The organism is Rhizobium sp. 1399 (assembly GCF_031455475.1).
Classification (GTDB): domain Bacteria; phylum Pseudomonadota; class Alphaproteobacteria; order Rhizobiales; family Rhizobiaceae; genus Rhizobium.
Window position 1 is genome coordinate 1,000,380 of sequence record NZ_JAVDSU010000001.1, and the last position, 55,699, is coordinate 1,056,078.

At 60.0% G+C, this 55,699-nt stretch carries 58 protein-coding genes, 1 tRNA gene and 1 pseudogene (1 of these 60 running past the window's edge); 24 read left to right on the forward strand and 36 right to left on the reverse strand.

Annotated features, from left to right (window positions below; all coding sequences use genetic code 11):
* Positions 1–6, forward strand: partial view of an amidase gene (locus J2X71_RS05180; protein WP_310379731.1) — the 3' end only. Its footprint begins 1,386 nt before the window's first position; the window shows 6 of its 1,392 coding nt (coding positions 1,387–1,392); its start codon lies beyond the left edge, outside the window; the stop codon is at positions 4–6.
* A gap of 15 nt (positions 7–21) precedes the next feature.
* Here the strand turns inward: J2X71_RS05180 and J2X71_RS05185 are convergent, their stop codons facing one another.
* From J2X71_RS05185 to J2X71_RS05195, 3 genes are all read right to left on the reverse strand, one after another.
* Complete coding sequence (locus J2X71_RS05185; protein ID WP_310379733.1) at positions 22–876, reverse strand: NlpC/P60 family protein; 855 nt, start codon at positions 874–876, stop codon at positions 22–24.
* Between the two features lie 51 nt (positions 877–927).
* The gene (locus J2X71_RS05190; protein ID WP_113298189.1) at positions 928–1,278 is read right to left on the reverse strand and encodes a helix-turn-helix domain-containing protein; all 351 of its coding nucleotides are present in this window, start codon (positions 1,276–1,278) and stop codon (positions 928–930) included.
* Positions 1,279–1,391: 113 nt separating this feature from the next.
* A complete protein-coding gene (locus tag J2X71_RS05195) occupies positions 1,392–2,783 on the reverse strand; it encodes a M17 family metallopeptidase (RefSeq protein ID WP_310379737.1) in 1,392 nt (463 codons plus the stop codon).
* 138 nt (positions 2,784–2,921) lie between these two features.
* Here J2X71_RS05195 and J2X71_RS05200 point away from each other — a divergent pair, with 138 nt between their 5' ends.
* Positions 2,922–3,755 (forward strand): tetratricopeptide repeat protein, encoded by an 834-nt coding sequence (locus J2X71_RS05200; RefSeq protein WP_310379739.1) that lies wholly within the window; start codon positions 2,922–2,924, stop codon positions 3,753–3,755.
* 1 nt (position 3,756) lies between these two features.
* On the opposite strand, the gene J2X71_RS05205 is transcribed toward J2X71_RS05200, so the two are convergent.
* From J2X71_RS05205 to J2X71_RS05250, 10 genes are all read right to left on the reverse strand, one after another.
* Positions 3,757–4,389, reverse strand: a complete 633-nt coding sequence (locus tag J2X71_RS05205) for a LysE family translocator (RefSeq protein WP_037100579.1) — start codon at positions 4,387–4,389, stop codon at positions 3,757–3,759.
* A gap of 184 nt (positions 4,390–4,573) precedes the next feature.
* Positions 4,574–5,557, reverse strand: a complete 984-nt coding sequence (locus J2X71_RS05210; RefSeq protein WP_113320571.1) for a type II secretion system F family protein — start codon at positions 5,555–5,557, stop codon at positions 4,574–4,576.
* Between the two features lie 15 nt (positions 5,558–5,572).
* A complete protein-coding gene (locus J2X71_RS05215) occupies positions 5,573–6,580 on the reverse strand; it encodes a type II secretion system F family protein (protein WP_113320570.1) in 1,008 nt (335 codons plus the stop codon).
* 1 nt (position 6,581) lies between these two features.
* Positions 6,582–8,066, reverse strand: a complete 1,485-nt coding sequence (locus tag J2X71_RS05220) for a CpaF family protein (protein ID WP_310379743.1) — start codon at positions 8,064–8,066, stop codon at positions 6,582–6,584.
* A gap of 23 nt (positions 8,067–8,089) precedes the next feature.
* Positions 8,090–9,367: a CpaE family protein gene (locus J2X71_RS05225; RefSeq protein ID WP_310379745.1), complete on the reverse strand. Its 1,278-nt coding sequence runs from the start codon at positions 9,365–9,367 to the stop codon at positions 8,090–8,092.
* Positions 9,364–10,080, reverse strand: a complete 717-nt coding sequence (locus tag J2X71_RS05230) for a CpaD family pilus assembly lipoprotein (protein WP_310379747.1) — start codon at positions 10,078–10,080, stop codon at positions 9,364–9,366. The genes J2X71_RS05225 and J2X71_RS05230 overlap by 4 nt, the downstream gene beginning before the upstream one ends.
* A complete protein-coding gene (locus J2X71_RS05235) occupies positions 10,077–11,588 on the reverse strand; it encodes a type II and III secretion system protein family protein (protein ID WP_405049682.1) in 1,512 nt (503 codons plus the stop codon). Before J2X71_RS05235 ends, J2X71_RS05230 begins: the two co-directional genes overlap by 4 nt.
* A 5-nt stretch (positions 11,589–11,593) precedes the next feature.
* Positions 11,594–12,409, reverse strand: coding sequence for a Flp pilus assembly protein CpaB (gene cpaB / locus J2X71_RS05240; RefSeq protein ID WP_310379751.1), 816 nt, complete (start codon positions 12,407–12,409; stop codon positions 11,594–11,596).
* Between the two features lie 110 nt (positions 12,410–12,519).
* A complete protein-coding gene (locus tag J2X71_RS05245) occupies positions 12,520–13,032 on the reverse strand; it encodes a prepilin peptidase (RefSeq protein WP_310379752.1) in 513 nt (170 codons plus the stop codon).
* Positions 13,033–13,149: 117 nt separating this feature from the next.
* Complete coding sequence (locus J2X71_RS05250; RefSeq protein WP_310379754.1) at positions 13,150–13,362, reverse strand: Flp family type IVb pilin; 213 nt, start codon at positions 13,360–13,362, stop codon at positions 13,150–13,152.
* Positions 13,363–13,755: 393 nt separating this feature from the next.
* Here J2X71_RS05250 and J2X71_RS05255 point away from each other — a divergent pair, with 393 nt between their 5' ends.
* From J2X71_RS05255 to J2X71_RS05285, 7 genes are all read left to right on the forward strand, one after another.
* Positions 13,756–14,157, forward strand: a complete 402-nt coding sequence (locus J2X71_RS05255) for a pilus assembly protein N-terminal domain-containing protein (RefSeq protein WP_310379756.1) — start codon at positions 13,756–13,758, stop codon at positions 14,155–14,157.
* A gap of 113 nt (positions 14,158–14,270) precedes the next feature.
* Positions 14,271–14,900, forward strand: coding sequence for a pilus assembly protein (locus J2X71_RS05260; RefSeq protein WP_310379758.1), 630 nt, complete (start codon positions 14,271–14,273; stop codon positions 14,898–14,900).
* Positions 14,900–15,481, forward strand: a complete 582-nt coding sequence (locus J2X71_RS05265; protein WP_310379760.1) for a pilus assembly protein — start codon at positions 14,900–14,902, stop codon at positions 15,479–15,481. The genes J2X71_RS05260 and J2X71_RS05265 overlap by 1 nt, the downstream gene beginning before the upstream one ends.
* A gap of 145 nt (positions 15,482–15,626) precedes the next feature.
* The gene (locus J2X71_RS05270; protein ID WP_310379762.1) at positions 15,627–16,847 is read left to right on the forward strand and encodes a phosphopentomutase; all 1,221 of its coding nucleotides are present in this window, start codon (positions 15,627–15,629) and stop codon (positions 16,845–16,847) included.
* Positions 16,844–17,812, forward strand: a complete 969-nt coding sequence (locus J2X71_RS05275) for an adenosine deaminase (RefSeq protein WP_310379764.1) — start codon at positions 16,844–16,846, stop codon at positions 17,810–17,812. The genes J2X71_RS05270 and J2X71_RS05275 overlap by 4 nt, the downstream gene beginning before the upstream one ends.
* A 108-nt stretch (positions 17,813–17,920) precedes the next feature.
* Positions 17,921–18,550, forward strand: coding sequence for a uracil phosphoribosyltransferase (gene upp, locus J2X71_RS05280; protein WP_183887651.1), 630 nt, complete (start codon positions 17,921–17,923; stop codon positions 18,548–18,550).
* 125 nt (positions 18,551–18,675) lie between these two features.
* On the forward strand, positions 18,676–19,245 hold the full coding sequence (locus J2X71_RS05285) for a TIGR02281 family clan AA aspartic protease (RefSeq protein ID WP_310379766.1): 570 nt from the start codon (positions 18,676–18,678) through the stop codon (positions 19,243–19,245).
* A gap of 12 nt (positions 19,246–19,257) precedes the next feature.
* On the opposite strand, the gene deoA is transcribed toward J2X71_RS05285, so the two are convergent.
* The 9 genes from deoA to J2X71_RS05330 form a co-directional block, all read right to left on the reverse strand.
* The gene (deoA, locus tag J2X71_RS05290) at positions 19,258–20,565 is read right to left on the reverse strand and encodes a thymidine phosphorylase (protein ID WP_310379768.1); all 1,308 of its coding nucleotides are present in this window, start codon (positions 20,563–20,565) and stop codon (positions 19,258–19,260) included.
* Position 20,566: 1 nt separating this feature from the next.
* Positions 20,567–21,343 (reverse strand): deoxyribose-phosphate aldolase, encoded by a 777-nt coding sequence (gene deoC / locus J2X71_RS05295; RefSeq protein WP_310379769.1) that lies wholly within the window; start codon positions 21,341–21,343, stop codon positions 20,567–20,569.
* 21 nt (positions 21,344–21,364) lie between these two features.
* Positions 21,365–22,159, reverse strand: a complete 795-nt coding sequence (locus J2X71_RS05300; protein WP_310379771.1) for a purine-nucleoside phosphorylase — start codon at positions 22,157–22,159, stop codon at positions 21,365–21,367.
* Complete coding sequence (locus J2X71_RS05305; protein ID WP_113181347.1) at positions 22,156–22,545, reverse strand: cytidine deaminase; 390 nt, start codon at positions 22,543–22,545, stop codon at positions 22,156–22,158. The genes J2X71_RS05300 and J2X71_RS05305 overlap by 4 nt, the downstream gene beginning before the upstream one ends.
* A gap of 1 nt (position 22,546) precedes the next feature.
* On the reverse strand, positions 22,547–23,518 hold the full coding sequence (locus J2X71_RS05310) for an ABC transporter permease (RefSeq protein ID WP_310379774.1): 972 nt from the start codon (positions 23,516–23,518) through the stop codon (positions 22,547–22,549).
* Between the two features lie 10 nt (positions 23,519–23,528).
* Positions 23,529–24,632, reverse strand: a complete 1,104-nt coding sequence (locus J2X71_RS05315) for an ABC transporter permease (protein WP_310379775.1) — start codon at positions 24,630–24,632, stop codon at positions 23,529–23,531.
* Between the two features lie 7 nt (positions 24,633–24,639).
* Complete coding sequence (locus J2X71_RS05320) at positions 24,640–26,151, reverse strand: ABC transporter ATP-binding protein (protein ID WP_310379777.1); 1,512 nt, start codon at positions 26,149–26,151, stop codon at positions 24,640–24,642.
* 72 nt (positions 26,152–26,223) lie between these two features.
* A complete protein-coding gene (locus J2X71_RS05325; protein WP_113320553.1) occupies positions 26,224–27,216 on the reverse strand; it encodes a BMP family protein in 993 nt (330 codons plus the stop codon).
* A gap of 321 nt (positions 27,217–27,537) precedes the next feature.
* Positions 27,538–27,855 (reverse strand): hypothetical protein, encoded by a 318-nt coding sequence (locus J2X71_RS05330; protein WP_113320552.1) that lies wholly within the window; start codon positions 27,853–27,855, stop codon positions 27,538–27,540.
* A 228-nt stretch (positions 27,856–28,083) separates the two neighbouring features.
* On the opposite strand from J2X71_RS05330, the gene J2X71_RS05335 reads away from it, so the two are divergent.
* Positions 28,084–28,173: transfer RNA gene (locus J2X71_RS05335), tRNA-Ser, on the forward strand.
* A gap of 272 nt (positions 28,174–28,445) precedes the next feature.
* On the opposite strand, the gene J2X71_RS05340 is transcribed toward J2X71_RS05335, so the two are convergent.
* A complete protein-coding gene (locus J2X71_RS05340) occupies positions 28,446–29,036 on the reverse strand; it encodes a hypothetical protein (protein WP_310379780.1) in 591 nt (196 codons plus the stop codon).
* Between the two features lie 194 nt (positions 29,037–29,230).
* Here J2X71_RS05340 and J2X71_RS05345 point away from each other — a divergent pair.
* Both J2X71_RS05345 and J2X71_RS05350 read left to right on the forward strand, forming a co-directional pair.
* Positions 29,231–29,434: pseudogene (locus tag J2X71_RS05345) on the forward strand (hypothetical protein); the annotation flags it as partial.
* A 23-nt stretch (positions 29,435–29,457) separates the two neighbouring features.
* Entirely contained in the window at positions 29,458–29,685 is a 228-nt protein-coding gene (locus J2X71_RS05350; protein ID WP_310380113.1) for a hypothetical protein, read from the forward strand.
* A gap of 86 nt (positions 29,686–29,771) precedes the next feature.
* Here the strand turns inward: J2X71_RS05350 and J2X71_RS05355 are convergent, their stop codons facing one another.
* Positions 29,772–29,933, reverse strand: coding sequence for a hypothetical protein (locus J2X71_RS05355; RefSeq protein WP_310379782.1), 162 nt, complete (start codon positions 29,931–29,933; stop codon positions 29,772–29,774).
* Positions 29,934–30,230: 297 nt separating this feature from the next.
* Here J2X71_RS05355 and J2X71_RS05360 point away from each other — a divergent pair, with 297 nt between their 5' ends.
* Positions 30,231–30,869 (forward strand): FkbM family methyltransferase, encoded by a 639-nt coding sequence (locus J2X71_RS05360; RefSeq protein WP_310379784.1) that lies wholly within the window; start codon positions 30,231–30,233, stop codon positions 30,867–30,869.
* Between the two features lie 549 nt (positions 30,870–31,418).
* Complete coding sequence (locus J2X71_RS05365) at positions 31,419–31,682, forward strand: DUF982 domain-containing protein (protein ID WP_310379786.1); 264 nt, start codon at positions 31,419–31,421, stop codon at positions 31,680–31,682.
* A 141-nt stretch (positions 31,683–31,823) separates the two neighbouring features.
* On the opposite strand, the gene J2X71_RS05370 is transcribed toward J2X71_RS05365, so the two are convergent.
* Positions 31,824–32,381 (reverse strand): hypothetical protein, encoded by a 558-nt coding sequence (locus J2X71_RS05370; protein ID WP_310379788.1) that lies wholly within the window; start codon positions 32,379–32,381, stop codon positions 31,824–31,826.
* A 261-nt stretch (positions 32,382–32,642) separates the two neighbouring features.
* Here J2X71_RS05370 and J2X71_RS05375 point away from each other — a divergent pair, with 261 nt between their 5' ends.
* The gene (locus J2X71_RS05375) at positions 32,643–32,780 is read left to right on the forward strand and encodes a hypothetical protein (RefSeq protein ID WP_310379791.1); all 138 of its coding nucleotides are present in this window, start codon (positions 32,643–32,645) and stop codon (positions 32,778–32,780) included.
* A gap of 261 nt (positions 32,781–33,041) precedes the next feature.
* Here the strand turns inward: J2X71_RS05375 and J2X71_RS05380 are convergent, their stop codons facing one another.
* Together J2X71_RS05380 and J2X71_RS05385 are read right to left on the reverse strand one after the other, a co-directional pair.
* On the reverse strand, positions 33,042–35,708 hold the full coding sequence (locus J2X71_RS05380) for a CHC2 zinc finger domain-containing protein (protein ID WP_310379793.1): 2,667 nt from the start codon (positions 35,706–35,708) through the stop codon (positions 33,042–33,044).
* A gap of 14 nt (positions 35,709–35,722) precedes the next feature.
* Complete coding sequence (locus tag J2X71_RS05385) at positions 35,723–35,932, reverse strand: AlpA family transcriptional regulator (protein WP_162747914.1); 210 nt, start codon at positions 35,930–35,932, stop codon at positions 35,723–35,725.
* 352 nt (positions 35,933–36,284) lie between these two features.
* On the opposite strand from J2X71_RS05385, the gene J2X71_RS05390 reads away from it, so the two are divergent.
* Both J2X71_RS05390 and J2X71_RS05395 read left to right on the forward strand, forming a co-directional pair.
* The gene (locus J2X71_RS05390; protein WP_310379797.1) at positions 36,285–36,776 is read left to right on the forward strand and encodes a histidine kinase; all 492 of its coding nucleotides are present in this window, start codon (positions 36,285–36,287) and stop codon (positions 36,774–36,776) included.
* A gap of 87 nt (positions 36,777–36,863) precedes the next feature.
* The gene (locus J2X71_RS05395; protein ID WP_310379799.1) at positions 36,864–37,844 is read left to right on the forward strand and encodes a DUF72 domain-containing protein; all 981 of its coding nucleotides are present in this window, start codon (positions 36,864–36,866) and stop codon (positions 37,842–37,844) included.
* On the opposite strand, the gene pncB is transcribed toward J2X71_RS05395, so the two are convergent.
* The 8 genes from pncB to J2X71_RS05435 all read right to left on the reverse strand — a co-directional run bounded on the left by pncB (position 37,841) and on the right by J2X71_RS05435 (position 48,039).
* Complete coding sequence (pncB, locus tag J2X71_RS05400) at positions 37,841–39,145, reverse strand: nicotinate phosphoribosyltransferase (RefSeq protein ID WP_310379801.1); 1,305 nt, start codon at positions 39,143–39,145, stop codon at positions 37,841–37,843. The two genes, J2X71_RS05395 and pncB, sit on opposite strands and share 4 nt — an antisense overlap.
* Positions 39,146–39,322: 177 nt before the next feature.
* Complete coding sequence (locus tag J2X71_RS05405) at positions 39,323–39,616, reverse strand: hypothetical protein (protein ID WP_310379803.1); 294 nt, start codon at positions 39,614–39,616, stop codon at positions 39,323–39,325.
* A gap of 854 nt (positions 39,617–40,470) precedes the next feature.
* Positions 40,471–41,430, reverse strand: a complete 960-nt coding sequence (locus J2X71_RS05410; RefSeq protein ID WP_310379805.1) for a glyoxylate/hydroxypyruvate reductase A — start codon at positions 41,428–41,430, stop codon at positions 40,471–40,473.
* Positions 41,431–41,455: 25 nt separating this feature from the next.
* The gene (locus J2X71_RS05415) at positions 41,456–43,084 is read right to left on the reverse strand and encodes an ABC transporter ATP-binding protein (protein ID WP_310379807.1); all 1,629 of its coding nucleotides are present in this window, start codon (positions 43,082–43,084) and stop codon (positions 41,456–41,458) included.
* Positions 43,081–44,229, reverse strand: coding sequence for an ABC transporter permease (locus tag J2X71_RS05420; RefSeq protein WP_310379809.1), 1,149 nt, complete (start codon positions 44,227–44,229; stop codon positions 43,081–43,083). The genes J2X71_RS05415 and J2X71_RS05420 overlap by 4 nt, the downstream gene beginning before the upstream one ends.
* Positions 44,229–45,317, reverse strand: coding sequence for a microcin C ABC transporter permease YejB (locus J2X71_RS05425; RefSeq protein ID WP_310379811.1), 1,089 nt, complete (start codon positions 45,315–45,317; stop codon positions 44,229–44,231). Before J2X71_RS05425 ends, J2X71_RS05420 begins: the two co-directional genes overlap by 1 nt.
* A gap of 148 nt (positions 45,318–45,465) precedes the next feature.
* Positions 45,466–47,298 (reverse strand): extracellular solute-binding protein, encoded by a 1,833-nt coding sequence (locus J2X71_RS05430; RefSeq protein WP_310380089.1) that lies wholly within the window; start codon positions 47,296–47,298, stop codon positions 45,466–45,468.
* A gap of 111 nt (positions 47,299–47,409) precedes the next feature.
* A complete protein-coding gene (locus J2X71_RS05435) occupies positions 47,410–48,039 on the reverse strand; it encodes a helix-turn-helix domain-containing protein (RefSeq protein ID WP_310379814.1) in 630 nt (209 codons plus the stop codon).
* 41 nt (positions 48,040–48,080) lie between these two features.
* Between J2X71_RS05435 and J2X71_RS05440 the strand changes: the two genes are divergently transcribed.
* From J2X71_RS05440 to J2X71_RS05470, 7 genes are all read left to right on the forward strand, one after another.
* On the forward strand, positions 48,081–48,653 hold the full coding sequence (locus J2X71_RS05440; RefSeq protein ID WP_310379815.1) for an isochorismatase family protein: 573 nt from the start codon (positions 48,081–48,083) through the stop codon (positions 48,651–48,653).
* Between the two features lie 107 nt (positions 48,654–48,760).
* Complete coding sequence (gene mepA, locus J2X71_RS05445) at positions 48,761–49,867, forward strand: penicillin-insensitive murein endopeptidase (RefSeq protein WP_310379817.1); 1,107 nt, start codon at positions 48,761–48,763, stop codon at positions 49,865–49,867.
* 104 nt (positions 49,868–49,971) lie between these two features.
* On the forward strand, positions 49,972–50,352 hold the full coding sequence (locus J2X71_RS05450; RefSeq protein ID WP_037100501.1) for a methylglyoxal synthase: 381 nt from the start codon (positions 49,972–49,974) through the stop codon (positions 50,350–50,352).
* A gap of 29 nt (positions 50,353–50,381) precedes the next feature.
* A complete protein-coding gene (locus J2X71_RS05455; protein ID WP_113320531.1) occupies positions 50,382–51,398 on the forward strand; it encodes a glucokinase in 1,017 nt (338 codons plus the stop codon).
* A 152-nt stretch (positions 51,399–51,550) separates the two neighbouring features.
* Complete coding sequence (locus J2X71_RS05460) at positions 51,551–53,338, forward strand: ABC transporter ATP-binding protein (RefSeq protein ID WP_310379821.1); 1,788 nt, start codon at positions 51,551–51,553, stop codon at positions 53,336–53,338.
* Positions 53,339–53,356: 18 nt separating this feature from the next.
* Positions 53,357–54,181: a 4-hydroxy-tetrahydrodipicolinate reductase gene (gene dapB, locus J2X71_RS05465; protein ID WP_310379823.1), complete on the forward strand. Its 825-nt coding sequence runs from the start codon at positions 53,357–53,359 to the stop codon at positions 54,179–54,181.
* A 22-nt stretch (positions 54,182–54,203) separates the two neighbouring features.
* Positions 54,204–54,839, forward strand: coding sequence for a 2,3-bisphosphoglycerate-dependent phosphoglycerate mutase (locus tag J2X71_RS05470; RefSeq protein ID WP_029616445.1), 636 nt, complete (start codon positions 54,204–54,206; stop codon positions 54,837–54,839).
* A 57-nt stretch (positions 54,840–54,896) separates the two neighbouring features.
* Here the strand turns inward: J2X71_RS05470 and phnF are convergent, their stop codons facing one another.
* Positions 54,897–55,634, reverse strand: coding sequence for a phosphonate metabolism transcriptional regulator PhnF (gene phnF / locus J2X71_RS05475; RefSeq protein WP_310379826.1), 738 nt, complete (start codon positions 55,632–55,634; stop codon positions 54,897–54,899).
* Positions 55,635–55,699 lie beyond the last annotated feature (65 nt).

A 55,699-nucleotide genomic window follows, 5' to 3' on the forward strand; every position in this document is an offset into this window, starting at 1 on the left:
GCCTGACGATTGCAGGTAACGTCAGAACGGACGGCGATAGCCGGTCGGCTGCTCGTATAGCCAGCCGATGCGCTCGACGGCCGCCTCGAAATTCTCGCGCGCAACGGTCATCGTATGGCCGTTGGCATGGATGATGGTTTCGGGATCTTCGAAAATCGCAACATGCCCCTTCCAGAAGACTAGATCACCGCGGCGCACATCCGAGCGCTCGATCGGCTCGCCGAGGCCCGCCGCCTGCATGTCTGTATCCCGCGGCGCGCTTCTGCCGGTCATCTGCAGCGCAAGCTGGACGAGGCCGGAGCAATCGATACCGAGGCCTGAACGGCCGCCCCAGAGATAGGGCGTTTCCAGAAAGCGGGCGGCGATATCGACATAATCCTGGCCGTCCAAGGCACCCAGCGGCAGCAGGTGCTTCGAGAAGATCGCAGTGCCGTCATCGAGGACCAGATAGCGATTGCCACGCGCTTCCGCTTCGCCGGCAATATGAACGCGGCTACCCATGGAAAGCACCGTCTTATAGGGTTTACGCAATTCCGGTTCGGGATAGAGGAAGGTGCGCTGCGGAACGACGATGTGGGTCGAGGTCGTCGCTGCTTCTGCAATTGCGTCCTCGGGCAAGTAGCCGACATAGCCATCCGATGCGGCTTTGACCCAGCACCAGCCGTCAGCGCGATCGAATATCGTGATATCCTCGCCATAAAGCAGTTCCGTGTCGATGCCACGGGCAAAGTCCGGCTGGGGGCGCAAGGCAACGACCGGGACGCAGACACGGGCCGGCGTGCCGCTGACGAAACGCGTCGCTTCGACCTTGCCCTCGAGGCCGGCTTCCGCGAGATCCGGGCGATAGGCGTGGAGGCGGCGGTCGAGCATCGTCATGACATTCCTTTCAGATGGGCCTTTCAGATGGCCCTTTCAGTCGGGGGCCATTCAGACCGAAAGCTTGCGGCCCTGCTCGCGCACGAGGTCGCCGAGCTTTTCGAGATAGAGCGCACCGCCAACGGTGCGCTTGATGATGACGTTGCGCCGGTCGGCATCGTCGCGGACGCGATCGACGAGGCCCATTTCCCCCATCGTATCCAGCGCCCGGGTGATGACCGGCTTCGTCACGTTCAGCGTCGCAGCCAGTCCGCGCACGGTATGCGGCGGCGGCACCAGATAGATATGCAGCAGGATCGCCATCTGGCGCAACGTCAAATCTCTGTTGTCGTGACGAACCTGGTTGAGCGCCACACTGTGCCAGAGGCCAAGCGCCTGCGAGGCGGTCAGTTCAATCGGCACGGCCCCTCCGGAAATCGTTACGCTAACGTTTCATTTTCCGGCAGTTACAACGCGCAAGCAAGAGGCGGCACAAAATGCCGCCTCGCAAGGTGAATAAAATTTTAACGATCGGCTCAGCGGACGCTGTGGCGAATGTGATGGTATAGCGCGCGGATGGCCTGCGCCTCACCGCCACCCGGCGAATGCGCGCGCTCGTTCGGCGCCCAACCGTAGATATCGAAATGCGCCCAGCTCTTTGCTTTGCTGACGAAGCGCTTCAGGAAGAGTGCTGCGGTGATCGCACCGGCCATGCCGCCCGCCGGAGCATTGGTGATATCGGCAAACTTGGTGCGGATGTCCTTCTCGTAGCCGGCGTAAAGCGGCAGCCGCCAGAGCGGATCGTCCGTCTCGAGGCTTGCCTCCGTCAAGTCGTGAGCGAGGATCGCATCATCGGTGAAGAAGGGCGGCAGATCGGGGCCGAGGGCAACGCGAGCGGCACCCGTCAGGGTCGCCATGTCGATCAGCAGATCGGGTTCTTCCTCGTCGGCATAAGCGAGCGCATCGGCCAGAATCAGGCGGCCTTCGGCATCGGTATTGTCGATCTGGACCGTCAGGCCCTTGCGGCTCTTGTAGATATCGCCGGGGCGGAAGGCATTCGACGAGATGGAATTCTCGACGACCGGGATGATGACGCGCAAATCCACCTTCAGCTTGGCATCCATGATCATGAGCGCCAAGCCCATGACGTTCGCGGCACCGCCCATGTCCTTCTTCATCAGCAGCATGGAGGAAGCCGGCTTGATGTCGAGACCGCCTGTATCGAAGCAGACGCCCTTGCCGACCAGCGTCACCTTGCGGTGGCCCTTCTTGCCCCAGCGCAGCTCCAGAAGGCGCGGCGCATCGGCGCTGGCGCGGCCGACAGTGTGGACGAGCGGGAAGTTTTCCTTGAGCAGGTCGTCGCCAATGATGACCGACATCTCCGCCTTGTAGTGCTGGGCCAAGCCACGGAAGGCGGCTTCGAGCTGTTCCGGACCCATGTCGTTGGTCGGCGTGTTGATGAGGTCGCGGGCGAGGAAGACGCCGGCGAGCTGGCGCTTGATCTCGTTGCCGTCTGCATCGCGCGGGATCATCAGCGTCGCAGCCGGGGATTTTTCAGACTTGTAGCGGTCAAAGCGGTAGCTGCCGAGACCGAAGCCGAGCGCCAGGCGGTTGGCCGTCAGCGGTGCGGTCTCGATGTGCCAGTCGCCGGCCGGAAGTGCGCGGGCTAGCTTGCCGGTTATAAAAGGCTGTTCCGACGGATTACTGCCGAGCCCGAAGAGCGCGCCGCCGAGGTGACCCTCGGCGGTGGGGATCAGCAGCACCGAGCCGCTTTCCGCCTTGTAGCCGGCCTTGCCGGCCCAATCGAGCGCGATCGGATCGATCGTGCCGGTTTCGATATGGGCGGGCGTGACAGCGAAGATGGGCAGCGTCGACCCACCCTTGGTGTTGAAAGGCGTGGGTCTTTCGATGAACTGGAAGGGGGCCATGATTGTCCTTAAGCGGCGGGGCAGAATCATTTCTTAACGGTCTGTTAGGGTTAACAGACTATTGCTGGAGCGAAGATTGCGTCAAACCTTTCCCTGTTCCGCTTCGAGGTCAGGCGCCGATTTATTCAGGAACGCGCAATGCCCTTCTCGGCCTCTACCCCTTATAAGAAGCGTGTTTTTCAGGGAACCGTGGCTCTTCTCGCCATGCTCGCCCTCGGCGGCTGCTCGACGACATCAAAGGATCGGATGACAACCGGTTCGATCCCGAAACTCGACAGGCCAGTCGAGCAGATGGATGCCAACGAATTGCGGGCCGCCATCGACCGCGTCGGCCGGGCCTATGAGAAGAATCCGCGCGATCCCGTCAACGGCGTAAACTATGCCAATCTGCTGCGGATGAACGGACGCGACGCGCAAGCGCTTGCCGTCATGCAGCAGGTTGCCATCGCCAATCCCAGTGATCGCAACGTGCTTGCCGCCTACGGCAAGGCGCAGGCCGCTGCGGGGCAGCTTCAGCAGGCGCTGGATACGATCGGCAGGGCACAGACACCCGATCGGCCCGACTGGCGGCTGATCTCGGCGGAAGGCGCGATCCTCGATCAGATGGGCAAGCCAAGCGACGCACGCCAGCGCTACCGCGATGCGCTCGATATTCAGCCGAACGAGCCGTCGATCCTTTCCAACCTCGGCATGTCCTATCTTCTGACGGGCGATCTGCGCACGGCGGAAACCTATCTGCGCTCGGCCGCCGGCCAGCCTTCCGCCGACAGCCGCGTGCGCCAGAACCTCGCCCTCGCCGTCGGCCTGCAGGGCAGATTCCCCGAGGCAGAGCAGATTGCGCGGCGCGAGCTTTCGCCGCAGCAGGCCGATGCGAATGTCGCCTATCTGCGCGGCATGCTTTCCCAGCAGAATTCCTGGCAGAAGCTCGCGGCAAAAGACACGACGTCGTCTGCCGCCGCCAGTACCAACTGACCTATTTGCTGCTCAGTCCCGAGAGGATGAGACGCAGGCCAAGGCCGGCCATGACAGCGCCTGCCGCCCTGTCGATCCAGACCTTGGCGGCGATATAGAGCTTTCGCGGATGATGGGCCGAGAAGGCAAATGCCACAATCGCATACCATCCCGCCTCCACCAGGAAGACGCCCACCGGCAGCGCCAGCAAAAGCTCCGCCGGCACGGTTTTGGGCAGCAGTGCTGCAAAGATGCTGGCGTAGACAACAATCGTCTTCGGATTGCTCAACTGCGTCAACAGAGCAGCCGTAAAACTGCGTGCCGGCACGCTTTTGCCGGCGACATCGCCCGACAATACAAGCGGCTCGCTTGCTCCCTTCCAGATCGCGAAGGCGATGTAGAGCAGGTAGGCTCCGCCAGCGATCTTCAACACCAGATAGAGCCACTCGAATTGTGAAAGCAGCGCCGTCAAGCCGGCAAGCGCAAGGATAGCGAAGGTCACGCCGCCGATGCCCATGCCGAGTGCAGCGGCAAGTCCGTCAAAGCGGGAACGGGAAATGGCAATCCGCGAGACGACGACGAAACTCGGACCGGGGCTCATAGCGCCGATCATCAAAGCGCTGATGATGCTGATAAAGATGCCCAGAGAGGACATGGCAAAACTCCATTTTCACACAATTCCAGACGCAAAACCGCTGTATAGTTTTGCCGGTATTGCTCATGTGATCAAGGGTTGCCAAGCGGGTGGCGCGAAGTTCCGCCCTTATCGATGGGTCGCCATCCGTTTCGCCAGTCACGCGGAAAAGCGGGGTCATCGGATCTCTTGACGGCGGCAAGCGTCAGAACCTGTCGGCAACCTGGATGCCGGCGGGACCAAGGATGACGGCGATCAATACCGGCAGGAAGAAGAGGATCATCGGAACGGTCAGCTTCGGTGGCAGGGCAGCAGCCTTCTTTTCCGCCTCGTTCATACGTTCGTCGCGGCCTTCCTGCGCAAGCACGCGCAGCGCCGTCGCAATGGGCGTACCGTAGCGGTCCGCCTGCATCAGCGCCTGGGTGACCGAACGAACGAGATCGATCTGGGTGCGGGTTGCGAGATTCTCGAGTGCGGCGCGGCGATCCGGCAGGAAGGAGAGCTCAGCGGTCGTCAGCACCATTTCTTCGGCAAGCGGTGGCGATTGTTCGCCGAGCTCTTCGGAGACGCGACGCATGGCCGCTTCGATGGAAATGCCCGATTCCACGCAAATCAGCATCATGTCCAGCGCGTCCGGCCAGGCGCGCTTGATGGATAGCTGACGCTTGCCCATACGGTTGGAGATATAGATGTTCGGTGCATAGAAGCCGATATAGGCGATGCCGATGACGATGAAGACCCGTATCGGCAGGCCCTTCTCCGCAAGGTTGCCGAGTCCGAACATCCAGAATGCGGCAACGGCCAGGAAGAGAAACGGCAGAAGAAAGCGCGCGACGAGGAAGGTGTTCAACGCGTTTTCCGAGCGAAAGCCAGCTGCGCGCAGCTTGTTCATCGTGTTGTCGTCGACGAGCGCCTTACGCAGGTTGAAACGCTCGACGATCTGGCGGACGGGCCGGTTGTTCTGGCTTCTGAGCGTGGCCTTGCCGCCGACGTCGGCATTCATACGGGCGCGCTCGCGGGCGCGGATCTGCTCGCGCTCGGTCGAGACAGCCTTCATGCGCTTGTTGAGATCGCCGCGCTCGAAAAAGGGAACGGCAAGCGTGTAGAAGGTGGCAAAGACGGCGATGGCGACGAGCACCGCGACGATCATGGCGGGGTCGGTCAATGTTGCGGCGAGTTCCTGCGACATGCTGCTTTGCTCCCGCTAGATATCGAAGTTGATCATATTGCGCATCACGAAGATGCCGATCGACATCCAGACCGCCGAAAAGCCCATGATGAAGTGGCCGCGCGGATCGGTGAACAGGATCATCATGTATTGCGGCGACGTCAGGTAGACGAGCGTGGCAACGATGAATGGAAGGGCGCCGATGATGACGGCAGATGCCTTGGCTTCCATCGACAGCGCCTTCACCTTGGCCTTCATCTTCTTGCGGTCGCGCAGCACCTTGGAGAGATTGCCGATCGCTTCCGACAGGTTGCCGCCGGCCTGCGACTGGATGGCGATGACGATCGCGAAGAAATTGACCTCCTGCAACGGCATCTGATTGGTCATGCGGGCACAGGCTTCGGGCACGCTGAGACCCACCTGCTGCGATTCGACGATACGGCGGAATTCGCCCTTGACGGGCTCGACCCCCTCGGTCGCAACGAGGCGGATCGCATCGTTCAGCGGGAGGCCGGAGCGGATGGAGCGGACGATGACGTCGAGCGCATTCGGAAATTCATCGAGGAACTTGTTCTGGCGGCGCGAGACGAGGAAGCCCAGCACCCAGCGCGGCAGACCAAGCCCTGCGGCCACGGGCACGCCAAGCATGATCGGTGTCGATGCGCCGACGATGAAAAGCACGACCAGCAGCACAAACGCGAAGAGCGCGCTGAAAAGATAGAAACGGACGGGCGTGATCGGCAGTCCCGCCTGCACCAGGCGGGATTTCAGCGACAGTGTCTTCTTGGTCTTTTCGTGCTGCCGCTTTTCGAGATCCTTCAGGCTGTCCTGCATCGATTTGCGGCGCTTCGACAGTTCCTGCACACGGTCGCGGGCGGCCTTGACCTTGGTACGATCGAGTTCGGCCGATTTGACGCGGTTGATGCGGCTTGCCGATTTCTTGTCGCTCTCGATACGAGAGAACAATACGGCATAGCTTACCGCGGCCGCCGCAACGGCTGCGAGAACGACAATTGCCAGCACTGTCGGATCGATGCCGAACATCTCAATCCTTCGATTTCGATTCCATCTCGTCGAGCGCGGCGGCGAGGCGTTTTTCTTCGTTGTAATAGCGGGCGCGATCCCAGAAATGCGGCTTGCCGATACCGGCGGACATATGGCGGCCAATCAGACGACCGCTGGCGTCCTCGCCTTCGATCTCGTAGCGCATCAGGTCCTGGGTGATGATGACGTCACCTTCCATCCCGACCACCTCGGTGATCTGGGTGATGCGACGCGAACCGTCGCGCAGGCGCTGCGCCTGGATGATGACATCAATCGAGGAGGAGATGATCTCGCGCACGGTCTTTGCGGGCAAGGTGAAGCCACCCATGGCGATCATCGATTCCATACGGCTCAAGCATTCGCGTGGGTTGTTGGCGTGGATCGTGCCCATGGAGCCATCGTGGCCGGTGTTCATGGCCTGCAGGAGGTCGAAAACCTCCGGTCCGCGCACTTCGCCGACGATGATGCGTTCGGGACGCATGCGCAGGCAGTTCTTGACCAGATCGCGCATGGTGATCTCGCCCTCGCCTTCGATGTTCGGCGGGCGGGTTTCGAGACGCACGACATGCGGTTGCTGGAGCTGCAGTTCGGCCGTATCCTCGCAGGTGATAACGCGCTCGTCGCGGTCGATGTAGTTCGTCAGGCAGTTCAGAAGCGTGGTCTTGCCGGAACCCGTACCGCCGGAGATGATGATGTTGCAGCGGACGCGGCCGATGATCTGCAGGATGGTCGCGCCTTCGGGCGTGATCGCGCCGAAGCGCACCAGCTGATCAAGCGTCAGCTTGTCCTTCTTGAATTTGCGGATGGTGAGTGCCGGGCCATCGATGGAAAGCGGTGGCGCAATGACGTTGACACGTGAGCCGTCAGGCAGGCGCGCGTCGCAGATCGGGCTCGATTCATCGACACGACGGCCGACCTGGCTGACGATGCGCTGGCAGATCGAAAGAAGCTGCGAATTGTCGCGGAAGCGGATTTCGGATTCGATAGTCTTGCCGCCGACTTCGATGAAGGTCTGACCCGCACCGTTGACCATGATGTCGGCAATGTCGTCGCGCGCCAGCAGCGGCTCCAGCGGACCGTAGCCCAGCACGTCATTGCAGATATCCTCGAGCAGTTCCTCCTGCTCGGAGATCGACATCGCAAAATTCTTGATGGTGATGATATCGTTGACGATATCGCGGATTTCCTCGCGCGCGCTTTCGCCGTCCAGCTTGGAAAGCTGCGAGAGGTCGATCGTATCGATCAGCGCGGAAAAAACCTGCGCCTTGGTATCGTAATATTCGTCCGTGCGGGCGGGGCGCTTGCGCTGCGGCGTCTGCATCGGCGGCGGCGCCACCTGCTGGCGGACAGGCTCGCGCGACGGCTCGACGAGCACTGCGGGACCGGATGAGGCTGCCGGGGCGGCAGCCGGCATCGGCGGCGGTGGAGCGGCGACACCGCCGACACCGGCCTTTCCGAAACCTTCATTTCCGCGTTTTCCGAACATTGATCCGATCCAATTCTACTCGTTCACTTACGCTTCAGAAGGCCGAGAAGGCCGCCCTTCCTGGATTTCTTGATTGCCACGCGACCGGTGACGATGTGCGAGATCTGCGAAAAAGTCTCCGACGTCGGAGATTTCGGATCGACCTCCGAAATCATCCGGCCACTGTTGGCGGCGTTTCCGAAGAGGGCGATATCGAAGGGAATGATGGCAATCGGTTCGACTTCCAGCGGCTCGCAGAAATCGGAAACCGAGATTTCCGGCCGCTTCGGCATACCGACCTGATTGAGAATGAGATGCGGCACCTTGTCGTTCGGGCGTATCTTACGGAGCGCATCAAGCATGTTCTTGGTGTTGCGCAGGTTGGCGAGATCGGGAACCGCGCAGATAACCACTTCGTCGGCGCTTGACAGTACCGTACGGGTCCAGTCCGACCAGGCATGCGGAACGTCGAGCACCGTTACAGGCGCGCTGCGCTGCAGCACATCCATCACCGGCTGGAAGGCTTGGCCCTCGAAATCATAGGCGCGGTCGAGAAGCGAGGGAGCGGCCAGCAGTGAAAGATGCTCCGAGCACTTGGTCAGCAGGCGATCGAGGAAAACCTCGTCAAGCCGCTCCGGCGCAAAGACGGCCTCGGCAATGCCCTGGGCCGGATCCTGATCGAAATCGATGTTCGCCGTGCCATAGGGCAGGTCGAGATCGGCCAGGATCGTCTCGGTCGAGAACAGGTTGGAGATGCCGAAGGCGCAATTATGGGCGATCGTCGAGGCCCCGACCCCGCCCTTGGCGCCAATGAAGGCGATGGAGCGGCCAAGCGGCTCGGCTTCCGGATCGACGAAAATCGCCGCCATCGCCCCCATGATGTCGGGCATGGCGACGGGTTGGACGATATATTCGGAAATGCCGTTGCGGATCAGATCGCGGTAGAGACCGATATCGTTGTAGTAGCCGACGATGATGACCTTGGTCGAGGGATCGCAGACGGAGGCGAGCGGTGCGAGCTCGGCAAGCAGGTTGGCCGGGTTCGCCCTGGTTTCAAGGATGATCAGGTTCGGCGTCGGTGCGCCTGAGAACATGTTTGCGGCGGCAGCCGTGCCGCCGCTGGTGATGCGCAGGCTGACCTTCGACATGCGCCGGTCATTGGCACAGCGTTCCATGACCCGCTGCAACCCCTCGCTTTCGCAAAAGGCATGAACGGAGATGCGCGGCAGCGGCCGCATGTTTTCCAACTCGCCCATGCGCATCGCCTCTTCGGCATGGCGGAGCTCGCTGGTGTTCTTGATCTCGTAATCGACGGTGCTCATTCTTCTGTCCCGCGGTATTCCTTGATCACCTCGTTACGCTGCTCTGCGTCGATCGGGGTCATGCCGCGGGGAGCGACGAAATCTCCCGGATTGGCGACCTGGGCGGCGAGGTTGTTCTGCGAGGCACAGCCGAAATTGTAGTAATTCTGGTTGGTGAAATCTGCCGAGATATCCTTCGGCCATTGGCCGCACTGGGTCGTTACCGCCGTCGTGCCAGTGAAGCTCAAGCGTATCGGCGCGGCGTCGAGAACGCCGGTTGCCGCATAAGACGTATTGATGATCTTGTTGCTGGCAATGCCACGCGAAGCAAGTTCGGCACGAACCTGGCTGCGCAGGGCGCGGGCCGCTCCTGCATTCGCCGACCCCTCGGGAGACAGGATGTAGACGGGGCCAGACGCGCGTGACACGTAGTTTTGCGCAAAGCCGCGGATCAACTCGCGCTGGGCGATCGTCAGGCGGCGATCGCTGGAGGCAACGGGAATATCAACCGTCTGTTCGGCTTCTGTCACGACGATGGGATGGCGCTCCCGGTAGTCATCGGGAATACCGCCGGTCGTCAGCTGATCACGCGGGCCGGCGCAGCCGGAAAGAATTGCAACGGCGAGTGATGCAGCCACGAGCAGAGGCTTCGTCGTGCGGGAATGTTTCGGGCTCCAATGGACCATCGCCTGATCTCTGTTCGTTTTCATCGGTTCAGACCGTGCCCCGCTCATTTGTAGATAAATCCGATGGAACCGTGGAACTGCGCATCGGCAACAGGCGCCTGAGAGCTGCCGTAAACCTTGTTGACGCGGTTCATGAAGAAGGCGGACGCATCATTCGTCGGGCTGAAATTGTCATCCGGCCTGTTAAGCTGATTGCGCGCCACCGGACGCACCAGATAGGGCGTCGCGATGATGACGAGTTCCGTTTCCTGGCGTTCGACCCCCTTCTGGCGGAAGAGCGTGCCGAGAAGCGGGATTTTCGAGACGCCGGGTGTCCCGTTCATCGTCTGGGAGATGTTGTCGCGGATGAGGCCCGCAAGAGCGATCGAGCCACCCGAGGGAAGCTCGACCGAGGTCTGTGCCGAGCGGCGCTGATAGGTCGGCGCAGCACCCGATACCGACGGCGCCGGCTCCGAGACGTTTGTGTTGATCTGCAGGCTGATGCGGCCGGATGAAAGGACCAGCGGCTTGAAGGCCAGATTGATGCCGTAGTCATAGGGAACGACGGTGACGTTGCCGTTATTGTCTGTCGTCGAGTAAAGAACCTGACCGCCGGAATTGAAAGTCGCAGCCTGGCCGGAAATCGCCGTCAACGTGGGTTCGGCCAGCGTGCGGACGACCTTGCCCTGTTCCAGCGCATTCAGATAGGTCGAAATATCATACTTGCCGATCGAGTTCTTGAAGAGTGCGGCGAGGCCGCCGCCAACGACGGATGTGGCGCTATCGGCGGACGGGCTGCCGAGCTGGGCGACTGTCATGCCCGAGGAATTGGTGACGAGATTGTCGAAGCCAAGCTGTTTCAAGACTTCACGGCGGACCTCGGCGATCGTGACCTTGAGCGTGACTTGGTCTTCGCCCTCGATCTTCAGGAGGTTGACGACCTGGGACTCCTGACGGCCTTCGTTAAACAGCGCAACCGAATTGTCTCCACCGCTGCCGGAAATACTTTCCGTGCGCGTCGTGGCCTCACCGCCTTTCAGGAAGGCCTTGGCGAGCGCTGCTGCCTGGGTGGCATCCTGAGGTGTACGAACGGTACCGGTCAGCACGATATTGTCGGAAACGATCTCGACCTTGATGGCGGAATCCGGGATGAAGCGGCGCAGATTGGTCTCGAGACCGGAGACGTCGCGCTCGATCTCGACATCGAGGCTGACGACCTCTTCGCCGCTGGCGCCGAATACGAAAATATTGGTCTGTCCGACCTTCTTGCCGAACAGGTAGATGCGCCGCGAGGTACGGGTCACGGCATCGGCCATAACCGGGTCGGAAACGAGAATATCGTGCGCGTCATCAGGCAGATCGACGACGACGGCCTTGTTGAGACCGAGCTTCACGCGGCGATGCGCGCCGGGGCCACCCTGCGATATGCGGATGAGGCTTTCCGACGCGGCATTGGCTTGTTCGACGCCCGAGGATGCGACGAAGGAGAGCGGCGCAACGCCTGTCGCTGCCATTGCCAGGGAAAGGCAGCCGGTCAGGAAAAGCCTGGTGCGCTGTGTTGAGTTGCCCATCTGCATTTCCCTTACTCCGGCTTCACTGAGCCGGTGGCATCCGTGACGATGGAGCCGGACTTGATGACTTGGATGAGTGCGCTGCCGTTATCGCCGCTGAGCAGATAATCTGCCGCGCTGGTGTCCTGCTCCCGCGCATCGGCGACGGAGCGCAAGGCAAGCGAAAGGCGATCGGCCATCTGCTGGGCGACGGCCAGAACCTTGGTCTGGTCGGGAGTCAGTTCCAGCGTTGCTGTCGTGCCGACCGCTGCCTTGGTGCCGTCTTCCTTTTCCTCGATCTGCTGGTCGATGGCGAGAACACGGACATTGCTCAGCACGGTTTCGGTTATGTATTTGTCCGTGCCCTGCCCTTTGCGCACCATGTTGACGTCGACGCGATCATTGGGGAGGATGAAGCCGCCCGCACCAGTCGCGACGGAAATCTCTGTCGCCACGGCGCGCTTGCCGGCTGGCAGCAGCGAGGACAGGATACGGCTGTTGGAATCGGCGACCTTTTCCGGGCGGATGGGTTCGCCCTCGAAGACGGGCAAGCGCACGACGGCGCCCTGCAGATCCTTGATCGCGTCCGGCCGATCGGTCTCGGTAATGAAGCCCTGGACAATGCCATTCTGGGGCCAGGCCATCCAGTGGACGGCGTTCTCATCCAGCCGCGCGCCGACAGGAAGATTGGCGCTGGAGACCAGGACGTTAACAGTCGGCTCCTTCTCGATGACGGATTGGACTTTCGTTACGACACCGCCACTACCGGCCATGTTCATCGCAAGAAGACCGGCAAGGCCGGCTGCCACCACGGCGACAGCTAAAATAATAAGGCGGGCCGGCTTCATCGATCATTCCTTAGGGCACAACGCGTTCGCCCCGCAGAATGCTCAGGAATTGGTGTAATTATAGTTAATGGAACACTTACATTTTAAGTTAACGACCGATTAAAATGCCGTCATTTCAGGCTTTCCAGTGCTGCGATGAACAGCGGCGAGGACGGAAAGGCCATGAAGCCGCCGATCGCGATGGCAATGCCATAGGGGATCTTCTTGGCCAGCAGGAGCGAATTGGGAACAGGCAGGCCGATAGCGAGGATGATGTTGGATTGCGACCTGACCAACAAAATCAGCAAAGTCAGGAGACCGCCGATCATCCCAACATCGGCCATCAGGAAAAGAAGAGATGAGCTGAAGCCGAACCAGAGTGCGGTCGCACTCAAAAGCTTGGCGTCTCCACCACCCATAACGTTGAGGGCAAAGAGAGCAAAGCAGACGCAAAAGACGACGGCTGCGCCGGCAAGATGCATGCCGATCACACCCCATCCGAGGCCGGATAACGGGGCCAGGATGAAGAACGAGGCAATGAGGATCAAGGAAACGCGGTTCGGGATCGTCATGGTGAACAGATCCGAGAATGCCGCCATGGCGAGGCAGAGTGGCAGTATCACAAAAACTGCAGCTGCTATCATATTCTCACCCGATCATGCAGGAGTCGAAAAGGCTCACCGCCGTTCAGCTGTGAGCCCGCTCCACGTGTCGGCCAGATCAAATCCAGCCCTTACCTACAGCATGCCTTGTGGCAAACCTTATTCCTGCGGTGCCGGAGTAGTAGGGAGCTTGGCCTTGGTGGCAGCGGCCTCCATCTGGCCGCCAAGGTTGTTGAACGTGTCGCCAATCTTGCCGCCGAGCGTGGTGGCGCCAGCAACGAGGGCTACGGAAATGAGGGCGGCGATCAGGCCGTATTCGATTGCGGTCGCGCCGGATTCATCCTTCAGAAAACGGCTAAAAAGCTTGGTCATGGTTACCTCTAACTCCAGTTGATGTTCAGCACGTCCGCCAACTGTTGCCGTTGATCGGATGGCTGCAACCTAGCGAATGGCCGTTTCCATCGACTTAATGAAATACGTTAACAAGGTGTAAACGAGACAACCGGCCCAGTCAGGGTAAGTAACTCCTTACGGCATTGCTTGCATTTCTAAGGAATTTCCGGGAGCAAAGTGGCACAATAGCTTTCAAGCCATCCAGAAATGGCACGAATTTCTGCTGCCCGTCGATTTCATGCCTCATCGAAGCGTACCGAAACAATCCAGAGCGCCTCACTCATGAACATGACATGGAGAGCTTAAAGCTTCGTTCACCATTTTTTTCCATTCTATCTGCAATTAGCATTACGATCGTGAAAGAGGGCCAAAATGCCATCGAACGGCAAGACCGTTTTCTTTGCCTGGGTGATTGCGGCTCTTACGGCATCCGCGGCCTCCGCCCAGGAAGACATGCTGCGCGTCTATATGGATCACGCGCGCGTCCTGAAGCTCGACCGGCCGGTCAGCAAGGTCATCGTCGGCAATTCCAAGGTTGCCGATGCGACTGTCGCCGACGCCAAGACAATCGTATTGACGGGCCGCGCCTTCGGCACGACCAATATCGTGCTGCTCGATATCGATGGAAACGCCATTCTGGACGAACGCATTCTCGTCTCCATCGATGAAGGCAACACAGTGCGCGTCTTTCGCCAGACGGAGCGCTCGGTTCTTTCCTGCACGCCCAATTGCGAACAGCATTCACAGCAGGGTGGAGCGGCTTCCGGAAACTGATCAATATACGCTCAGCTCACGCCTATTCGTTAAAATAGTTGCTCCGGCCTGAAACGGAATATCAACGAACGCGCCTTAGTGTGGCGCCCGAAGAACATTTTCGGGGCCAGACTATGGCGATCAGTGAGCAGGAGACGGGCAAGGTGCGTGCGTCCCTCCGTTTATCCAGACTTCGCGCCCTGGCCCGCTCGCGTGACGGCTCCGCCGCGATCGAGTTTGCGCTGCTGGCCATTCCCTATTTCATCGTCATATTCGCCATCCTGGAAACCTTCATCGCCTTTGCGGCGGAGCAACTCGTCTCGAACGCCGTCGACATGATGAGCCGTCAGATACGGACGGGGCAGATCACATTCGATCCCACACGTCCCGGCTCTTTTACGCAGACGCAGTTCCGGCAGGCCTTCTGCGACGAGATCTCGATCATCATCCGCTGCTCGGCGACGGAGGCGGCGACACCCGGCAAGCTCTATCTGGATGTGCGGAGCTTCACGACCTTTGCCTCGATCCCGACGACGATCCCCCGAGTGTCTTCAGATAAATACTCCGATCTAAAGATCTCAGACTTCAAGTTCACGCCCGGCGGCCCCGGTTCGATCAACATGGTGCGGGCCTATTATCGCTGGTCCATCATCGTCGATCTCGTCCGTCCTTATGTCACCGGCCTTCGCCCAGTCGGCAGTTCCATGCCGAGCGAATATCTGATCGTCGCGGCGGCGGCTTTCCAGAATGAGCAATATCCATAATGGCGCGTCGCGGACTTCTCATGTCGCTGGCCTCGACGGCGCGGCGCTTCGTACGCGACCGGAAGGGCGTGGGCGCCATCGAGTTTGCAATCATCTTCCCGGTTCTGATCATGCTCTATCTCGGCGCATTCGAGATCACGCTCGGGCTCAACATCAGCAAGCGCACGACACGTGCCGCCGGCTCGATCGCCGATATCATTACCCAGCAGCAGAGCGTTACCAAAAGCTCGCTCACAGATATCGCCAAAGCCGCCCCGGCGATCTTTGCGCCTTATGACAGTTCCGGTCTCTCATTGAAGGTCACGGCAATCCAGATCGACGGCAGCGCCAATCCCACGGTTCTTTGGTCCTGGGCCCCAAGCGGTGCAGCACCCTATGCCAAGAACAGCGCGGTTTCCGATGTGCCGACGGAAATGAAGAAGGCAAACAGCTTCCTCATCCGCACCGAGCTCAGCACGCCCTATACGCTGCTCGTCTTTGCTCCCAGCTTCTTGCCGGCGGAGACGCGCACCATCACGATCAGCCGCAGCTATTTCTATCGCCAGCGGCAAAACGACAATATTCCCTGCGGCGATTGCTAAAGCGTGTCGCGATCCTTCGGATCCGCCTGCCAAACTTTAAGTTCCACACCTCAAATTTGCCAAGCGGTTCCCGTCATTATATGGCTGTGCGCCAGTCGGATCGTTCCAGCCATACGCTGACGACAGCAGTTAATACGGGTGAAAAATGGCGCGTGCCTTTCTCTTCGTTCTGGATTCCTTCGGTGTCGGCGGAGCGCCGGATGCGGCAGCCTATGGCGATGAAGGCGCCGATACGCTCGGCCATATCGCCGAATTCTGTGCGGCAGGTGCTGGCGACCGAGCCGGCCTGCGTTCCGGCCCCCTTGCACTCCCGAACATGTCGGCGCTCGGGCTGCTGCATATTGCGCGGGCGGCCTCCGGCCAGTTTCCCGCCGGCATGCCGTTGCCGGACAAGATCTACGGCCTCTATGGCGCTGCCAACGAAACCTCGCGCGGCAAGGACACGCCATCAGGTCACTGGGAAATCGCCGGAACGCCTGTTACCTTCGATTGGGGCTATTTTCCTGATAAGGGCGATGCCTTTCCGCAGGAATTGGTCGACGCGCTCTGCCGCGCAGCTGATGTGCCCGGCATTCTCGGCAACTGCCATGCCTCGGGAACCGAGATCATCGCCCGTTACGGCGAAGAGCATATGCTCAGCGGCAAGCCGATCTGCTACACTTCCTCGGATTCCGTGTTCCAGGTGGCCGCTCATGAGGTCTATTTCGGCCTCGACCGCCTGCTCAACTTCTGCCAGATCGCCCGCAGCCTTCTCGATCCCTACAATATCGGCCGCGTCATCGCGCGCCCCTTCATTGGCCAAAGCGCCGCGACCTTCCAGAGAACCGGCAACCGTCGCGACTTCTCGGTGCCGCCGCCAGAACCGACGCTGCTCGACCGGCTCGTCCAGCATGGCCGCAATGTGCACGCCATCGGCAAGATCGGCGATATCTTCGCCCATCACGGCGTTTCACGGGTCATCAAGGCTAACGGTAACGATGCCCTGATGGATGCTTCCCTTGCTGCAATAGACGAGGCGGAGGACGGCGATCTCGTCTTCACCAATTTCGTCGATTTCGACATGCTGTATGGCCATCGCCGCGACGTGCCGGGTTATGCGGCAGCCCTCGAAGCCTTCGACGCGCGCCTGACGGAAGTTCACCGGAAGCTGCGGGCCGGCGACCTCGTGATCCTGACCGCCGATCACGGCTGCGACCCGACCTGGCGCGGCACCGACCATACGCGCGAGCGCGTGCCTGTTATCGCCTACGGTCCCGGCATCAGATCGCGCTCGGTCGGCATACGCCGGACCTATGCCGATATCGGCGAGAGCGTTGCGCGGCATCTCGGTATTCCCTCGGGACAGTATGGGAGGAGTTTTCTGTGACATCGCATTTGAGGAAGGTCGAGCTGCACTGCCATCTGGAGGGCGCTGCTCCCCCTGATCTGACCGAGGCTCAAGCGCGCAAATACAACATCGACATCAGCGCTCATCTGCAGGGCGGCGCCTATGTCTGGCATGATTTCGCGAGCTTTCTCAAATGTTACGACAAGGTTTCCGAGGTCTACAAGACCGAGGAAGACTACGCGCTGCTGACGGAAACCTATCTGGAAGAACTTGCCGGCATCGGTACGATCTACAGCGAGCTCATCGTTTCGCCCGACCACGGCAAGCGCATCGGCCTCGGTGCGGACGCCTATATATCAGGTGTTTGCGAAGGCATCCGCCGGGCGAAGGCAAAAAGCGGCATCGAGGCGCGGCTGATCGTGACCGGGGAACGGCATTTCGGTCCGGAAAGCGTGATCGGCGCTGCGGAATATGCGGCAAAGGCCAATAACCCGCTGATCACCGGCTTCAATCTCGCCGGCGAGGAGCGGATGGGTCGCGTTGCCGATTATGCGCGCGCCTTCGACATCGCCCGCGATGCGGGGCTCGGCCTTACCATCCATGCCGGTGAAGTTTGCGGCGCCTTCAGCGTTTCGGACGCATTGGATGAGGTGCGCCCTTCGCGTATCGGCCACGGTGTGCGGGCAATCGAGGATGCCGAACTCGTCAAGCGGCTTGCAGACCTCGGCACGGTACTGGAGGTCTGCCCCGGCTCGAATATCGCGCTCAAGGTTTTTCCGGATTTCGTCTCGCACCCGTTGGGCAGACTGAGAGATGCGGGCGTGAAGGTGACGATCAGCTCTGACGATCCGCCATTTTTCCACACATCGCTCAAGCGGGAATACGAGCTTGCCTCGGAGGCCTTCGCCTTCAGTGACGCTGAAATCAATGCTATGACGCGAACGGCCATCGAGGCAGCCTTCGTCGACGAAGAGACCCGCCAGGCGTTGCTTGCCCGTCTTTAACGGCGCGGGGTTGTTAATGCTCCAGGCGAATTCGCCTCCGCTCTTGCAGAGGAGACGATTTCCATGAAAGAAACAGCCGATAAGAACAAAGAATTGGAAGGTTTCCCTATGGACGGCGTCACAGTCATCGATCATCCGCTCGTGCAGCACAAACTCACCATCATGCGGCGCAAGGAAACCTCGACAGGCAGCTTCCGCCGGCTGTTGCGCGAGATCTCGACATTGCTTTGTTATGAGGTCACCCGCGATCTGGAGCTGACGATGGAGACGATCGAAACGCCGATCCAGCAGATGCAGTCGCCGATCCTCGAAGGCAAGAAGCTGGTTTTCGCCTCCATCCTGCGCGCCGGCAACGGTCTTCTGGAAGGCATGCTCGATCTCGTGCCGTCCGCCCGTGTTTCCCATATCGGCGTCTATCGCGACCATGAAACGCTGCAGCCCGTCGAATATTACTTCAAGGCGCCCGAGGATGTCGCCGAGCGCCTGATCATCGTGGTCGACCCGATGCTTGCGACCGGCAACTCCTCGATTGCGGCCATCGACAAGCTGAAGGAGCGCGGAGCACACAATATCCGCTTCCTCTGCCTGCTGGCCGCTCCCGAGGGTATCAAGAACTTCCGTACCGCCCACCCCGACGTTCCGGTCTTCACGGCGGCGATCGACAGCCATCTGAACGAGAAGGGCTATATCGTGCCCGGTCTCGGCGATGCCGGCGACCGGATGTACGGCACCAAATAGTTTCAGCTTCCTTTACCAATTCGAAAACCTTCCAAGGCCCGGCGGTTCGTTCCGGGCCTTTTTTGTGTCGCCGTTAGCAACTTTTCAGCACTTATGGCTTAGCTGCTTGAAGCGTGAGGTCCCGCATGAGGCGGGGTTTATACAGGAAGGATTTCTGTTTCATGCTCATGCGTACCGTCATATTTGCCAGCATCGCGGCTGCGCTGGCGACACAAGTGCCTTCTCTGCTCACCCGCACGACGCAGCAGCCCGGCAATACGATCTCCGCAAATTTCGTCTCGACCGAAGATAGTGCACCCGATACGTCGGCCACGATCGCCGATGGCGGCATGATCCGCCTGCAGGCCGATGCTCAGGGCCACTATACCGGCAATTTCAGGATCAACGGCAAGCCGGTACAGGGGCTGATCGATACCGGCGCCACCTATGTCGCGCTGAACGAAAGCCTCGCCCGCAGGCTCGGCTTTTCCGGCAACCAACTCGATTTCCGCTATGCCGTCAATACGGCAAACGGCCAGACCAAGGCAGCGCATGTGATGCTCGACCGCGTGGAAATCGGCGGCATTCGCGTTCGCAGCGTCGAAGCCTTCGTGCTGAAGGACGAGGCGCTGAGCGGCACGCTGGTCGGCATGAGCTTCCTGCAGAAGCTTGCCTCCTACTCCGTCGCCGACGGCTCACTCAGCCTCAAGCAGTAGAGCCTTTCCTGATCAGATACGGCCGGCGATGACAGGGGGAAGTTCCGGCTTCTCGTCGGCAATGCGATAGTTTGCGGCAAGTGCGACGACGGCCCCTTCGGCCGAAGCCTCGTCGGCAGCGTGAACGAGCGCTATCGGATCGCCCTCATTCACACGCGTTCCAAGCGGCAGCAGACCGGTGAAGCCGACACTGTGGTCGATCCTGTCAGCCGGATGGCGTCGCCCGCCGCCAAGGTCGATCACGCTCACGCCCACATCGCGGGCGTCGCAGGCCGCGAGCCAGCCGGTGCGCGATGCCGCAACAGGCCGCTCGATCGGTGCCTTACGCAGATAGGCATCCGGCCGTTCCAGAAGATCGGCCGGGCCGCCGAGCATATGCACCATGCGCGCGAAGATCTCCGCAGCCTTGCCGGAAGAGAGAGCATCCTGTGCCCTGCCCTCCGCCTCCATAAGCGAGCCCGCAATACCCGACTGCACGAGCATCTCGGCGGCAAAGGCAAGCACCACGGTTTCAAGGCGGGTACCGGTCTTTCGACCTGCCAGGAAATCGAGGCAGTTGCGCACTTCCACGGCATTGCCGGCGCTATCGGCAAGCGGCTGGTTCATGTCCGTGATCAGCGCAGATGTCTTCACGCCCGCGCCATTTGCTACTTCGACCAGCGAATGCGCCAGCACGATTGCCTGCTCCGGATCGGCCATGAAGGCGCCGTTACCTGTCTTGACGTCGAGCACCAATGTCTGAAGGCCGGCTGCAAGCTTCTTCGACAGGATCGAGGCGGTTATCAGCGGGATGGAATCGACGGTCGCCGTCACATCGCGCACGGCATAGAGCCGGCCATCGGCCGGCGCCAAGGCACCCGTCGGGCCGATGATGGCGCAGCCGACCTCCTTCACCACTTTGCGGAAGAGAGCGGCATCCGGGTTGATCGTATAGCCCGGAATGGATTCGAGCTTGTCCAGCGTTCCCCCGGTATGACCGAGGCCGCGGCCGGAAATCATCGGCACGGCCAGACCGCAGGCGGCAGCGATCGGGGCGAGCATCAGCGAGACGTTGTCGCCCACTCCCCCGGTCGAATGCTTGTCCGCGACTGGCCGATCGATGCCCTCCCAGGAGAGCATGTCGCCGGAGCGCGCCATGGCAAGCGTCAGCGCGACGGTCTCGGTGCGTGACATGCCCTTGAACCAGACCGCCATGGCAAAGGCGCCGATTTGGCCTTCCGACAGATTGCCGGCAGCCAGGGCTGCGATAAAGGCGTCGATATCATCGGTCGGCAGTTCGGCGCCGTTGCGCTTCTGGCGGATGATCTCCTGCGGGATCATCTCAATAGCTCGAGGCTGCCGCCGGCTTCGGCTCCGTGCCGCTGAGCACGGAGAGGATATTGTCGAGCAGGCCGGAGGCACCGAAACGGAACGTGGAGGGCATCGCCCAGTCCGGCGTCATGATGGTTTCCGCAAGGCTCAGATAAAGGGCAGCATCCGCAACGGTCGATATGCCGCCAGCCGGCTTGAAACCCACCTTGCGGCCGCTCTCTCTGATCGCGCGGATCATGATGTCGGCTGCTTCCAGCGTCGCGTTGACGGCAACTTTGCCGGTAGAGGTCTTGATGAAATCGGCGCCCGCTTCGATCGCCAGTTCCGAGGCACGGCGGATGAGGGCGGCATCCTTCAGCTCGCCGGTCTCGATGATGACCTTCAGGAGCACGGGTGCAACGCACTCGGCGCGCACGGCCGCGACCATATCGGTAACGGCCTTCTCGTTGCCTGCCATCAGCTTGCGATAGGGGATGACGAGATCGATCTCATCGGCGCCATCGGCGATCGCCTCACGCGTTTCGGCGGCGACATCAGCGATTTCCATGTCGCCGGAGGGAAAATTGACGACGGTCGCGATACGGACCGGGTGGCCCTTGCCGAGCAGGATGCGGGCATGGGCGACGAAACGCGGCCAGATGCAGATTGCGGCACTGTTGCCATAGGGTGTCTGCGCGCGGGCGCAAAGCGTATCGATCTGCTCCTGGGTGCAGTCGTCCTTCAGATTGGTAAGATCGAGAAGGGAAAGGGCGACAGCTGCCGTTTCGCGGCTGGAATGGCTATTCATATTCGCTTCCTCCACCGGCAATCAGTTTCCGGCAATCATTTCTTTGAGTATAGCGGCAAGACGGGCACCGCCAACCGGCGCCATGTCCTTGGTTTCCTCGTGGCTGAGCTCGTCTCCGGTCATGCCAGCCCCATAGTTGGTGATTACGGAGGCAGCCGCAACCCTCAAGCCCAGCATTCTTGCAATGATGACTTCAGGCACAGTCGACATGCCGACTGCATCGGCACCGAGAACACGGGCCATGCGGATTTCGGCCGGCGTCTCGAAGCTTGGGCCCGAGAACCACATGTAGACGCCGCTTGCGAGCGGGATATCAAGCGTCTTTGCTGCATCTCGCATGGCAGCCGAAAGCTCGGCGTCATAAGCATTGGTCATGCCGACGAAACGGTGGTCGCTCTCTTGCCCGATCAGCGGATTCATGCCGGAATAATTGATGTGATCGGCAATCTGCATGACCGAACCGGGCGGTATGTCCTCTTTCAGCGAACCCGCCGAATTGGTGAGAATCAGGGCCTCGACGCCGAGCGCCTGCAGAACCTCGATCGGCAGGCGCATGGCGTTGGCATCGCCCTTTTCATAATAGTGAACACGGCCGGAGAGCATGATGACCGGCACCGAGCCGAGATGACCGGCGACGACCTCTCCGGCATGGCCGGAGACGGCGCTGACCGGAAAACCCGGCAGATCCTTGTAGGGAATACGCACGACATCGGTGAGCTCACTGACCAGCGAGCCGAGGCCCGAGCCGAGCACGATGCCGTAGCGCGGTTTGAGCCCGCCGAGCAGAGCCGCGAGCAGATCGATGGTCGCGATCATCCGAGTTCCGTCTCAAAACTGAAGGGAAGAAGCTCTTCCATGGTCATGGTCTTCTTCACGCCGGCTTCGTCGCAAAGATAGATCTTCGTGTCCTTGGAGGCGAATTCCGAGATCTTCTGCCGGCAGCCGCCGCAGGGCGGGCAGAGCGGCAGTTTTTCGGCGATGACGGCCATTTCGACGATCTTCTTGGCGCCACCCATGATCATGGCGCTGATTGCCGTCGGCTCGGCGCACCAGCCCTGCGGGAAGGAGAGGTTTTCGATATTGGCGCCGGTATAGACTTTGCCATCCTCGGCGCGGATTGCCGCGCCGACGGGAAACTTGGAATAAGGAGCATGCGCGAAGGCCATGGCGCCGCGGGCGGCTTCGAACAGGTCGTGAGACATATCAACGCTCCTTCACATAGGGCACGCCGCCGGCCTTCGGCGGAATTGCAACGCCGATGAAGCCGGCGAGCAGAACACAGGTCAGGATATAGGGCAGAGCCTGGAAAACCTGTACCGGTACTTCGCCGATCAGCGGCACCTGTTTGCCCTGCATGAAATTCGCCAGCGCATCGAGGAAGCCGAAAAGCAGGCAGGCGAACATGACAGGCACCGGCCTCCACTTGGCGAAGACGAGAGCGGCGAGCGCGATATAGCCCTTGCCCGCCGACATGTCCTTGATGAAGGCAGCCGATTGGGCGATCGCCAGGTAGGTGCCGGCAAAGCCGCAGAGGATGCCGGCGCACATGACGGCGCGGTAACGCAGCCAGGAGACGGAAATGCCTGCCGTATCCACCGCTCCCGGATTTTCACCGACGGCGCGAAGACGCAGGCCAAAACGCGTGCGGTAGAGCACCCACCAGGAGAAGGGCACGGCGAGGAAGGCAAGGTAGGTGAGGATATTGTTGCCGGAGATCACGCCGGCATAGAGCGGGCCGATGATCGGCACCTCACGGATGGCATCGGCACCGGGGAGTATGATCGGCGCGAAACGGGCGTCGGGTGCCAGTTGCGGTGTGCGGCCGCCCTGCCCGAACCAGGCCTGGCCGAGCACGATGGTGATACCGGCGATGAAGAAGTTGATGGCGACCCCCGAGATGATCTGGTTGCCGCGATTGGTGATCGAGGCAAAGCCATGCACGAGGCTCAACGCCACCGAGCAGACCACGCCGGCACCGAGGCCTGCCCAGGCCGAGCCGGTGAGATAGGCGATGCAGGCGGCGGCGAAGGCCGAGCCCAGCATCTTGCCTTCGAGACCGATGTCGAAAATGCCGGCGCGCTCGGAAAACAGGCCGGCAAGTGCGGTGAAGATCAGCGGAATGGAGAGCCGGATCGTCGAGCTCAGAACATTGATGAAAACTTCATAATATTCCATCGTCTGTTCCTCAGGCTCGCTTGAACTGCTGGTAGATGAGCGCCATCGCCGGGCGGAACATATATTCCAGCGCGCCGGCAAACAGGATCACCAGACCCTGAATGACAAGGATCATCTCGCGGGTGATGTTGGGCATTTCGAAAGAAATCCAGTCGCCGCCCTGATAAAGGACGCCGAAAAGGATCGCGGCGAAGATAATACCGAGCGGGTGGTTTCGTCCCATCAGCGATACGGCGATGCCGACGAAGCCAGCGCCACCGACGAATTCCACCTGCAGACGGGCCGACGAGCCCATGACCGGGTTCAGCGCCATCATGCCGGCAAGCGCGCCAGAGAGCAGCATGGCGATGATGATGGTGCGCGCATGGGGCGTGCCGGCATAGGCGGCAGCTGTCGGGCTGATGCCCAGCGTGCGCATGTCAAAGCCGAGCTTGCTGCGCCAGACCAGCACCCAGACGAACCAGGCGGCAAACAGCGCGATGATGAAGGAGACGTTGAACGGGGCCGCACCGAGCTTGGCTCCGAACATCGTCATGACCCAGCCGAGCTTCGGAAGTTGTCCGCCTTCGAGGAAGGTGCGGGTTTCCGGCGCCATCTTGCCCGGCACGATCAGCACGTGCACCAGCAGATAGACCATGAGGGCGGCGGCGATATAATTGAACATGATCGTCGTGATGACGATGTGGCTGCCGCGCTTGGCCTGAAGAAAGGCGGGAATGAAGGCCCAGGCAGCGCCGAAAAGGCCGGCGCCGATAACGGCGATCGGCATCGTCACATACCAGGGCACATAATTGTCGAGCGCCAGCGCCACCAGCGCACAGCCAAGGCCGCCGATATAGGCCTGGCCTTCCGAGCCGATGTTGAAGAGGCCGGCATGGATGGCGACGGCAACCGAAAGGCCGGTGAAGATGAAGCTCGTTGCGTAATAGAGCGTGAAGCCGATGCCCTCGCCGCTGCCGAAGGCACCTTCGATGAGCAGCGAAAGCGCCGCCAGCGGGCTCTCGCCGATCAGCCAGACGACGAAGCCGGAGATCAGGAAGGCGACGATCAGATTCAATAGAGGGATCAGACCGTAATTGATCCATCTCGGTAGTGTTACGGAAGCAGTGCTCATCGAGGCCTCACGCGGCAATGCCGGCCATCATCAGGCCGAGGGTCTGTTCACCGGCATCGGGCGTCTTCTCGCCGACGACGTGGCCGGCGAACATGACAAGGATACGGTCTGAAAGGGCGCGGATTTCGTCGAGCTCGACGGAAACGAGCAGGATGGCCTTGCCCGCATCGCGCATCTCGATAATCCGGCGATGGATGAATTCGATGGCGCCGATATCGACGCCGCGGGTCGGCTGGCCGATGATCAGCATCTTCGGATCGCGCTCGATCTCGCGGGCGACGACGATCTTCTGCTGGTTGCCGCCGGAAAAATTCGCCGTCTTCAGCCGCGGGTTCGGCGGGCGAATATCGTATTTCTCGATCTTCTCCATGGCATCCTTGCGGATGGCTTCGAGATCGAGCAGCGGGCCACGACTGTAGGCCGGCCGGCGGTGATAACCGAGCACGGCATTTTCATATTCTTCGAATTTCAGGACGAGGCCCATATGGTGGCGGTCTTCGGGAATATGGGCGAGGCCAAGCTCGCGAAGACGGGCCGGATCGGCCTTGTCGATGGCCTGGCCGTCGAGCAGGATTTCGCCGGAGGCGGGCTTGCGGATGCCGGCGATCGCTTCCAGCAGTTCCGACTGGCCATTGCCGGCGACACCGGCAATGCCGACGATCTCGCCGGCGCGGACATCGAAGGAGACGTTGTCGACCATAGTCACGCCTCTGTTGTCCTTGACCGTCAGGTTGCGGACGGAAAGCATGACATCGGCAGGCTTTGCCTCGCCCTTCTGGACGCGCAGCAGAACACGGCGGCCAACCATGAGTTCGGCAAGCTCTTCGACCGTGGTCTCGCTGGTCTTGCGGGTGGCGACCATCTCGCCGCGGCGCATGACGGAGACAGTGTCGGTGATCGCCATGATCTCGCGCAGCTTGTGGGTGATGAGGACAACGGTCTTGCCCTCGTCGCGCAGCACGCCGAGGATGCGGAACAGGTGATCGGCCTCGGCCGGGGTCAGTACACCCGTCGGCTCATCGAGGATCAGGATCTCGGCGCCGCGATACATGGCTTTCAGGATTTCAACACGCTGCTGCAGGCCGACCGGGAGCTGCTCGATCAGCGCGTCCGGGTTGACCTCCAGGCCGTACTCGGTTTCCAGCCGCTTGAGTTCGGCGCGGGCCGATGCCACGCCCTTGGCCAGCAGCGCGCCGCCTTCGGCACCGAGCATGATGTTTTCGAGGACGGTGAAATTATCGACCAGCATGAAATGCTGGTGCACCATGCCGATGCCGGCAGCGATGGCCGCCTGGCTGTCCCTGATGGTGATGGGCTGGCCGTTGACGCGGATCTCGCCGCTGTCGGCCTGGTAAAAACCGTAGATGATGGACATCAGGGTCGATTTGCCAGCGCCGTTTTCCCCGATAATGCCATGGATCGAACCCTTGGCAACGGTCAGGTTGATGTCCTTGTTGGCGTGAACGGCGCCGAATTTCTTGTCGATGCCGACAAGTTCGATAGCAGGCTGGTCTGTCACAGCAGGCTCCAAATAAGAAAAGGGCGTATGGCGAAAATCCTTGTCCGCCATACGCCCGATCTCAGTTACGACTCACTTCGGGCAGGCGTTGTCCGTGGTGTAATCGTGGACCTTGACGGTGCCAGCAATGATGTCGGCCCTGGCCTTGTCGACGGCGGCCTGCATTTCCGGCGTGATCAGCGACTTGTTGTTCTCGTCCATCGCGGCGGCAACGCCGTCTTCCTTGACGCCGAGAGACTGGACGCCAGCCGTGAACTTGTCGTTCTTGGTGTCATTATAGGCGTTGTAGACGGCGAGATCGACGCGCTTGACCATCGAGGTCAGGACCGAACCCGGATGCAGGTGGTTCTGGTTGGAATCGACGCCGATCGACAGCTTCTTGTTGTCGGCTGCTGTCTGCAGAACGCCGAGACCGGTCGCACCGGCTGCTGCGTAAACGACGTCTGCGCCCTGGTCGATCTGGTTCTTGGCAAGCTCGCCGCCGCGAACCGGGTCGTTCCAGGCAGCACCGGTCGTGCCGGTCATGTTCTGGAAGACTTCGACGTCGGCCTTGACGGCGCGTGCGCCCTGCTCATAGCCGCATTCGAACTTGCGGATCAGCGGAATGTCCATGCCGCCGACGAAACCGACCTTGCCGGTCTTGGACGCCATGCCGGCGAGAACGCCGACGAGGTAGGAGCCTTCTTCTTCCTTGTAGAGGACGGAACGGACGTTCGGCTTGTCGACGACGGAGTCAACGATGATAAACTTGGTATCCGGGAATTCAGCGGCAACCTTCTCGACAGCCGAGGTCCAGGCGAAGGAAACGGCAACAACCGGGTTGAAGCCGCGGCTTGCGAAGTTGCGGATGGCCTGCTCGCCCTGGGTGTCGCCGGTCGGCTCGAAATCGCGATAGGCGATGCCGGTTTCCTTCTTGAACTTTTCAGCGCCGTTAAAGGCAGCTTCGTTGAAGGATTTATCGAACTTCCCTCCGGTGCCGTAAACGAGAGCCGGCTTGATGTCGGCGGCAAGCGCCGTCGTCGACATCGCTGCCACGGCAAGGAGGGTGAGAAGGGATTTTTTCATGAGTTTGCAGCCCTGTTGTTGCTATTTGTTTGGGGTCCTCCCGCAAGCCTTTTTCAGGCATGTCTGCGGAACCACCGACCTCCCCCCGGAGGCCTGGCTGCGTGCATCCTTGCATGGCTCAGCGAAAAATTCACCAGAAATTTTTCGGTTGGTAAAGATTTGCCATTATTGCCGAAAATCAGTCCTTTGGTGCTGAATTCTGGGCAAATCGACTGCTAAAATGCGAATTTTCTAACCAATGCCTTGGCGTCATCGGCACCATTATCTTCCCGTTCTGGTAGCTGCCGATTGCGCTCATCCACACCCTCCGGCCCCTGTTTGTCAGGCGGTAAAACGGCCTGCCACCGGCGGCTTCTTGTAGCCGATCATCCACAGCAGCAGCGACAGCACCAGAAGCACGGCAAAGGCCGGCTGCAGCATGAGCCATTGGAAGATGAAAGCGTAGAAACGCGGATGGACGTAATAGGAAACGGAGGACTGGAGCGCGACAAGCGTCGAGGGGCTGACATCCTCCCATGCATCCGACATCGGGGTCATGATCACTTGCGAGGATGCGACGGACTGGATCGAATCGATGGTACCGGCAATGACCGCAACTGCCAGCGCAAACAGACTGGCAAGACGCAACAAGAAACGCATCGATTCCTCCGACGACGGATAGGCCTGATTATACGGCGAGCCGCGCCATTCTCCACTCAGACCTAGAGATAGGTTGGCAACGGAGACGGCGCAATGGACGGCATTGCGCGTAGTTTTATCGGAAGAAGTCAAAAAACTGTTAGATTTGGGTTGATCGGTGAAAAATCATCGGTATATATCGCGCCGTTCCGACGATTTGCATCCTCTGCGGATGCGAACACCCAATAAGGACAGGTGGCCGAGTGGTTTAAGGCGCACGCCTGGAACGCGTGTGTACGTGAAAGCGTACCGTGGGTTCGAATCCCACCTTGTCCGCCATTTATCTCTTCTATGCCGCTGTTTTTGCATTGATATTCTAGGGCATGCCTATCTCGTCCCCACTTTGCTACGGGTGTTGGAGCGAACAAGGGTGAATTTGTGAAATCGTATCGCCTGCGCCATTGTCGCTGCTTTCGACTCTCGCAAATGAACGGCACCGGCAAACCTTCTGCTAAAGGATGATCCGGCGCAAAATGACTCCTTCCGGTTTTTTTGAGACTGCCGCCAGACCTAACCTCAAATTGGCGATTGAGGAGGACGACGATTATCGCCTAGCCGTGAATGCAATCCTGAGCGTGGATGCGTTTTACGGCATACTCTTTGAGTATCTGAAAGATACCAGTCACCTGATCATAGACGCGGTCCTGTCGCAGCCTTCGGACTCGCCGCGCGTTGCTCCGCAGCTCGCTTCTTTCTGATTTCCTCACGGAGGCGATCAAGTTCCTCAATCGCGTGGTCGATCTCATCTTCGCCCCGATCGATCTGCAAACGTTGCCCCAGCAACTGGGACGCGCCACTTGCAATGAGCCCCTGACAATGCGCCTATATGCGAGCTTTCTGCCGGCCCAGAAGGTATCACCATAATCGATAAGTTCGCGCTCCAGGTGGATCGCTGAAGCCAATGTAGCTGGCGAGGGCAGCCTGCCCGCGGCATCTCGATAATCGACAGCAGAATTCACGACATCAGCGCATTGGGAAAGAAGTTCCTCAGGCCTTCCGGCGCCGCGTACCACGCGGATAATATTCGCAGCGAGTTGGAGGAGCGCAGCATTAACCTGCTGCTGCGCATCGTTCGTCTCGATCTGCTGCGAAGTGTTCTGTGCGACAACAGACAGTTTTGGTTTCTCGGATTGACCAGTCATAGAGATTGCCGGTTTCCTGCATTCAGACCAGCATCGGACGTTGGGCGTGCATTGGCAAGTTATGCTTTAGAACACACGTCGAACCCAGAAATGAGGGAGCCGTGCCAGTTTCCGAGGATGTGAGCCAACACTAGTTTGATTGACATGCACGCGAGCAATGCCACTGTGTCGACGAACGCGAATTGGAGCCCGCCATGACCCCCGCTCGTTTCACCGAATGCCTTCTGCACATTCGCTGGACGCCAATCAATCTTGCTAGCGCGTTGCAATGCGATCTCTCATGGGTGGAAGCACTGGAAGCTGGGAGCGTCGAAGTGCCCGCCGGATTAGCTGCATGGCTGGAGACGCTTGCTCAGTGCCATGAGGCAACCCCAATTCCTACGACCTATCGCGGGCGGGACACGAGTGAAAGGAGAAGTGGATGGCAAAAGTCACTGTTTATCGCGCCAGAACCTACGACGTCACACATGACGAATATGAGCTTTCCAGCCGATACTGGACGCTTGAAAGCGCGGATAGTGCGAAACTCACGATTGATGAGACCCCAGCAGTTGACGTCGACGAAGCCGATGTGAGCCCCGAGGGATGTACCGATCGGGATTACGGCCCCAATCGACTTGGTGGTTTCCAGACAACCGTCCGTTCGTGAAAGCAGGCGACGATCTGCGGTGACCGAAGAATATCAGCCGAAATACAAATAGCGGGAGACGTGGCCTGGAGAAGGCAAGCAGGATTTCACAGGCTATGACGGGGGAAGACACCGTCGGCCGCATCCGGCTCGATGCTTTTGCAGTCTCGCGGACCGATCACGCCGGCGATGGCGCGGCGCTTTCCGTGCCCAAACCGATCGATAGACGGCTGTAAAAACAGCGAAAGTTCTGCGTCCATGTCCGTCATCGGCACCTCCAATCAAAGGTGCCAATCTCAAACCAAACTTGCCTCAATCTGCCAATGTAGTGCTAGCCACACCTGTAGCGCCCAAGAACTATTGACAGAATCATGGATATTCATACCTTGGCTCGACAAATTTGCTCAAGCGTGCCGATGATCACGTGTTATCACAGCAAGCTAGCAGCAACCATGGCCGCTAATTTTAATCTAACTTCGGTGAAGTGATGAAAAAATAGTAATGATGCGGCACCACCTCCTTACAGACAACAAGCAACGCAAATAAAATATGCGAGTCTAGCGAAGATGTATTACGGCCTGAACGGTTTGGATGCGAAGATTGAAAAGTATGTCCCATATAATGATGGATTTTATGTGGAGTTAGGTGCGAATGATGGGGTTGATCAGTCCAACACTTTATATTTCGAGCGCCATAGAAACTGGAGGGGCGTATTAGTTGAACCGACACCTCATAACTATCTAAAGTGCCTTGCTAATCGAGCAGCTTATAATCATATTTTTTGCAATGCGTGCGTTTCATTTGATTACAAGGATCGCTTTGTCGAGATGGCATTTGCAAACCTTATGTCCGCTCCAATTGGACTTGAGTCTGATATAGCGGACCCAATGGCTCACGCTGAAATTGGGAAACAATTTTTAGCAAGCACTGATAGGATTTTCACATTTGGTGCAGTCGCTAAACCTTTGAACGAGCTTTTAATCACGTCTAACGCACCTAAAGAAATTGATCTCTTGTCTTTAGATGTAGAGGGCGCAGAAATAGAGGTTCTTAAGGGAATAGATCATGAGGTTTTCAGGTTCAAACATATGTGTATTGAGTGCAGGGATATTGCAAAGCTAACGATTTACTTGAATTCAATGGGATACGGGTTACAGGAACAGCTAAGTCCGCACGATTTTATGTTTGTGAATAAAGCTTCTTAATGGTTTCAGTTTCGACTGAAAGGATGTTTTTTATCCGAACCGCCGCGAGGCACGAACGGCTCGAAGAATGACCACTCTTGATCTGACATTAAACACCGGATCATGACTGCTCCTAGAAAGCAGTGTTGAATCACTTTCTTGCCGAGTTGGGAAGCTCTCATGTAAGAGCTTCCTCGACGCCCCTGGGGGGTCGAGGAAGGTCTAATCGGAAAGTCCGCGATGAAAGCCCCTTCGAGGTGGCAACCGAGGAGGCCCGGTCAGCACGAGGGATCGGGCCTCTGCCTTTTGCGAAATCTCCGACATTTTACGGATATCTTTCGGCCCCGGCTGTCACTGTCCAGCGGTGCGCCGAGCATGGCCGGTTACCACGGCGTAGGCATCGCGCCTCGGCCAGCGTAACGCGGAAAATAGCGCTGGCCGAAAGCATCGAAATGACGGCGCAACAAGGGTTGCGGCATGTCACACGTTTTTCACGCGACAGTGTACAACCCTACGATTAGGTTCTCACTTAAAACGTGTTCGCGGGCCGTATCGCTGGAGTACTGCGTAATGAAACTCGACACCTCGACCGAATTTGATCAAGTTATTCTCATCTTCCAGGATTCCGGCCGGCGCTTGACCGTTAGAACTGTCCAGGAGGCTGCCAACGCTTTGATGAAAGATTGGCCGTCGGACGATGGTGAGGAGTTTTTATCTGCGGTGAAAGCCTGTCTCGACGTTATGACCGGAAAAGCCAATAGCAGGGAGCTTCGAAGCGCTATCCTCCGAGCAGCTAACGAAGCTGGCGTGGCCTCGGTCGCCGTACTTCACTGAAATCTTCGCACGTATCGCGCCGCTCGTCGGCCGAACCGCATGGTCGCTTTTATCCGCGAAGCGATCGAAGAATATATTGCAGCGTCGCGTCGCTTCAGAATCGAATATGTAGGCGTAGCTGGCGACTCTAAGCGGCTCGATTTAGAACCCTTCTTCCATATTACAAACATAGACGCTGTGATCGCCGTGGTCGGTGATCCACCCGCGGTCATCTATCTGCTCGCTCTCTCCACTTCCCGAACGCACTTTAAGGTCTCTGCCTGTGCGCAGCAGGATATTGTCATGGAGTGTGGTTGCTTTTTCCGGGAAGGAAAAGCGGTAGTAATATGGTGACATACAGCCACCTCCAACCTCGCGGGCATAGATCGGCAAGCTGAACTGATTGTAGCGACTACCAAAGAATTCTCCGACGACGGCTACATCGATAGGCGGCATGTTTCCCGGAGTGCAAGCACTCGAAATCTTGCTCTCCATAGCCTTCAGACTTGCCCTAACCGCGTCAGAGACTGGTATGGTGATGTTGATTGCGTTTTCATCAGCGTAATAAGCTATTGTGCCTTCGTTGAAAGCGCACTCAAGCGGGTCCGGAAAGACTTGCTCCGCCCATTTATCTGCAGCGACACGCGACGTGGGGAGAAGAGCGGTTGTTGACAGCAGCAACGTTGCGACAACGCCTTGAATGGTCGAATAAAGCAACATGATCAAATGCCCCAACCTTGGTTTCAAGCTACACGTTACCCGGTATTTTTCAACCGAGTTTCCACAAGCTCGATGTCACTCAACAATGATGATGGGGTGATGGGGGTCAGGATGCTGGCGGAAGTACGATTTCTGCCTTGCTGGGTGAATCCGGAGATGATGGGACGGTGGCGGGGTCCAGCCCAAACTTCACTCCGCAGAATAAAAGCGTGACCAAAATAAAAAAGGAAAAGCCAGCCGACCCCATGAGTACGCCAAAGCATGGTCAAGTCCGGCATCTTGCCTGCATCCGTTGTGGCGGATGTCGTGCGCGGCGCGGTTGCGAGGCTGGATACGACCGATCATTTCGGCGCGGGTGCGGCCGTGCGCCACTATTTCGAAAGCTGGCTGTCGAAGTAGATAATCTTCGCTGGGTGCATAGGATGCATAGGCAGTTTTCAACTGCTCTATAGGAAATGTCAGATTCAATGCCTGTCATGTCACAGTCTGACATTTCCCACACGGCGTATGGAAAATCCTATGCAAGTTATGCATCCTATGCAGAGAGGTATTTGAAAGTCCCTCATCAGAGCGGGATTCTGGTTGGCTGCCGCGATGAACATCCATTTCGACGAGAGCATCCGTGCGGCTTGGCGTTGTCACGTAGGCAGCGCCTTTGCCTCAGCTTTTCCCCGCGTTTTCGACCTTCCAAAGAGCCGCGTTCACGCGGTTTTTCCCCGCACTGACGATCATCTGGCCGTTGACGATCCGACCGCAGTGTTTGCGCAGGAAGCCGCTGAAACGCGCGGTATTCAGCCGCCCGCGCTCGATGAACTCTGACAGGGCATCAATCAGCCCCTCGTGCCGGCGGTTGCCGATCGGATCGAAGGCTCCCTCGTCCACCATCCTGGCAATGTCGGCCGCGACCCAGGGCTTGCCGGCCGGCAGGGCTGAAATGATCGCCGATGTTCGTTCCTTCTCCGGGTCGTTGTCCCGGATCTTTACCGCATTGCCGAGCGGATCGGGCAGGCCGAGCCAGACGAGCGCGGAGCGGACGAGGTTTGACCAGTGCTCGAAGGAGCCGAGCGCCGGCGAGACCTTGTCGGCCTCTTTGGCGACGAATGCCCGCAGGAGCGTCAAGGCTGATATGACGATCTCCACCCGCTGCCGGCGTGCGTCCTCGATGACGTCGCTCTCGAAGACGCGCTCTTCCGGCCGCTCGACGCCGGCATCGAGATTGATCAGCACAACGCGCCGCGTCAGGTCGCCGGCAAAGCGCAAGCCGTTGCCTGTGGCGCAGAACATGACCGCCGTTGCCGAATCCAGCGAGACGGTCTTGCCGAGCGGGCGAATATTGACTTCCTCCTGGGACAGGACCTGGCAAAGGTGATCGGAGCGGAGCGCCACCGACAGATTGTCTAGATTGATGAAACTGTCGCCCTGCAGGAGCCGCGACTCCAGGACCTTGCGCAGCTCGTTATCGTCGCCCGCATAGGAGTTGACCGCTGCGGCCCGGCCGGTCGCCAGAATGGCGGCAACGTCCACCAGCTTGGATTTGCCGGTGCCGGGCGCCGTCGCATTCACCCCGAACAGCGGCGCGGTTTTCAGGCTGGGGCGGATGATCGCCGTCAGGATCATGGCGAGCGCTGCCGATTCATCGACGCCGCTGACGAAGGGGAAGCTCGCGACAAGCTTCCTGATGCTTTCCAGCGCTGTCACGGCTGCTGCCCTGTCCGGGCATTCGGGGATTTCGGGCCATGTCTTGTCCGATTCGAAGAGGATGCCGGATTGCCGGTCGAAGCCCTTGATGTTGATGATGGTGCCATCGCTGCGCATCATCGGCAGGGACACGACCGCCCTGATCTGCGGGAAAGGCCATTCCCCGTGTCGGGCAATGACGGATCTGGCGACCAGCGCCGGGCAGGACACAGGCCTATGGCCGAGCGTCACTCTCGCGTCGGGTTTCAGCCAGCGTATGTGTTTCGTCAGTATTTCGGTCATCGCATCCTCATCGGCGGGGACCAGCACCGTCTTTTCCTTCCCCGCAATGCGGACGGCGCGAAACAGGACCGTGTCGCGGGCATAGAGCGGCGCGCCGGCCTCGATCGCCAAGCGGCAGGCATTCGTCACCGCTTCCGAAAGATCGGCTTCATCGAAGAGCAGCGTCGGCCGGTCGTCTCCCTCTCTGGCCGGTGGCGGCATGTCACGGACGACTGCTTTGCGCCGCGACGCGCGGCCGACGCGCTCGACCGTTACAGGCTTTTCGTCCTGTGCAGCCGGTAGCGCGAAGGGGCGCACCGTGGCCTGCATGAAGGCGTCGATCTCGGCTCGTGTCCATCCATCGTCCAGCGCATCGGCGCAATCCCAGCCGCGACCGGGATAGAGGCCCGCCCGCCAGTCTTCGACGCGATAGGTCTCACGCTCGCTTGCGGCACCGATATCGGCAAAGCCGACGAGCCGGACACGGGAGCCGAGGCTCGTCAGCTGCGCGGCGATTTCATTTGCCGCCGCCATGCCCGGGGGATCGAAATCCGGCCAGATGAGCACGTCGCGGCCTGATAGCGGCGACCAATCGGTGTGCTTGACGCCCTGCGTTCCGCCCGCCCAGGAAACGACCGCCCGCCCGCTCGATTCATGCAGCCTGTCGCGGCACTTCTCGCCCTCGACGATCAGCACCTGTCGGTCGCCGATATCCTGCAAACCATAGATCGGCCGGGGCTTCGGGAACGGGAAGCGGCACCATGTTTCGGTCCCGTCCGGCAGACGGACAAACATCACCATCGGCGTTTCCTTAGCCCCATCGGCGAGATCATGGCGCAGCACATAGCCTGATAGAGAGCCGTCGGCATTGCGATAGGGAAAGACCATCGAGGGCGCGAATGAGCCCCATTCGGAGCGCTCGCCCTTGCGCTTGGGATTGTAGAGCCGCACGCGCTGGCCGGCCCGCAACAGATCCGCCGGCGGCGGGATCGGCGTTACGCCCTCATAGGGATCAGGCGCCTCGACCGTTTTCGGCCGAAGGTTCGGCCGGCTGCTGACGCCGCCGCCGAGGATGCGGATGGCTTCGGGCAGATCGACGCCCTTCACCTCGCGCACGAAATCAAGCACATCGCCCTTCCTGCCGCAGCCGAAGCAATGGAAGCGCTCGATACCGTCATTGCCTGTGAAGATCGTGAAGGACGGGGTGTCTTCCGCATGGAAGGGGCAGCAGGTTTCAAGCTCCTGCCCGTTGCGATCGAGCTTGTAGCCGTGTTGCGAGACGGTCAAAGCAAGCGACACGTCACGGCGCAGACATGCGATATCGTTCACGTCCATCTTCGACGGCGTGTATTCAGGTATTCGGAGCATGGCATTGTCCCGTTTCAGACGGTGCGGTTGGCGGTTTCGGCCGGCGCCTTGATGTGGCTCTCGATGAAAGCCTGCAGATCCGCAGGGCGAAACAGCGTGCGCCTTCCGACCTTCACAAAGCCAAGCTGGCCGGCCCTCATCTGCCGGTAGAGGGTGGGGCGACTAAGGCCGGTCACCTCGATGACTTCCTTGAAACTAAGCAGGATTTTCGGGCTGGCTTCCACGGTTTCTCTCCAGGTCAGATTGTGTCTGACCGGATTCGTAGAGGCAGAAAGTTGAGCGAAAGAAATAGCGCGGAGTGCTTGATGGCCTCGAGGCAGCCTTGCGCTTTCGGGCCTCTCCGCTCGCTGCCTGACATGGCCTCATTGGCGATGTGGCTCCGCGCGTCGCCTGCATCATCCACTTCCTGAAGACACCAAAAATGGACCGCGCCTTTAAACATTGCGTGCTTTCAGGCCCGCGCCCGGTAAGGCTTGGCAAAGCAAAAGCCGATAACAAAGGGGCGTGGCGTGATCCGGAGCGAGAGGGGTGGCAAGGGCTGCTGCCCGCCGGGGCGCGACCATCCGGGGACCTACCATGAAGAAACTCATCATTGCGGCCGCCTTTGCGGCATTCCTGCCTGTGATGGCCCAGGCGGAAACGCTGGAATTTCCGAGCGACGATCCGGTCGCGACCGTCACCATTCCCGACAACTGGGGACCGAAGGAAACGGAGACCGGCATAGACGCTTCGTCGGCCGATTCGGCGATCTATCTTTCGATCGATGTTGCCGATGAGAAGACCAGCGACAAGATCATCGACGAAGCCTTCGCCTTCCTGCAGAAGAACGGCGTGAGCATCGAGGAGAAGACCCAGAAGGAGTCCGAAGCCGAGATCAACGGCATGAAGATGAAGACCTTCGATTGGGATGGCACCGACAAGGAAGGCGCCGTCAATATCGGCGTCGCCGTGCTTTCGCCTGCTGAAGGCAAGCTGCTCCTGATCACCTACTGGGGCACTAAGGGCAAGCAGGACGCCCATGACGACGAGCTGATCGCCATCATCAGCTCGCTGAAGCCGGCCGGCTGATCTTGTCCGACGCGATGCGAGGCGCTGCCAGCAAGGCGGCGCCTTTTTCATGCGGGAACAAGTGCGCGCCGGCGCGGTTCCTTTCCCATGGCAAAAACAGGCACGATCCGCATCGGCATATCGGGATGGACCTATGCGCCCTGGCGCGGTGTCTTCTATCCCAATGGATTGGCTAGGAAGAGCGAGCTTGCCTATGCCTCCCGGCAATTTCCCTCCATAGAGATCAACGGCACGTTCTATGGGCTGCAGAAGCCGGATGTTTTCGCCCGCTGGCGTGACGAGACGCCGGATGGTTTCGTCTTTTCGGTCAAGGGATCGCGCTACATCACTCATCTGCGGCGCCTACGCGACATCGAAACGCCACTCGCCAATTTCCTCGCCTCCGGCCTGCTGCGGCTGGGGCCAAAACTCGGGCCGATCCTCTGGCAATTTCCGCCAAACCTGACATTCGATGCCGACCTGTTCGCGCGCTTTCTGGCAATGCTGCCTGGAGATACAGATGCTGCTGCCGAAATCGCGAAGCAGCATGACGAACGGCTTGATGGCCGTGCCTGGACGAAGAGCGAGACGACGCAGCCCATGCGCCACGCGCTGGAAATTCGCCACGACAGTTTCTGCACGCCCGAATTCATCGAATTGCTGCGTGAACACAAAGTCGGGCTGGTGATCGCCGATACCGTGGAATGGCCGTTGCTGATGGATGTGACGGCCGACTTCATCTATTGCCGACTGCACGGATCGGAACAGCTTTATGTCAGCGGCTATAGCGATGAGGCGCTTGATCGCTGGGCTGGACGCATCGATGCCTGGACGCACGGAATCGAGCCTGATGATGCCAGCCGTATCAAGCCGCCGCTGAAACGCTCGGCGAAGGGCCGCGATGTCTATGTCTATTTCGACAACGATGTGAAGGTACGCGCGCCGGCCGACGCCCGATCGCTCGCCGAGAGGCTCGGTGTCGCCCACCCGCCTGACGACAGTGTCATCGTCAATCAGAAACGCCGCGGCGGCAGGCTTGTGGTAGAAGAGCCGCGCCGGCATTGGCCGACGCCGCGTTCCGTTTCTTAGACCAGCACGGCCTGATCGGTCCGATCCTCGGCGCCAAAGAATTTCAGATAGCGCTCGACTTCGGCCGGTTCGCCGGTCGCCTTTTGCGGATTGTCCGAGAGCTTCACCGCCGGGCGGCCATTGGCGTCGCTCACCTTGCAGACGATGGAAATCGGCAGGAAGTCGGAACTGTCGTTCGGCGCGCAGCCGGCGAAGTCATTCGTCAGGTTCGTGCCCCAGCCGAAGCTCATGCGCACGCGTCCTTCGAAATGCTTGTAGGTGTCGATGATCGCATCGACATCGAGGCCATCGGAGAAGATCAGGAGTTTCTGGCGCGGGTCGCGGCCCATCTTCTTCCACCAGTCGATGATCTTTTCGCCGCCTTCGACCGGCGGGGCGCTGTCCGGGCGAAAGCCGGTCCAGTCGGCCACCCATTCCGGCGCGTCGCGCAGGAAGGCGGCCGTTCCGAAGGCGTCCGGCAGGACGATCAGCAGGTTGCCGCCATAGAGCTTGTTCCAGTCGCGCAGCACCTTGTAGGGCGCGTTCTTGAGCTGCTCGTCGGTCTCGGCAAGGGCTGCCGCCACCATCGGCAGCTCATGCGCATTGGTACCGACGGCTTCGAGATCGGAATCCATAGCCAGCAATACATTACTGGTGCCGGTAAATGCCGGACCGATTCCTTCCTTCAGCGCTTCCACGCACCAACGCTGCCAGAGGAAGCTGTGGCGGCGGCGGGTGCCGAAATCGGAAATGCGCAGGCCCGGCAATTCACGCAGCTTTTCTACCTTGGCCCACATCTTGGCCTTGGCGCGGGCATAGAGCACGTCAAGCGTGAAGGGACCCATCGTCTTCATGGCTGCGCGCGAGCGCAGCTCGTTGATGATGGCGAGGGCCGGGATTTCCCACATGGTCGTTTCCTTCCACGACCCATGGAAATCCAGCACATACTGGCCGTCTTTCTTGGAGAGCTCATATTCCGGCAGCTGGAAATTGGAGAGCCAGGCCAGGAATTCCGGCTCGAAGATCTGTGCGCGGCCATAGAAGCTGTTACCGGCGAGCCAGATCATCTCCTTCTTGGCGAGCCTGAGCGTGCGCGCATGATCGAGATGCTCGCGCAATTCGCCCTCGTCGATCTGTTCTGCAAGGCGCACGCGCTTGGTGCGGTTGATGAGCGTGAAAGAGGCATTGACCTCAGGATAGAGCTTCCAGATCATCTGCAGCATCAGAAGCTTGTAGAAATCCGTATCGATCAGACTGCGAACGATCGGATCGAGTTTCCAGGTATGATTGTAGACGCGCCTAGCGATATCGGTCCTGGCCATGAAACTCCTGCCTGTCCGTCAATCCGGTCAGGTGCGGCCCTGGAACGGCCAGCGCACAAACCGGCTCGTGCGCTTTCTTATCGAAAAATCGATCGGCAAAGTCCAGAAAAAACAACAGGCAACGTCCCGCAGCAGGAATGGCTGCGGGACGTGGTTTAAATGCCTGACATCCGCACGTTATTGTGCGGGTGCCGCGGGCTGAGCCGGGGCTGGGCTGGCGTTCTGCGCGGGAGCGGCTGGAACCTGCGACTGCATTGCCTGGCCCGGCTGCTGCGGAGCGACGTCATTGGCTTGCCTCTGGCCCCAGATCTCGACGGGGATCCAAATGAGGAAAGCCAGCACGAGGGCGGCCACCAGCACCGTCAGGATGCGACGACCCGTGCGGCCCTGCCTGGCCTTCAAAGGCGAAATCTGCTCTTCGGCGTGCAGCTTCTGATCGGACTTTTCCCAACGCGTTTCGGTGTGCGTCATGGTCGTCTCCTTCGGTTATCCGCGGGCGAGGCTCGCGGAACTTCGGATGAGAAACGAGGAGCCGTGCCGGATGGTTCCGAAGGGGATCTGGGCATGTCGTTATCGCAAGACCCCGCCATGCTCAGCGGCGTAGACAAATTCACCGAATGACGAAATTAGGATCTTTGTTGGCGCGCTGCCAATCGAGCCATCAAAGCCGTCGGAGCCAAATCGTATCCTGTTGCCCTCTCACCGGACCAGTTGAGCCCACAAAAGAGACCATCCTTGGGCTTGCTGCCGATCAAAATTTGTCCAAGCCGCCTAGGTCCATTGATGATGCGATCATGGGAGCCTCAAGTCCAAACCGAGCATACTGCTAAGGGCGAAGGCGACGAGCCCCACGCCTAGGAGCGCCAGCGCGAAGACTGCGGCCATCTTGCCGCCCGTGCGTAGTACCGCTCGCCTGTTTCCCTTCTCTCCTCGATCGTAATGCCACTTGATGGCGAAGAACATGGCCGTTCCTAAAGCGAAAACCTTAAACGTAACGAAGACTACAGGGACCCAATCCATTTTAAGGACTCTCATGTGCATCAGCTACGCGCCTTATGATCTCATCTCAGGCAAACGCATACTTCCTATTATGCAACGCAGATATGTAATAGCAGGTGGCAGTTTCCTGGCCTGTGTCGTGGGGTCGGGAATGACCGCTCAGGGCCGGAAACGGACATTGGCGGCGCTTGCTCAATAGTTCCGCGCTTTTGCGCGACGCGCGCTACAGCATCGGCCCGAAAATCGGAATCGATTTTCGGAAAGCCTGATACGTAAGATCAAAGAGTTAGAACGTCCTTTGTGCGTCCAAACGGACGCACGGCGCTCTAGTACCCCGCCTTGCGATCGACGACGAATTGCAGCGGCTCGCCGCGTTCGAAGCGGGCGATCTGGGTCTCGACATGACGGAAAAGCGCGTTCTCTTCGGAGATCGCAGCGTCATGCGGGGTGATGAAGACAGTCTCCAGATGCCAGAGCGGATCGTCCGCCGGCAGCGGTTCGACCTCGAAGACATCGAGCGAGGCGCCGCCGAGCACGCCGCCCTCGATCGCCGCAACGATATCGGCCTGGACCTGGCTCTTGCCGCGGCCTGCATTGATGAAAACCGGTTTGCCGAGCGCACCGCCCTGGCGGAGCCTGGCGAAAAAGGCCTTGTTGTACAGGCCCGTGGTGTCGGGCGTCAGCGGCAGCAGGCCGACGACGATATCGGTCTTCGACAGGAAGCCATCGAGCTCCGAGCCGTCGAAGGTTTCGATGCCTTCAACCTCTTTCTTCGAGCGCGACCAGCCGATCACGTTGAAGCCCATGACCCTGAGCTTGGCGACGGCATCCTGGCCGAGAATACCGAGGCCCATGACACCGACGGTGATTTCGGCGGCTTCCGGCGGGACGAGCTTGCCCCAGACCCTGTCGCGCTGGTCTTTGTCGTGCTCGCGCTGCAGGCGCAGGTGCATGAGGCATTGCATGACCACCCATTCGCTCATGCGCGTCGTCAGGCTGCGATCGACGAAGCGAACGATCGGGATGTCAGGCAGATCGGGAATGGACAGGATGCTATCGACCCCGGCGCCGCCGGAAAAGAGCACCTTCAGGTTCGGCGCGCGCTGGAAGATATCGGCATCCGGCTTCCAGAGCAGCGCGTAATCGACACCGGTCAGGTCGAGCGCCTTGTTCGCGGGATCGGCTGAATTGATGCTGCCGCGATCGGCAAAGGCGGTCTTGAGGATGCGGGCAACGGTATCAGGGTCGAACTTGAGATCGACGAGAATGGGAGGTCTTGCTGACATGATCTTCTTTACTGCTGCCCGTCTTTTACTGCTGAATTGCCGGCGTCGGCACCGCCTCGATGTTGAAGGCGGCGGCCATCAGCGCCCTGGTATAGTCATCCTTCGGCGCACGGAAGATATCCGCTGACGGCCCCTGTTCCACCACCTTGCCGAAGCGCATGACGATGACGTCATTGGCAAGCGCCTTGACCACTTTCAGGTCGTGGCTGATGAAGAGATAAGCAAGTTCGTGCTTCTTCTGCAGATCGCGCAAGAGATCCACCACCTGCGCCTGCACGCTCATATCCAGCGCCGAGGTCGGCTCATCGAGCATAACGAAGCGTGGCTTCAGAACCATGGCGCGTGCGATCGCGATGCGCTGGCGCTGGCCGCCGGAGAATTCGTGCGGGAAGCGCCAGCGGGTGAGCGGATCGAGGCCGACTTCTTCAAGCGCCCAGCAGACGCGCTGGTCGCGCTCTTCGGCCGAGAGCGAGCGCTCGTGCACTTTCAGGCCTTCGGCAACGATATCGCCGACGGACATGCGTGGGCTCAGCGAGCCATAGGGATCCTGGAAGACGACCTGAAGCTGATTGCGCAGCGGTCGCATATCGGTGAATGAATAGCTTGCTATATCTTTTCCGACGAAGGAAATGCGCCCCTTCGAGGAGATGAGACGCGTGAGCGCCAGCCCCAGCGTGGTCTTGCCGGAGCCGGATTCGCCGACGACCCCGAGCGTCTGCCCCGCTCTGAGCGTCAGGTCGATGCCGTCGACGGCCTTCACGTGATCGACGACCTTGCGCATGAAACCGGCCTTGATCGGAAACCAGACCTTGATGTCATTGCCTTCCATGACAACAGGCTTGGAGGCGTCGGTCACCGGCGGCTCGCCGCGCGGTTCGGAGGCAAGCAAATGGCGCGTATAGTCATGCTTCGGATCGGTGAAGACCTCTTCCACCGGTCCGGTCTCGACGATCTTGCCCTTGGTCATGACGCAGACGCGGTCGGCGAATTTGCGCACGATGCCGAGATCGTGGGTGATGAAGAGCATGGACATGCCGTGCTCGCCCTTCAGCTTGCGCAAGAGTTCGAGGATCTGCGCCTGGACCGTGACGTCGAGCGCGGTGGTCGGCTCGTCGGCGATCAGCAATTCGGGCCGATTGGCGAGCGCCATTGCGATCATCACACGCTGACGCTGGCCGCCCGAGAGTTCATGCGGATAGGCTTTCAGCCGTTTTTCCGGCTCGCGGATGCCGACCTGGTTCAGCAACTCCAGCACGCGGGTACGCGCCGCCTGCCCGGTCATACCCTGATGCAGTGCGAGGATTTCGGCAATCTGCTTTTCGATCGTATGGAGCGGATTGAGCGATGTCATCGGCTCCTGGAAGATCATGGTGATGTCGTTGCCGCGAACTTCGCGCAATTCGCGGTCGGAGGCCTTCAGCAGATCCTTGCCCTTGAAGAAGATCTCGCCGCTCGGATGGCTTGCCGAGGGATAGGGCAGAAGCCGCAGGATCGAATTTGCAGAGACCGACTTGCCGGAACCGGATTCGCCGACGAGAGCGACAACCTCGCCCTTATGGATATCAAAAGAGATGCGATCGACGGCAAGCGAGGTTTCGCCACCCTGATGGAAGGCGACCGAGAGATCGCGGACGGAGAGCAGCGTTTCACTCATTGGAACGTCTTTCTCGGATCGAAGGCATCGCGCACCGCTTCGCCGATGAAGATCAGCAGCGACAGCATGATCGACATGGTGAAGAAGGCCGTCAGCCCGAGCCATGGCGCCTGAAGATTGGCCTTGCCCTGGGCGATCAGTTCACCGAGCGAGGGAGAGCCCGGCGGCATGCCGAAGCCCAGGAAGTCGAGCGAGGTCAGCGTGGTGATCGAGCCTGAGAGGATGAAGGGCAGGAAGGTCAGCGTCGCGACCATCGCATTCGGCAGCATATGCCGCCACATGATGGTGCGGTTGTTGACGCCGAGGGCGCGAGCGGCCCGGACATATTCGAAATTGCGGGCGCGCAGGAACTCGGCACGCACGACGCCGACGAAGCCCACCCAGGAGAAGAGCAGCATGATGCCGAGCAGCACGAAGAAGCCGGGCGGCAGGATGGCGGCGATGATCAACAGAATGTAGAGCACCGGCATCGAGGACCATATCTCGATGAAACGCTGGAAAAACAGGTCGGTCCAGCCGCCGAAATAACCCTGAATGGCACCGGCCGTCACGCCGATGACGGCCGAGCAGATGGTGAGTACCAGGCCGAAGAGAACGGATATGCGGAAGCCATAGATGACGCGGGCAAATACATCGCGCGCCTGATCGTCCGTGCCGAGCCAGTTGAGATTGCCGAGCCTGCAGCCGGGATCATCGACGCCCTGCGGATAGGCCGAGCAACGCTCCTGCGCCGACATCAGCCAGAAGGGCGCGGTTGGGGCCGAATGCGGGATATTGGAATTGACCGACTGATAGGAGTAGCGGATCGGCGGCCAGATCATCCAGCCGTTGGCGTTGATCTCATCCGATATGACGGAGGAGCGGTAGTCCGTCTCGGCCAGGAAGCCGCCGAACTTCTCTTCGGGATAATCGACGATGACAGGGAAAAGGATCTCGCCCTTGTAGGAGGCGATGATCGGCCTGTCATTGGCGATGAATTCGGCAAAGAGGCTGAGCACGAAGAGGACGAGGAACAGCCAGAGCGACCAGTAGCCGCGCTTGTTGGCCTTGAAGTTCCGCCAGCGCCTGATGTTGGTGGGCGACAGCAGGCCTTTGCGGGGCGGGCGGACGGGTGCGGCCGTCGTCGGATTTGCGGCGACATCCATCAGACGTCCCTCCGCTCGAAATCGATGCGCGGATCGATCCAGGTATAGAGCAGGTCGGATATCAGGCCGACGAAGAGGCCGAGCAGCGAGAAGATGTAGAGCGTTGCAAAGACGATCGGATAATCGCGGTTGACGACCGAGAGGTAGCCGAGGCGCCCCAAGCCATCGAGGGAGAAGATATTCTCGATCAGCAGCGAGCCGGTGAAGAAGGCGGAGATGAAGGCGCTCGGGAAGCTTGCAATGACGATCAGCATGGCGTTGCGGAAGACATGACCATAGAGCACCTGCCGCTCGTTCAGGCCCTTGGCGCGCGCGGTGATGACATATTGCTTCTTGATCTCGTCGATGAAGGAATTCTTGGTCAGCAGCGTCGTCGTGGCAAAAGATGCCAGCGACAGCGAGATCAGCGGCAGCGTGAGGTGCCAGAAGTAGTCGAGCGGTTTCTGCCACCAGGCAAGCTGGTCGAAATTATCGGATACCAGGCCACGCAGCGGGAACCAGTCATAGAAGGAACCGCCGGCGAACAGTACGATCAGCAGGATGCCGAACAGGAAGCTCGGCACGGCATAACCGACGATGATGACGCCTGATGTCCAGACATCGAAGGAGGAGCCGTCCTTGACCGCCTTGCGGATGCCGAGCGGAATGGAGATGGCGTAGGAAAAGATCAGGATCCAGATGCCGAGCGAGATCGAGACCGGAAGTTTCTCGATAATCAGATTGAGCACGGTCGTGTTGCGGAAGAAGCTCTCGCCGAAATCGAAGCGGATGTAGTTCCACATCATCTCGCCGAAGCGGGTCAGCGGCGGTTTGTCGAAGCCGAACTGCTTTTCGAGCTTGGCGATCAGTTCCGGATCGAGGCCCTGCGCACCGCGATATTTCGAGCCGGCATCGTCTCCTCCACCGACCATGAGATCACCGCCGCCGGAGAGGCGTTGATCGGCACTGTCGGCCTGGCCGGTCAATTGGGAGATCACTTGCTCGACAGGGCCGCCGGGCGCGAATTGAACGACGATGAAGGAAATCGCCATGATGCCGATGATCGTCGGGATCATCAGAAGCAGGCGGCGAAGAATATAGGCTCCCATCAGTCTCGGGCCTCCGGGAATATCTTCGCCTGCATGCCGTCCAGTCTATTGCCGTTCAATCTGCCAGCCTTCCTTTGCCGGCTTGTGCCGGCATTCATGATTCGTCGATGCCATTTGGAGCGCAGGCCCCCTCGCATTGCAAGTCTGCTCATTTCGCCGAGGTGGACCACCAGGCATCGGGGAAGCCAAGGCCGTATGCCGGAAACTCTGCCGGACGCGTCACCGTATTCCAATAAGCAATCGAATAGGTGTCTCGGTAGAACAGCGGAATGACATAGTGATTGGCGAGCAGCACACGGTCCATAGCCTTGATGGCCGCAACCTGTTCATCTCTGTTGGGGGCAAAGATAATCATGCGAACAAGCGCATCGACGGCCGGATTGGCGATGCCGGCATAGTTGCGCGACCCTTGCTGATTGGCGGAACCCGATCCCCAGTAATCGGCCTGCTCGTTGCCGGGGTTCACGGTTTCGGCCCAGACATTCCAGATCATATCGAAATCGAAGCTGCGCGCACGGTTGGTATATTGCGCGGCATCGACTGTGCGGATCCGCGCATCGATACCGATCTTCTTCAGATTGGTGGCATAGGGCACCGCCCAGCGCTCAAGCAAGGGGCTCGACAACAATATCTCGAAGCTCATCGGCTGACCGCTCTTGGCATTGACCATCCGGTTGCCCTTCAGCTCCCAGCCGGCTTCTTTCAGAAGGGAGATCGCCTTGCGAAGGTTGTCACGGCTTTTCTGCGGATCCCCGCCGACGGGATTGCTGTAGGGGGTCGTAAAGATGTCCGCCGGAACCTGATCCTTCAAGCCCTGAAGAATTTCCAGCTCCCTGCCTTGCGGAAGGCCGGACGAGGCAAGATCGGTGTTCCAGAAGTAGCTGTCGATGCGCTTGTAGCTGTTGTAGGCAACCGTGCGGTTCAATTCCTCGAAATCGAAACCGTAATTCAACGCCTCGCGCACCCGCTCGTCCTTGAAGATGTCGCGCCGCATATTCGGCACCAGCGCCTGCATGATGCCGGTGGAACGCAGGGGATTGGTGACATCTTCCTTCTTGACGCGCCCTTCCTTCACGGCGGGGAAATCATATCCTGTTGCCCAACGCGCAGCAAAAGTCTCCTGCCAGTAATCGCTGTTGCCGGCACGGAACGCTTCGAACTCGACGTCCCGATCGCCATAATAGGTGTAGAGAATGTTGCGGAAATTGTTCTGACCAACGTTCACATTGAGGTCCTTGCCCCAATAGTCGTCCCGCAACTCGTAGCGGATCGTCGCACCAGCCGAGAAGGCGGCAATTTTGTATGGTCCCGAACCCATGACCGGCTCAAGCGTCGTCTTCGAAATGTCTCGCGGTTTGCCATCCGGTCCCGGTGCCTCCCACCAGTGTTTCGGCACGATCATCAATTGGCCGAGAATGTTCGGCAGCTCGCGATTGTTCTTTTCATCGAAGGTGAACGTAACGTCCCGCTCGCCCGTCTTCTCGGCCTTGACCACGTGATGGTAGTAGTTCCCGGCAAGCGGGTTCAACTCCTTGGTCTTGTCGAAGCTGAAAACGACGTCTTCGGGCGTGACCGGCTGGCCATCAGCCCATTTTGCTTCCTTGCGAAGGCGAAAGGTGGCGCTCGAAACGTCGGGCGGATAGGAAAGGCCTTCAGCAAGCAGACCATAGGAGACGAGGAGTTCGTCATCAGCTGGCTTCAGCAGGGTGTCGTAAACGAGCGACAAACCTACCGCTGTCTGGCCTTTTGCCAGCAAGGGATTGAAAGTGTCGAAAGTGCCGCTTGAAGACAGGCGCAGGTCGCCGCCTTTCGGGGCATCGGGATTGACGTAGTCGAAACGGGTAAAGCCCGGCTTGTACTTCATCTCGCTGATGACCGAACTGCCGATTTTAAACTGCTGGTCCTGAGCCAATACAGTCATAGGTGCGAGCGCACCCGCCAATGCTACCAGCACACCGATTTTCGACCACGAAGCCACTATTCATTCTTCCCCTGTTATTAGTTTCGCCGACAATACGAGAAATGCAGGCGAAAAACAGGAAAGAGTTTGTTTTTTACCGGGCTCGCGAAATTTTGACCTTACCAATGGAGGTCAGGGCGTCACTTCCTCGAGGCGCTTGCGGAGCATGCGACGCAGCTCTCCAACCAGGCGCGGATCGCCCGAACCATCAGGGTCATTGGCGGCCGCGACGACGATGCGCAGCAGCTCCAGGACGAGGGCGCCCAGGAGATCGACATCGCGCTCGACCGACGGTTCAGCATTCTTCAGGAGTGCGGTGATGCTGGCACGAAGCTCCGCACGCGACTTCGCCTTTCGCTCCTTCGGCACGTCTCGCCGTGCTGCGAGAACCGGAAATTCCGGATGATCCTCGATGAACCGGCCGAGCCGCGTGAAGATCGCATCGCCGATTTCGGCAGCACTCTTCCCCCTGGTCTTCTCGGCGAGTTCGGCGAGCCCGCTGTTCAGATGCTGCAGGCGATCGATATGCAGCGCCTCGGCAAGCAGAGGCTTGGTCGGGAAGAACTGATAGAGCGAACCGATCGAAGAATTTGCGGCAGCGGCAATCTCCGTCATGGTTGCGGCATCATAGCCTTTTTCGAGAAAGACCCTGGCTGCCGCTTCCAGCAGGATCGCAACGCGCTCATGGCCGCGTTGGCGTTTCGGCACACGGTTTTGCGGTTCGGGGCTTGATTTTTGTGAGGCTATCCTCGTATTTGTCATTGTGAGGATACCCTCATATTTCCTTCCCCCGGAGATTTCTCATGTCCCTTTATGATCCGAAGACCACCGCACTCATTTCCGTCGACCTACAAGGCTTCATCGTCGGCCGGCAGCTCGCGCCCCATCCCGCCCGGCAGGTGATCGAGAATACCGCCGCAATCGCCACCAGGCTGAAATCCGAAGGCGGGACGGTGATCCTCGTTACCGTCGGATTCTCCCCGGACTATGCCGATGCTGTCAACCAGCCGGTGGACGAGCCGACGGTTTTCCCGGAAGGCGGCCTTCCGGCGGCCGCGCTTGCGGCACCAGTGGAAATCGCTGCGCTCGCAGTCGACGTCCATATCGTTAAGCATCAGTGGAGCGCCTTCTACGGCACGGAACTCGATCTCCAGCTTCGCCGCCGCGGTATCAGGACCGTGATCCTGACCGGCATCGCCACGAATTTCGGCGTCGAGGCGACGATCCGCGATGCATTTGCTCATAATTATGCTGTCATCGCTGTCGAGGATGCGATGAGCACCTTCACCGCCGAAATGCATTCGCTTGCCTGTGAGCGCATCCTGCGACGCCTGTCGTGCGTGCGCAAAACGGCCGAGGTTCTGGCCAACGCGTGATGCTGCGGCGATCCGTCCCCACGCCGCCTGCCAAAACATCGATTCACCAAAATTGCTTTTCACGATAGATTCGATTGCAAATCACTTTGGCGCAGCAAGGGAATGGCATGGCTTTCGGCTTGGCTCAGGTTTTCAGGACTTTCGGCAAACTGACATTCGATGTCAGGGCGTTTGGCAAGCTGACGCTTGCCGGCGCAATGGGCGCAAGCCTTGTCGCCGGTGATGTCGGCGCACAGCAGAAGACGCCGAGCCCCGGCAGCGCCAAGGCGATTTTCGGCGCCGTGAAATTGCCGACGCAGGGGCCGGCGCAGCCGATCGGTTTCTATGCCAAGGGCTGCATGACCGGTGCGGAGGCGCTGCCGGTTGACGGGCCGACCTGGCAGGCGATGCGCCTTTCGCGCAACCGGCGCTGGGGCAATCCGGTGATGATATCGCTTCTGGAAAAATTCTCGCAGGACGCGCGTGCCAAGATCGGCTGGCCGGGCATCCTCGTCGGCGACATTGCCCAGCCGCGCGGCGGGCCGATGTTCAACGGCCATGCGTCGCACCAGATCGGGCTGGATGCTGATGTCTGGTTTACACCCATGCCCTCGCAGCGCTTGAGCTACGAACAGCGGGAAGACCTGCCCTTCACCACCATGCTGCAGAAAGACAAGTTCCTGACCGTCGACCCGAAAGTATGGAGCGAGCAGCGGGCGGCTCTCTTGATGCTGGCGGCAAGCTATCCGCAGGTCGAGCGCATCTTCGTCAATCCGGCAATCAAGAAGAAGATGTGCGACACCTGGATCGGCGACCGCACCAATCTCGGCAAACTGCGGCCCGAATACGGGCACGATTCGCATTTCCATATCCGCATCAAATGCCCTGTTGGAGCCAAGGGCTGTACAGGGCAGGCGCCGGTGGCCGCTGGTGACGGCTGCGACAAATCGCTTGCCTGGTGGTTCACCAAGGAACCTTGGGCGGCGCCGAAGCCGCCGCAACCCGGTGCAAAGCCGCCGAAGCCGCCGCGTGAGGTCATGGTCTCCGACCTGCCGAAGGCCTGCTCTGCCGTTGTCGATGCCCCGTCCATCGCCTCTACAGAAGCAGGGACCTATGGCGGCCCTTCCGCGGCGAGTGCTCTGACGGCAGCCCCGGCGGCTGCACCACCTGTCGATACCGGCAGCGCGCTTCCTTCCGTCGGCCCGGTTCCGAACGACAAACCGGTCGTGCAATAGGCTGAACAGGCCAAACAGGCTGGCAGGCGGCTGTCTTTCAAATCACAAACGCCTGGTGTAGAAGCGGTCAAATCGATTGAATTACTCGCGCGGAGAACCCGTTCATGGCCGGCGGCAAGTGCCTTGCATTGATTGCGCATGACCAGAAGAAGGACGACATGGCGGCGTTTGCCCGCCGCAACAGGGATCTTCTCGCCCAATGGAAAATCGTCGCCACCGGCACGACGGGCGGGCGCGTGCTCGACGCTGCTCCCGACCTTCACGTGACCCGGCTGAAAAGCGGCCCGCTCGGCGGCGACCAGCAGATCGGCGCACTGATTTCCACCGGCGAGGTCAGCGCCCTGATCTTCTTCGTGGACCCGCTGACGCCTATGCCGCATGATGTCGACGTCAAGGCGCTGATGCGGCTTGCGATCGTCTACGACATTCCGATGGCACTGAACGAGTCTACAGCCGAAAAGCTTCTCCCTACCCTTAACGCCTGATCCCTCGGGCCTACAGCACGGAACCGGCCATGACTGCATCCTCTACTCCCTTGCCCTTTCCGATCCTGATCGGCGACATCGGTGGCACGAATGCCCGCTTCTCCATCCTGACGGATGCCTATGCGGAGCCGAAGCAGTTTCCCAATGTGCGCACCGCCGATTACGAGACGATCGACGAGGCGATCCAGAAGGGTGTGCTCGACAAGACCTCCGTACAGCCGCGCGCCGCGATCCTTGCCGTTGCCGGACCGATCAAGGCCGATGAAATCCCCCTGACCAACTGCCCCTGGGTGGTGCGGCCGAAGCGGATGATCGAGGGCCTCGGCCTTGTCGATGTGCTCGTTGTCAACGATTTTGAAGCACAGGCGCTGGCGATCGCGGCACTTTCCGACGACAATCGCGAACGTATCGGCAACGCTTCGGGTGACATGGTGGCCTCCCGCGTTGTTCTCGGACCCGGCACCGGCCTCGGCGTCGGTGGCCTGGTCCATACCCAGTCGACGTGGATTCCGGTTCCAGGCGAAGGCGGGCATGTCGACCTCGGGCCGCGCAGCAAACGCGACTATGAGATCTTCCCGCATGTCGAGACCATCGAGGGCCGCATTTCGGCCGAGCAGATCCTCTGCGGCCGCGGTATCGTCAACCTTTACCGCGCCATCTGCGCGGCCGACGGTGCCACGCCAACCATGAGCGACCCGGCGGACATCACGTCGCATGCGCTCGTCGGCAGCGACAAGGTCGCGGTCGAAACCGTTTCGCTGTTTGCCAGCTATCTCGGCCGCGTGGCGGGCGACATGGCGCTGGTATTCATGGCCCGCGGCGGCGTCTATCTTTCGGGCGGCATCTCTCAGAAGATCCTTCCGGCACTGAAAAAGCCGGAATTCCGGGCCGCATTCGAAGACAAGGCGCCGCATTCGGCCCTACTGCGTACGATCCCGACCTATGTCGTGACGCATCCGCTGGCAGCTCTTGCCGGGCTTTCTTCCTATGCACGGATGCCTGCAAACTTCGGCCTTTCGACGGATGGACGGCGCTGGCGGGCCTGAGCCTGAAGCATAGTTTCAAGGCGTTAGAGCGTCCTTTGTGCGCCCCGATGGGACGCACGGCGCTCTAGCCAAAGCCCCGTCAACTCTTTATAGAGCCCGCGCATATGCGTGCCGCGCCTGTGGCACGCAGCCCCGAGACAGGAAGCCTATTTTTGGAAGCCGCCGACAGCAGAAAGCCACATGTCAACAGCGATACCGTGACGGGCATCCTGAAGCGCATCATTGCGGAAAACGGCCGGGACCATCTCTGGGGCTATGTCTTCGCGATCTCCTGCCTTGTCGTCATAGCGCTTTCGACGGCATTCACGGCCTGGATCATGCGGGCGATCATTGACGAGGCCTTCGCCAACAGGCGTGCGGACGTCGTCTGGATCATCTGTCTTTCGATCTTCATCGCTTTCATGCTGCGCGGTTTTGCGAGCTACGGGCAAGGCGTTGCCCTTTCAAGGATCGGCAACGATATCGTTGCGCGCTATCAGCGACGGATCTATTCGCACCTGATGACGCTCTCCGTCGGCTACTTCAACGAGTCTCGCTCCGCCCATATCGCGGCCCAGGTGAGCCAGAACGTTACCGGTATCCGCGACGTATTGAACCTCACAATCACGTCGACCGTGCGTGACCTCCTCACCTTCGTCTCGCTGATCGGCGTCATGGTCGTTCAGGATCCGCTGCTGAGCCTTGCCGTCTTCATTCTGGCGCCGCCGCTGCTTTATGCGCTACGCTACGTTTCCAAGCGGCTGCGCTCGGCCACTCGCGAGGCCGTCGACCTCAACAGCCATGTTCTCGGCGCCATGCAGGAGACGATCCAGGGCATTTCCATCGTCAAGGCCTTCACGATGGAAGAGGCACTGGAGAAGAAGGTCAACAAGCTGATCGGCGCTGCCGAGGGCCGGGCAAACCGCATCGCGCGGCTTTCCGAGCGCACCTCGCCGCTGACGGAGAGCTTTGCGGGCTTTGCCGTCGCGAGCGTGCTTGCCTATGCCGCCTATCGCTCGATCTATCAGGGCGTGCCGCCGGGCGCCTTCTTCTCCTTCGTCACGGCACTGCTGCTCGCTTACGATCCGGCCCGACGTCTTGCCCGCCTGCAGGTGCAGATGGAGCGCGCCGTCGTCAACGCCCGGATGATCTACGAGTTGCTCGACATGGAAACGCGCCAGCGCGACCTGCCGGATGCCAAGCCACTTGTTGTCACCGAAGCAAAGATCGAATTCCGCAACGTCTCCTTTGCCTATGGCAATGAAAGCGTGCTTGACGGCGTGACGCTGACGGCCGAGGGCGGCAAGACGACGGCGCTCGTCGGTCCGTCCGGCGCCGGTAAGTCCACCGTCATCAGCCTCATTCCGCGCTTCTACGATCCGAAGGGCGGCGAGATCTTGATCGACGGACAGGATATCGCCCATATCACCAAGCGTTCGCTGCGCCAGCAGCTCGCCTATGTCTCGCAGCAGCCTTACCTCTTTGAAGGCACGATCCGCGACAATATCCGTTACGGCCGTCCGGAAGCCACGGACGAGGATATCGAGAAGGCAGCGCGGCTTGCCTATGCGCATGACTTCATCGTCGCGCAGTCACAGGGCTATGATACGCCCGTCGGCGAAAACGGCGTGACATTGTCCGGCGGCCAGCGCCAGCGGCTGTCGATCGCCCGCGCTTTGGTGCGCAACGCGCCGATCCTGCTTCTCGACGAGGCGACCTCGGCGCTCGATACGGAATCGGAAGCAGCCGTGCAGAAGGCGCTCGACGAAGCCATGACCGGCCGCACCGTCGTCGTTATCGCCCACCGGCTTTCGACCGTGGTGCGCGCCGACAAGATCATCGTGATGCAGCAGGGCCGCGTCGTCGAAGAAGGCAATCACGAGACGCTTGCGAAGGTCAGCGACGGACTTTACGCTCGCCTCAACAATCTGCAGAGGCCTTCGGCTTCTGATTCATACTGATCGGGATGACGGACTGACATGAGCGACGCTGCGATGAAACTGGTTGTGGTCGGAGCGGCAGGGCGCATGGGACAGACGCTCATCCGTCTCATCCATTCCATCGACGGCGCAACACTGCATGCAGCGGTCGCGCGGCCGGGCTCGCCCTTCGTCGGCAAGGATGCTGGTGAAATCGCCGGTCTCGGCGCCAATGGTGTCATCATCAGCGACGATCCCTTGGCAGCGTTCCTGCATGCCGAGGGCGTGCTGGACTTCACATCGCCCGCCACCAGTGTGGAATTTGCCGGACTGGCGGCGCAGGCGCGCATCGTTCATGTCGTCGGCACGACCGGCTGCTCCGATGAGCACAACGCAAAGATTGCGGCCGCCTCGCGCCATGCCCGCATCGTCCAGTCGGGCAATATGAGTCTCGGGGTCAACCTGCTCAGCGTTTTCGTACAGCAGGCGGCTCAGGCGCTCGATCCCGCCGACTGGGATATCGAAATTCTCGAAATGCATCACAAGCGCAAGGTCGATGCGCCCTCTGGAACCGCATTGCTGCTCGGCGAGGCAGCTGCGAAGGGCCGCAGCATCGATCTCGGCTCGAAATCCGTACGTGTGCGCGACGGCCATACCGGGCCGCGGGAAGCCGGCACGATCGGCTTTGCGACGCTGCGCGGCGGCTCAGTCATCGGCGAGCATTCGGTGCTCTTTGCCGGCGAAGGCGAGACCGTCACACTTTCGCATAGCGCAACCGACCGTTCGATTTTTGCGCGCGGCGCCATCAAGGCAGCCCTTTGGGCGCGCGACAAGAAACCGGGGCTCTATTCCATGCTCGACGTTCTCGGGCTTTCTTCCCATTGACCATTTCTCGGAGGCATTTTTCATGAGCGGTACCCTCGTCCTCGTTCGCCACGGCCAGAGCGACTGGAATCTCAAGAATCTCTTCACCGGCTGGAAGGACCCCGACCTGACCGAGCTCGGCATCCAGGAAGCCACGACCGGCGGCCAGGCGCTTGCCGACTACGGCATCAAGTTCGATATCGCCTTCACCTCCGCACTGGTGCGCGCGCAGCACACGCTGAAGCTTGTCCTCGACAAGGTCGGTCAGCCTAATCTCGAGACGATCCGCGACCAGGCACTCAACGAGCGCGACTACGGCGATCTCTCCGGCCTCAACAAGGACGACGCCCGCGCCAAGTGGGGCGAAGAGCAAGTGCATGTCTGGCGCCGCTCCTATGACGTTCCGCCTCCGGGCGGCGAAAGCCTGCGCGACACCGGCGCCCGCGTCTGGCCTTACTATCTGACGGAAATCCTTCCGCGCGTGCTGCGCGGCGAAAAGGTGCTGGTTGCCGCGCACGGCAATTCGCTGCGTTCGCTCGTCATGGTTCTCGACCGCCTCACCCGCGAGCAGGTTCTTTCGCTGAATCTGGCGACCGGCGTGCCCATGGTCTACAAGCTGAAGGCAGATTCCACCGTCGCTTCCAAGGAAGTGCTCGGCGACATGTCCGGCGCGCACTGAGTGTGATCAGGCATCGATAAGGTTTGAGGCCGGGCTCGCGCCCGGCCTTTTTCGTTTTCAGTTCTCGATGGTGAACTGGACGCGGTCTGCCGCGAAACGGCTGATCGAATATTGGACTGGCACGCCGTCCAGATCGGTATTCATCGCCTTGGTGATCAGCAGCACGGCACCCGGCGTCAGCTCCAGATCGGCGAGGTCGCCGGAATCGGCGTGGGCGGCGGTGATCTCGGTCGTGGCGCGCACATAGTCCGACAGGCCAAGTGCTGCGAAAGTCTTGGTGACGGACTCGGTCTGGCGATAGGTCTCGACGAGGCCGGGAAAGCGCGCTGCCGGAAACCAGCTCGTGCCGCGCGCGACAGGCCGCCTGTCCGCATCGCGCACTGTTTCCAGCCGGATGACCGGCGTGCCCGGTTCGATGCGAAGCCAGCGGGCCACTTCGGTATTGGCCGCCTCTTCCGCGTGGCCGAGCAGGAGCGAGTGCGTCTCGCGCGCCTGGTCGCCCAGACCATCGGTAAAGCGGGTGCGGCGGCTGATCGGAAAATTCAGGCGTTCCTTGCGCTCGATCAGTGTGCCGCGGCCCTGCACCGCACGCACGATGCCTTCCTGGGCGAGCGCGGCCAACGCGCTGCGGACCGTATGCCTGTTGACGCCGAACTGCAGCGCCAGAACGGTTTCCGGCGGCACCATGCCCGTTTCGTCATAGGCGCCGCTGCTGATCGCCTCGCGGATCCTGTCCGCGATCTGCCGCCAGAGCGCCACGCCCGTCTGCCGCTGCACCTGCTTCATGCCTGCCATTGCACCCCTGCCAGCTCATCTTCGACCCGAATTCATCTTCAGGCTCGGCCAATTTGGACGCGTCG

What these genes read in the sequence shown, in the direction of transcription:
- J2X71_RS05285 (WP_310379766.1), top strand. Translation starts at nt 18,676, where the DNA reads ATGAGGCGGGGTTTATACAGGAAGGATTTCTGTTTCATGCTCATGCGT.
- J2X71_RS05395 (WP_310379799.1), top strand. Translation starts at nt 36,864, where the DNA reads ATGGCAAAAACAGGCACGATCCGCATCGGCATATCGGGATGGACCTAT.
- J2X71_RS05220 (WP_310379743.1), bottom strand. Translation starts at nt 8,066, where the DNA reads ATGTTCGGAAAACGCGGAAATGAAGGTTTCGGAAAGGCCGGTGTCGGC.
- J2X71_RS05205 (WP_037100579.1), bottom strand. Translation starts at nt 4,389, where the DNA reads ATGTCCTCTCTGGGCATCTTTATCAGCATCATCAGCGCTTTGATGATC.
- J2X71_RS05310 (WP_310379774.1), bottom strand. Translation starts at nt 23,518, where the DNA reads ATGGAATATTATGAAGTTTTCATCAATGTTCTGAGCTCGACGATCCGG.
- J2X71_RS05225 (WP_310379745.1), bottom strand. Translation starts at nt 9,367, where the DNA reads ATGAGCACCGTCGATTACGAGATCAAGAACACCAGCGAGCTCCGCCAT.
- J2X71_RS05415 (WP_310379807.1), bottom strand. Translation starts at nt 43,084, where the DNA reads ATGAGTGAAACGCTGCTCTCCGTCCGCGATCTCTCGGTCGCCTTCCAT.
- J2X71_RS05270 (WP_310379762.1), top strand. Translation starts at nt 15,627, where the DNA reads ATGGCGCGTGCCTTTCTCTTCGTTCTGGATTCCTTCGGTGTCGGCGGA.
- J2X71_RS05370 (WP_310379788.1), bottom strand. Translation starts at nt 32,381, where the DNA reads ATGTTGCTTTATTCGACCATTCAAGGCGTTGTCGCAACGTTGCTGCTG.
- J2X71_RS05230 (WP_310379747.1), bottom strand. Translation starts at nt 10,080, where the DNA reads ATGAGCGGGGCACGGTCTGAACCGATGAAAACGAACAGAGATCAGGCG.
- J2X71_RS05260 (WP_310379758.1), top strand. Translation starts at nt 14,271, where the DNA reads ATGGCGATCAGTGAGCAGGAGACGGGCAAGGTGCGTGCGTCCCTCCGT.
- J2X71_RS05330 (WP_113320552.1), bottom strand. Translation starts at nt 27,855, where the DNA reads ATGCGTTTCTTGTTGCGTCTTGCCAGTCTGTTTGCGCTGGCAGTTGCG.
- J2X71_RS05340 (WP_310379780.1), bottom strand. Translation starts at nt 29,036, where the DNA reads ATGACTGGTCAATCCGAGAAACCAAAACTGTCTGTTGTCGCACAGAAC.
- mepA (WP_310379817.1), top strand. Translation starts at nt 48,761, where the DNA reads ATGGCTTTCGGCTTGGCTCAGGTTTTCAGGACTTTCGGCAAACTGACA.
- J2X71_RS05355 (WP_310379782.1), bottom strand. Translation starts at nt 29,933, where the DNA reads ATGACGGACATGGACGCAGAACTTTCGCTGTTTTTACAGCCGTCTATC.
- J2X71_RS05210 (WP_113320571.1), bottom strand. Translation starts at nt 5,557, where the DNA reads ATGTCGCAGGAACTCGCCGCAACATTGACCGACCCCGCCATGATCGTC.
- J2X71_RS05410 (WP_310379805.1), bottom strand. Translation starts at nt 41,430, where the DNA reads ATGTCAGCAAGACCTCCCATTCTCGTCGATCTCAAGTTCGACCCTGAT.
- J2X71_RS05265 (WP_310379760.1), top strand. Translation starts at nt 14,900, where the DNA reads ATGGCGCGTCGCGGACTTCTCATGTCGCTGGCCTCGACGGCGCGGCGC.
- J2X71_RS05440 (WP_310379815.1), top strand. Translation starts at nt 48,081, where the DNA reads ATGTCCCTTTATGATCCGAAGACCACCGCACTCATTTCCGTCGACCTA.
- cpaB (WP_310379751.1), bottom strand. Translation starts at nt 12,409, where the DNA reads ATGAAGCCGGCCCGCCTTATTATTTTAGCTGTCGCCGTGGTGGCAGCC.
- J2X71_RS05420 (WP_310379809.1), bottom strand. Translation starts at nt 44,229, where the DNA reads ATGGATGTCGCCGCAAATCCGACGACGGCCGCACCCGTCCGCCCGCCC.
- dapB (WP_310379823.1), top strand. Translation starts at nt 53,357, where the DNA reads ATGAGCGACGCTGCGATGAAACTGGTTGTGGTCGGAGCGGCAGGGCGC.
- J2X71_RS05300 (WP_310379771.1), bottom strand. Translation starts at nt 22,159, where the DNA reads ATGATCGCGACCATCGATCTGCTCGCGGCTCTGCTCGGCGGGCTCAAA.
- deoC (WP_310379769.1), bottom strand. Translation starts at nt 21,343, where the DNA reads ATGAATAGCCATTCCAGCCGCGAAACGGCAGCTGTCGCCCTTTCCCTT.
- phnF (WP_310379826.1), bottom strand. Translation starts at nt 55,634, where the DNA reads ATGGCAGGCATGAAGCAGGTGCAGCGGCAGACGGGCGTGGCGCTCTGG.
- upp (WP_183887651.1), top strand. Translation starts at nt 17,921, where the DNA reads ATGGACGGCGTCACAGTCATCGATCATCCGCTCGTGCAGCACAAACTC.
- J2X71_RS05455 (WP_113320531.1), top strand. Translation starts at nt 50,382, where the DNA reads ATGACTGCATCCTCTACTCCCTTGCCCTTTCCGATCCTGATCGGCGAC.
- J2X71_RS05245 (WP_310379752.1), bottom strand. Translation starts at nt 13,032, where the DNA reads ATGATAGCAGCTGCAGTTTTTGTGATACTGCCACTCTGCCTCGCCATG.
- J2X71_RS05255 (WP_310379756.1), top strand. Translation starts at nt 13,756, where the DNA reads ATGCCATCGAACGGCAAGACCGTTTTCTTTGCCTGGGTGATTGCGGCT.
- J2X71_RS05200 (WP_310379739.1), top strand. Translation starts at nt 2,922, where the DNA reads ATGCCCTTCTCGGCCTCTACCCCTTATAAGAAGCGTGTTTTTCAGGGA.
- J2X71_RS05235 (WP_405049682.1), bottom strand. Translation starts at nt 11,588, where the DNA reads ATGCAGATGGGCAACTCAACACAGCGCACCAGGCTTTTCCTGACCGGC.
- J2X71_RS05215 (WP_113320570.1), bottom strand. Translation starts at nt 6,580, where the DNA reads ATGTTCGGCATCGATCCGACAGTGCTGGCAATTGTCGTTCTCGCAGCC.
- J2X71_RS05375 (WP_310379791.1), top strand. Translation starts at nt 32,643, where the DNA reads ATGGTCAAGTCCGGCATCTTGCCTGCATCCGTTGTGGCGGATGTCGTG.
- pncB (WP_310379801.1), bottom strand. Translation starts at nt 39,145, where the DNA reads ATGGCCAGGACCGATATCGCTAGGCGCGTCTACAATCATACCTGGAAA.
- J2X71_RS05405 (WP_310379803.1), bottom strand. Translation starts at nt 39,616, where the DNA reads ATGACGCACACCGAAACGCGTTGGGAAAAGTCCGATCAGAAGCTGCAC.
- J2X71_RS05250 (WP_310379754.1), bottom strand. Translation starts at nt 13,362, where the DNA reads ATGACCAAGCTTTTTAGCCGTTTTCTGAAGGATGAATCCGGCGCGACC.
- J2X71_RS05365 (WP_310379786.1), top strand. Translation starts at nt 31,419, where the DNA reads ATGAAACTCGACACCTCGACCGAATTTGATCAAGTTATTCTCATCTTC.
- deoA (WP_310379768.1), bottom strand. Translation starts at nt 20,565, where the DNA reads ATGATCCCGCAGGAGATCATCCGCCAGAAGCGCAACGGCGCCGAACTG.
- J2X71_RS05305 (WP_113181347.1), bottom strand. Translation starts at nt 22,545, where the DNA reads ATGTCTCACGACCTGTTCGAAGCCGCCCGCGGCGCCATGGCCTTCGCG.
- J2X71_RS05435 (WP_310379814.1), bottom strand. Translation starts at nt 48,039, where the DNA reads ATGACAAATACGAGGATAGCCTCACAAAAATCAAGCCCCGAACCGCAA.
- J2X71_RS05450 (WP_037100501.1), top strand. Translation starts at nt 49,972, where the DNA reads ATGGCCGGCGGCAAGTGCCTTGCATTGATTGCGCATGACCAGAAGAAG.
- J2X71_RS05350 (WP_310380113.1), top strand. Translation starts at nt 29,458, where the DNA reads ATGGCAAAAGTCACTGTTTATCGCGCCAGAACCTACGACGTCACACAT.
- J2X71_RS05470 (WP_029616445.1), top strand. Translation starts at nt 54,204, where the DNA reads ATGAGCGGTACCCTCGTCCTCGTTCGCCACGGCCAGAGCGACTGGAAT.
- J2X71_RS05315 (WP_310379775.1), bottom strand. Translation starts at nt 24,632, where the DNA reads ATGAGCACTGCTTCCGTAACACTACCGAGATGGATCAATTACGGTCTG.
- J2X71_RS05425 (WP_310379811.1), bottom strand. Translation starts at nt 45,317, where the DNA reads ATGGGAGCCTATATTCTTCGCCGCCTGCTTCTGATGATCCCGACGATC.
- J2X71_RS05380 (WP_310379793.1), bottom strand. Translation starts at nt 35,708, where the DNA reads ATGCTCCGAATACCTGAATACACGCCGTCGAAGATGGACGTGAACGAT.
- J2X71_RS05195 (WP_310379737.1), bottom strand. Translation starts at nt 2,783, where the DNA reads ATGGCCCCCTTCCAGTTCATCGAAAGACCCACGCCTTTCAACACCAAG.
- J2X71_RS05325 (WP_113320553.1), bottom strand. Translation starts at nt 27,216, where the DNA reads ATGAAAAAATCCCTTCTCACCCTCCTTGCCGTGGCAGCGATGTCGACG.
- J2X71_RS05360 (WP_310379784.1), top strand. Translation starts at nt 30,231, where the DNA reads ATGTATTACGGCCTGAACGGTTTGGATGCGAAGATTGAAAAGTATGTC.
- J2X71_RS05185 (WP_310379733.1), bottom strand. Translation starts at nt 876, where the DNA reads ATGACGATGCTCGACCGCCGCCTCCACGCCTATCGCCCGGATCTCGCG.
- J2X71_RS05390 (WP_310379797.1), top strand. Translation starts at nt 36,285, where the DNA reads ATGAAGAAACTCATCATTGCGGCCGCCTTTGCGGCATTCCTGCCTGTG.